The 54520-nt window shown below is 70.8% G+C and carries 59 protein-coding genes and 2 tRNA genes (1 of these 61 cut by a window edge); 32 read left to right on the top strand and 29 right to left on the bottom strand.

Annotation, left to right across the window (positions count from 1 at the left end; genetic code table 11):
• Positions 1 to 137 precede the first annotated feature (137 nt).
• A complete protein-coding gene (locus AB0I72_RS02180; protein ID WP_358561822.1) occupies positions 138 to 1373 on the top strand; it encodes a phospholipase D-like domain-containing protein in 1236 nt (411 codons plus the stop codon).
• 12 nt (positions 1374 to 1385) lie between these two features.
• Here AB0I72_RS02180 and AB0I72_RS02175 read toward each other — a convergent pair whose 3' ends face one another.
• From AB0I72_RS02175 to AB0I72_RS02165, 3 genes are all read right to left on the bottom strand, one after another.
• Positions 1386 to 1583: a calcium-binding protein gene (locus AB0I72_RS02175; RefSeq protein WP_358561819.1), complete on the bottom strand. Its 198-nt coding sequence runs from the start codon at positions 1581 to 1583 to the stop codon at positions 1386 to 1388.
• Between the two features lie 274 nt (positions 1584 to 1857).
• Positions 1858 to 2043 (bottom strand): DUF397 domain-containing protein, encoded by a 186-nt coding sequence (locus AB0I72_RS02170; RefSeq protein ID WP_358561816.1) that lies wholly within the window; start codon positions 2041 to 2043, stop codon positions 1858 to 1860.
• Positions 2044 to 2054: 11 nt separating this feature from the next.
• Positions 2055 to 2906, bottom strand: coding sequence for a helix-turn-helix transcriptional regulator (locus tag AB0I72_RS02165; RefSeq protein WP_358561813.1), 852 nt, complete (start codon positions 2904 to 2906; stop codon positions 2055 to 2057).
• Positions 2907 to 3152: 246 nt separating this feature from the next.
• Here AB0I72_RS02165 and AB0I72_RS02160 point away from each other — a divergent pair, with 246 nt between their 5' ends.
• The 5 genes from AB0I72_RS02160 (at position 3153) to AB0I72_RS02140 (ending at position 5386) form a co-directional block, all read left to right on the top strand.
• Positions 3153 to 3341, top strand: coding sequence for a hypothetical protein (locus tag AB0I72_RS02160; RefSeq protein ID WP_358561810.1), 189 nt, complete (start codon positions 3153 to 3155; stop codon positions 3339 to 3341).
• Positions 3338 to 3595, top strand: coding sequence for a hypothetical protein (locus AB0I72_RS02155; RefSeq protein WP_358561807.1), 258 nt, complete (start codon positions 3338 to 3340; stop codon positions 3593 to 3595). Before AB0I72_RS02160 ends, AB0I72_RS02155 begins: the two co-directional genes overlap by 4 nt.
• Before the next feature lie 4 nt (positions 3596 to 3599).
• Positions 3600 to 3845 carry a hypothetical protein gene (locus AB0I72_RS02150; protein WP_358561804.1) on the top strand — a complete coding sequence of 82 codons (246 nt, stop codon included), beginning with the start codon at positions 3600 to 3602 and terminating at the stop codon, positions 3843 to 3845.
• 207 nt (positions 3846 to 4052) lie between these two features.
• Entirely contained in the window at positions 4053 to 4235 is a 183-nt protein-coding gene (locus AB0I72_RS02145) for a hypothetical protein (RefSeq protein WP_358561801.1), read from the top strand.
• Entirely contained in the window at positions 4235 to 5386 is a 1152-nt protein-coding gene (locus tag AB0I72_RS02140) for an rRNA adenine N-6-methyltransferase family protein (protein WP_358561799.1), read from the top strand. The genes AB0I72_RS02145 and AB0I72_RS02140 overlap by 1 nt, the downstream gene beginning before the upstream one ends.
• A 170-nt stretch (positions 5387 to 5556) precedes the next feature.
• Here the strand turns inward: AB0I72_RS02140 and AB0I72_RS02135 are convergent.
• A tRNA-Arg gene (locus AB0I72_RS02135) sits at positions 5557 to 5632 on the bottom strand.
• Positions 5633 to 6053: 421 nt separating this feature from the next.
• Between AB0I72_RS02135 and AB0I72_RS02130 the strand changes: the two genes are divergently transcribed.
• On the top strand, positions 6054 to 7175 hold the full coding sequence (locus AB0I72_RS02130; protein ID WP_358561796.1) for a D-alanyl-D-alanine carboxypeptidase family protein: 1122 nt from the start codon (positions 6054 to 6056) through the stop codon (positions 7173 to 7175).
• A gap of 57 nt (positions 7176 to 7232) precedes the next feature.
• Here the strand turns inward: AB0I72_RS02130 and AB0I72_RS02125 are convergent, their stop codons facing one another.
• The 4 genes from AB0I72_RS02125 to AB0I72_RS02110 form a co-directional block, all read right to left on the bottom strand.
• Entirely contained in the window at positions 7233 to 7637 is a 405-nt protein-coding gene (locus tag AB0I72_RS02125) for an MscL family protein (RefSeq protein WP_358561793.1), read from the bottom strand.
• 98 nt (positions 7638 to 7735) lie between these two features.
• Positions 7736 to 8389: a Flp pilus assembly protein CpaB gene (locus AB0I72_RS02120; protein ID WP_358561790.1), complete on the bottom strand. Its 654-nt coding sequence runs from the start codon at positions 8387 to 8389 to the stop codon at positions 7736 to 7738.
• Positions 8390 to 8508: 119 nt separating this feature from the next.
• Positions 8509 to 8862 carry an FmdB family zinc ribbon protein gene (locus AB0I72_RS02115; protein ID WP_358561787.1) on the bottom strand — a complete coding sequence of 118 codons (354 nt, stop codon included), beginning with the start codon at positions 8860 to 8862 and terminating at the stop codon, positions 8509 to 8511.
• 173 nt (positions 8863 to 9035) lie between these two features.
• Entirely contained in the window at positions 9036 to 9692 is a 657-nt protein-coding gene (locus AB0I72_RS02110; RefSeq protein WP_358561784.1) for a 5-formyltetrahydrofolate cyclo-ligase, read from the bottom strand.
• Positions 9693 to 9857: 165 nt separating this feature from the next.
• On the opposite strand from AB0I72_RS02110, the gene galU reads away from it, so the two are divergent.
• The 7 genes from galU to AB0I72_RS02075 all read left to right on the top strand — a co-directional run bounded on the left by galU (position 9858) and on the right by AB0I72_RS02075 (position 15467).
• The gene (gene galU, locus AB0I72_RS02105; protein ID WP_358561781.1) at positions 9858 to 10799 is read left to right on the top strand and encodes a UTP--glucose-1-phosphate uridylyltransferase GalU; all 942 of its coding nucleotides are present in this window, start codon (positions 9858 to 9860) and stop codon (positions 10797 to 10799) included.
• 94 nt (positions 10800 to 10893) lie between these two features.
• Positions 10894 to 12123, top strand: a complete 1230-nt coding sequence (glp, locus tag AB0I72_RS02100; protein ID WP_358561778.1) for a gephyrin-like molybdotransferase Glp — start codon at positions 10894 to 10896, stop codon at positions 12121 to 12123.
• A gap of 127 nt (positions 12124 to 12250) precedes the next feature.
• On the top strand, positions 12251 to 12760 hold the full coding sequence (moaC, locus tag AB0I72_RS02095) for a cyclic pyranopterin monophosphate synthase MoaC (RefSeq protein ID WP_358561775.1): 510 nt from the start codon (positions 12251 to 12253) through the stop codon (positions 12758 to 12760).
• The gene (locus AB0I72_RS02090; protein WP_358561772.1) at positions 12753 to 13271 is read left to right on the top strand and encodes a MogA/MoaB family molybdenum cofactor biosynthesis protein; all 519 of its coding nucleotides are present in this window, start codon (positions 12753 to 12755) and stop codon (positions 13269 to 13271) included. The genes moaC and AB0I72_RS02090 overlap by 8 nt, the downstream gene beginning before the upstream one ends.
• 247 nt (positions 13272 to 13518) lie before the next feature.
• On the top strand, positions 13519 to 14238 hold the full coding sequence (locus tag AB0I72_RS02085; protein ID WP_358561769.1) for a GNAT family protein: 720 nt from the start codon (positions 13519 to 13521) through the stop codon (positions 14236 to 14238).
• 394 nt (positions 14239 to 14632) lie between these two features.
• Complete coding sequence (locus AB0I72_RS02080; protein ID WP_358561766.1) at positions 14633 to 15325, top strand: hypothetical protein; 693 nt, start codon at positions 14633 to 14635, stop codon at positions 15323 to 15325.
• A 68-nt stretch (positions 15326 to 15393) separates the two neighbouring features.
• A tRNA-Ala gene (locus AB0I72_RS02075) sits at positions 15394 to 15467 on the top strand.
• An 82-nt stretch (positions 15468 to 15549) separates the two neighbouring features.
• Here the strand turns inward: AB0I72_RS02075 and AB0I72_RS02070 are convergent.
• From AB0I72_RS02070 to AB0I72_RS02045, 6 genes are all read right to left on the bottom strand, one after another.
• Positions 15550 to 16830 carry a site-specific integrase gene (locus AB0I72_RS02070; protein ID WP_358561764.1) on the bottom strand — a complete coding sequence of 427 codons (1281 nt, stop codon included), beginning with the start codon at positions 16828 to 16830 and terminating at the stop codon, positions 15550 to 15552.
• Positions 16830 to 17033 (bottom strand): hypothetical protein, encoded by a 204-nt coding sequence (locus AB0I72_RS02065; protein WP_358561762.1) that lies wholly within the window; start codon positions 17031 to 17033, stop codon positions 16830 to 16832. The genes AB0I72_RS02070 and AB0I72_RS02065 overlap by 1 nt, the downstream gene beginning before the upstream one ends.
• Before the next feature lie 82 nt (positions 17034 to 17115).
• Positions 17116 to 18540 carry a DUF3631 domain-containing protein gene (locus AB0I72_RS02060; RefSeq protein ID WP_358561759.1) on the bottom strand — a complete coding sequence of 475 codons (1425 nt, stop codon included), beginning with the start codon at positions 18538 to 18540 and terminating at the stop codon, positions 17116 to 17118.
• Positions 18540 to 19100, bottom strand: a complete 561-nt coding sequence (locus AB0I72_RS02055; protein WP_358561756.1) for a hypothetical protein — start codon at positions 19098 to 19100, stop codon at positions 18540 to 18542. Before AB0I72_RS02055 ends, AB0I72_RS02060 begins: the two co-directional genes overlap by 1 nt.
• 256 nt (positions 19101 to 19356) lie before the next feature.
• Entirely contained in the window at positions 19357 to 19944 is a 588-nt protein-coding gene (locus AB0I72_RS02050; RefSeq protein WP_358561753.1) for an NUDIX domain-containing protein, read from the bottom strand.
• Positions 19945 to 20042: 98 nt separating this feature from the next.
• A complete protein-coding gene (locus AB0I72_RS02045; RefSeq protein ID WP_358561751.1) occupies positions 20043 to 20720 on the bottom strand; it encodes a hypothetical protein in 678 nt (225 codons plus the stop codon).
• A 150-nt stretch (positions 20721 to 20870) separates the two neighbouring features.
• Here AB0I72_RS02045 and AB0I72_RS02040 point away from each other — a divergent pair, with 150 nt between their 5' ends.
• The 4 genes from AB0I72_RS02040 to AB0I72_RS02025 all read left to right on the top strand — a co-directional run bounded on the left by AB0I72_RS02040 (position 20871) and on the right by AB0I72_RS02025 (position 26491).
• Positions 20871 to 21194, top strand: a complete 324-nt coding sequence (locus AB0I72_RS02040; protein WP_358561748.1) for an antibiotic biosynthesis monooxygenase — start codon at positions 20871 to 20873, stop codon at positions 21192 to 21194.
• Positions 21184 to 22404: a helix-turn-helix domain-containing protein gene (locus AB0I72_RS02035; RefSeq protein WP_358561745.1), complete on the top strand. Its 1221-nt coding sequence runs from the start codon at positions 21184 to 21186 to the stop codon at positions 22402 to 22404. The genes AB0I72_RS02040 and AB0I72_RS02035 overlap by 11 nt, the downstream gene beginning before the upstream one ends.
• Positions 22405 to 24381: 1977 nt before the next feature.
• Positions 24382 to 24975, top strand: coding sequence for a TetR/AcrR family transcriptional regulator (locus tag AB0I72_RS02030; RefSeq protein ID WP_358561742.1), 594 nt, complete (start codon positions 24382 to 24384; stop codon positions 24973 to 24975).
• 919 nt (positions 24976 to 25894) lie between these two features.
• Positions 25895 to 26491, top strand: a complete 597-nt coding sequence (locus tag AB0I72_RS02025) for a hypothetical protein (protein WP_358561739.1) — start codon at positions 25895 to 25897, stop codon at positions 26489 to 26491.
• A gap of 2 nt (positions 26492 to 26493) precedes the next feature.
• Here the strand turns inward: AB0I72_RS02025 and AB0I72_RS02020 are convergent, their stop codons facing one another.
• From AB0I72_RS02020 to AB0I72_RS02010, 3 genes are all read right to left on the bottom strand, one after another.
• Entirely contained in the window at positions 26494 to 26805 is a 312-nt protein-coding gene (locus AB0I72_RS02020; protein ID WP_358561736.1) for a sec-independent translocase, read from the bottom strand.
• A gap of 155 nt (positions 26806 to 26960) precedes the next feature.
• Positions 26961 to 27164, bottom strand: a complete 204-nt coding sequence (locus AB0I72_RS02015) for a cold-shock protein (RefSeq protein WP_358561733.1) — start codon at positions 27162 to 27164, stop codon at positions 26961 to 26963.
• Between the two features lie 472 nt (positions 27165 to 27636).
• Positions 27637 to 29274, bottom strand: coding sequence for a phospholipid carrier-dependent glycosyltransferase (locus AB0I72_RS02010; RefSeq protein ID WP_358561730.1), 1638 nt, complete (start codon positions 29272 to 29274; stop codon positions 27637 to 27639).
• Between the two features lie 102 nt (positions 29275 to 29376).
• On the opposite strand from AB0I72_RS02010, the gene rsmI reads away from it, so the two are divergent.
• Both rsmI and AB0I72_RS02000 read left to right on the top strand, forming a co-directional pair.
• Positions 29377 to 30261 carry a 16S rRNA (cytidine(1402)-2'-O)-methyltransferase gene (gene rsmI, locus AB0I72_RS02005; protein WP_358561727.1) on the top strand — a complete coding sequence of 295 codons (885 nt, stop codon included), beginning with the start codon at positions 29377 to 29379 and terminating at the stop codon, positions 30259 to 30261.
• Positions 30254 to 30916 (top strand): AIM24 family protein, encoded by a 663-nt coding sequence (locus AB0I72_RS02000; protein ID WP_358561723.1) that lies wholly within the window; start codon positions 30254 to 30256, stop codon positions 30914 to 30916. The genes rsmI and AB0I72_RS02000 overlap by 8 nt, the downstream gene beginning before the upstream one ends.
• Positions 30917 to 31028: 112 nt before the next feature.
• On the opposite strand, the gene secD is transcribed toward AB0I72_RS02000, so the two are convergent.
• Positions 31029 to 33674: a protein translocase subunit SecD gene (gene secD, locus AB0I72_RS01995; RefSeq protein ID WP_358561720.1), complete on the bottom strand. Its 2646-nt coding sequence runs from the start codon at positions 33672 to 33674 to the stop codon at positions 31029 to 31031.
• A gap of 75 nt (positions 33675 to 33749) precedes the next feature.
• On the bottom strand, positions 33750 to 34241 hold the full coding sequence (locus tag AB0I72_RS01990) for a hypothetical protein (protein WP_358561717.1): 492 nt from the start codon (positions 34239 to 34241) through the stop codon (positions 33750 to 33752).
• Positions 34242 to 34538: 297 nt separating this feature from the next.
• Here AB0I72_RS01990 and metG point away from each other — a divergent pair, with 297 nt between their 5' ends.
• Positions 34539 to 36359, top strand: coding sequence for a methionine--tRNA ligase (gene metG / locus AB0I72_RS01985; protein ID WP_358561714.1), 1821 nt, complete (start codon positions 34539 to 34541; stop codon positions 36357 to 36359).
• Entirely contained in the window at positions 36352 to 37275 is a 924-nt protein-coding gene (locus AB0I72_RS01980; protein WP_358561711.1) for a TatD family hydrolase, read from the top strand. Before metG ends, AB0I72_RS01980 begins: the two co-directional genes overlap by 8 nt.
• Positions 37276 to 37378: 103 nt before the next feature.
• On the opposite strand, the gene rsgA is transcribed toward AB0I72_RS01980, so the two are convergent.
• From rsgA to AB0I72_RS01965, 3 genes are all read right to left on the bottom strand, one after another.
• Complete coding sequence (gene rsgA / locus AB0I72_RS01975; RefSeq protein WP_358561708.1) at positions 37379 to 38494, bottom strand: ribosome small subunit-dependent GTPase A; 1116 nt, start codon at positions 38492 to 38494, stop codon at positions 37379 to 37381.
• Positions 38495 to 38787: 293 nt separating this feature from the next.
• The gene (locus AB0I72_RS01970) at positions 38788 to 40212 is read right to left on the bottom strand and encodes a sugar porter family MFS transporter (RefSeq protein ID WP_358561705.1); all 1425 of its coding nucleotides are present in this window, start codon (positions 40210 to 40212) and stop codon (positions 38788 to 38790) included.
• A 333-nt stretch (positions 40213 to 40545) separates the two neighbouring features.
• Positions 40546 to 41187, bottom strand: coding sequence for a TetR/AcrR family transcriptional regulator (locus AB0I72_RS01965; protein ID WP_358561702.1), 642 nt, complete (start codon positions 41185 to 41187; stop codon positions 40546 to 40548).
• A 243-nt stretch (positions 41188 to 41430) separates the two neighbouring features.
• On the opposite strand from AB0I72_RS01965, the gene AB0I72_RS01960 reads away from it, so the two are divergent.
• Positions 41431 to 42135 carry a carbonic anhydrase gene (locus AB0I72_RS01960; RefSeq protein WP_358561699.1) on the top strand — a complete coding sequence of 235 codons (705 nt, stop codon included), beginning with the start codon at positions 41431 to 41433 and terminating at the stop codon, positions 42133 to 42135.
• 139 nt (positions 42136 to 42274) lie between these two features.
• A complete protein-coding gene (locus AB0I72_RS01955; RefSeq protein WP_358561697.1) occupies positions 42275 to 42520 on the top strand; it encodes a hypothetical protein in 246 nt (81 codons plus the stop codon).
• Between the two features lie 16 nt (positions 42521 to 42536).
• Here the strand turns inward: AB0I72_RS01955 and AB0I72_RS01950 are convergent, their stop codons facing one another.
• The 3 genes from AB0I72_RS01950 to AB0I72_RS01940 form a co-directional block, all read right to left on the bottom strand.
• Positions 42537 to 43349: a sporulation protein gene (locus AB0I72_RS01950; RefSeq protein WP_358561694.1), complete on the bottom strand. Its 813-nt coding sequence runs from the start codon at positions 43347 to 43349 to the stop codon at positions 42537 to 42539.
• Positions 43350 to 43509: 160 nt separating this feature from the next.
• Positions 43510 to 43995: a MarR family transcriptional regulator gene (locus AB0I72_RS01945; RefSeq protein WP_358561691.1), complete on the bottom strand. Its 486-nt coding sequence runs from the start codon at positions 43993 to 43995 to the stop codon at positions 43510 to 43512.
• Between the two features lie 159 nt (positions 43996 to 44154).
• Positions 44155 to 45084, bottom strand: a complete 930-nt coding sequence (locus AB0I72_RS01940; protein WP_358561688.1) for a LysR family transcriptional regulator — start codon at positions 45082 to 45084, stop codon at positions 44155 to 44157.
• 114 nt (positions 45085 to 45198) lie between these two features.
• Between AB0I72_RS01940 and AB0I72_RS01935 the strand changes: the two genes are divergently transcribed.
• Positions 45199 to 45726: a DapH/DapD/GlmU-related protein gene (locus tag AB0I72_RS01935; protein WP_358562797.1), complete on the top strand. Its 528-nt coding sequence runs from the start codon at positions 45199 to 45201 to the stop codon at positions 45724 to 45726.
• A gap of 176 nt (positions 45727 to 45902) precedes the next feature.
• On the opposite strand, the gene AB0I72_RS01930 is transcribed toward AB0I72_RS01935, so the two are convergent.
• Positions 45903 to 46427 (bottom strand): DUF6069 family protein, encoded by a 525-nt coding sequence (locus AB0I72_RS01930; RefSeq protein WP_358561685.1) that lies wholly within the window; start codon positions 46425 to 46427, stop codon positions 45903 to 45905.
• A 90-nt stretch (positions 46428 to 46517) separates the two neighbouring features.
• Here AB0I72_RS01930 and alr point away from each other — a divergent pair, with 90 nt between their 5' ends.
• The 6 genes from alr to AB0I72_RS01900 all read left to right on the top strand — a co-directional run bounded on the left by alr (position 46518) and on the right by AB0I72_RS01900 (position 52199).
• The gene (gene alr / locus AB0I72_RS01925) at positions 46518 to 47645 is read left to right on the top strand and encodes an alanine racemase (RefSeq protein WP_358561682.1); all 1128 of its coding nucleotides are present in this window, start codon (positions 46518 to 46520) and stop codon (positions 47643 to 47645) included.
• Positions 47646 to 47774: 129 nt separating this feature from the next.
• Positions 47775 to 48287, top strand: coding sequence for a tRNA (adenosine(37)-N6)-threonylcarbamoyltransferase complex ATPase subunit type 1 TsaE (gene tsaE / locus AB0I72_RS01920; protein WP_358561680.1), 513 nt, complete (start codon positions 47775 to 47777; stop codon positions 48285 to 48287).
• A 12-nt stretch (positions 48288 to 48299) separates the two neighbouring features.
• Positions 48300 to 48977: a tRNA (adenosine(37)-N6)-threonylcarbamoyltransferase complex dimerization subunit type 1 TsaB gene (tsaB, locus tag AB0I72_RS01915; RefSeq protein ID WP_358561677.1), complete on the top strand. Its 678-nt coding sequence runs from the start codon at positions 48300 to 48302 to the stop codon at positions 48975 to 48977.
• Between the two features lie 20 nt (positions 48978 to 48997).
• Entirely contained in the window at positions 48998 to 49450 is a 453-nt protein-coding gene (rimI, locus tag AB0I72_RS01910; protein WP_358562795.1) for a ribosomal protein S18-alanine N-acetyltransferase, read from the top strand.
• The gene (gene tsaD / locus AB0I72_RS01905; RefSeq protein WP_358561674.1) at positions 49447 to 50481 is read left to right on the top strand and encodes a tRNA (adenosine(37)-N6)-threonylcarbamoyltransferase complex transferase subunit TsaD; all 1035 of its coding nucleotides are present in this window, start codon (positions 49447 to 49449) and stop codon (positions 50479 to 50481) included. Before rimI ends, tsaD begins: the two co-directional genes overlap by 4 nt.
• A 695-nt stretch (positions 50482 to 51176) precedes the next feature.
• A complete protein-coding gene (locus AB0I72_RS01900; protein ID WP_358561671.1) occupies positions 51177 to 52199 on the top strand; it encodes a hypothetical protein in 1023 nt (340 codons plus the stop codon).
• Positions 52200 to 52440: 241 nt separating this feature from the next.
• Here the strand turns inward: AB0I72_RS01900 and AB0I72_RS01895 are convergent, their stop codons facing one another.
• A complete protein-coding gene (locus AB0I72_RS01895; protein ID WP_358561668.1) occupies positions 52441 to 52623 on the bottom strand; it encodes a DUF397 domain-containing protein in 183 nt (60 codons plus the stop codon).
• Positions 52616 to 53425, bottom strand: a complete 810-nt coding sequence (locus AB0I72_RS01890) for a helix-turn-helix transcriptional regulator (RefSeq protein WP_358561665.1) — start codon at positions 53423 to 53425, stop codon at positions 52616 to 52618. Before AB0I72_RS01890 ends, AB0I72_RS01895 begins: the two co-directional genes overlap by 8 nt.
• A gap of 188 nt (positions 53426 to 53613) precedes the next feature.
• On the opposite strand from AB0I72_RS01890, the gene AB0I72_RS01885 reads away from it, so the two are divergent.
• Complete coding sequence (locus AB0I72_RS01885) at positions 53614 to 54168, top strand: ATP-binding protein (RefSeq protein ID WP_358561662.1); 555 nt, start codon at positions 53614 to 53616, stop codon at positions 54166 to 54168.
• A gap of 38 nt (positions 54169 to 54206) precedes the next feature.
• On the opposite strand, the gene AB0I72_RS01880 is transcribed toward AB0I72_RS01885, so the two are convergent.
• Positions 54207 to 54520: the 3' portion of a hypothetical protein gene (locus AB0I72_RS01880; RefSeq protein WP_358561659.1), read on the bottom strand. 253 nt of this gene lie beyond the right edge of the window; 314 of the gene's 567 nt are visible here — the last part of the coding sequence; the start codon falls outside the window, past its right edge; it ends in the stop codon at positions 54207 to 54209.

Genomic DNA, 54520 nt, shown 5'->3' with positions numbered 1-54520 from the left:
GGGCCGGAGTGCGAACCGTCGTGACGTGCGCGGGATACGGTTGACGTCCACCTCGTGCAGGAGACGGTCAGGCCGAGGAGGCCGAGCCCGGTGCCGACCGGGCCCGGTTCGGCGCGTGATCCGTTCTGGAGGCGACAGTGCGACGCTCGACCCTCGTGTCCGCGGCCAAGTGGGGGCTCGCGGGGCTTCTGGCGACCCAGGCGGCGGTGGCCGCGACGATCATCGGGGTCGACCAGTGGCGCAGGCGGGTACGCCCGCACCGGGCGCGCTTCCCGCGGACCGCGCCCGTGGAGCTGCCGCTCGGGGACACCTCGGCCACGGTCTACACCTACGGCGAGGACGTCTACGAGGACATGCTCGCCGCCATCCGCGGGGCACGGCGGCGGGTGCTGTTCGAGTCGTTCATCTTCAAGGACGACCGGACGGGCCGGGAGTTCAAGCGCGCCCTGATCGAGGCCGCCGACCGGGGCGTCGAGGTGTTCGTCATCTACGACGGGTTCGCCAACCTCGTCGTGCCGCGCTCCTTCTTCGACTTCCCGCCGGGCGTGCGCGTGCTGCGCTACCCGGCGTTCCGCCCCGGCGTCCTGCTGCTCAACGTGCGCAAGTCCGGCCGCGACCACCGCAAGATCCTCACGGTGGACGGGGAGATCGGCTTCGTCGGCGGGTACAACGTGGGCTCGCTGTACGCGACGGAGTGGCGGGACACGCACCTGCGGGTGTCCGGACCGGCGACGTGGGAGCTGGAGAACGCCTTCGTCGACTTCTGGAACATGAACCGGGGCGAGCGCCACCCGAGGCTGGACCACATCGGCGACACCGGATGGGACGCGCGGCTGAGGGTGCACCGGAACGTGCCCGAGCAGCTCATCTACCCGATCCGGGCGATGCTCCTGGAGGCGATCGACCGGTCCAAGGACCGGGTGCTGTTCACCCAGGCCTACTTCATCCCCGACCGGGAGCTCCTGCGGGCCCTGGTGGACGCGGCGGCGCGCGGCGTGGACGTCAACGTGCTCGTCCCGGAGGCCTCCAACCACGTGATGGCGGACTGGATGGCCAGGGGGCAGTACACGGCGCTGCTCCGCGGCGGGGTGCGGCTGTGGCTCTACCAGGGCGCCATGGTGCACGCCAAGACGGCGACCGTGGACGGCAGGTGGAGCACGATCGGCACGGCCAACGTGGACCGCCTGAGCCTGACCGGGAACTACGAGATCAACGTCGAGATCTTCGACGAGGGCGTGGCCAAGCACCTGGAGGAGGTCTTCGCCAACGACCTCACCAACGCGCGCGAGCTGACGATGGAGGAGTGGCGGTGCCGCCCGTTCGCCGCCAAGTTCGGGGAACTGATCCTGGCTCCGTGGCGGCCCTTCCTCTGAGCCCGGCGGGCGTCAGGCGGTCGGCCGGGAGGCGATGGGGCGGGGCAGACGGAAGGGGTCGCGTTCGGCCCGGCGGGGGCGGGGGCCGCCCCAGTGCTGTGGGCCGGGGTGCGGGTCGCGGTGCAGGACGGAGGCGATCGCGGACTCCGAGCCGCCGCGCTGGTGGGTCCTGGGCCGTCCGTCGTCGTGCGACTGGTCCGCGTTCGGCATGGTGGGTGTGGCCCCCGGGAGGTTCGTCGGCCGGTCGGCGGACCGGCGTGGTGGTCGTTCCTGGGGCCATGATCGGACAGGAGTCACGTCGTGTCATGGCGACACGGTGGGGCCGGTGAAGATCGGTGCGCGTCGACCGCGCGGCGCTGCCCGAAGGTCGACGAGGTCTGGTCCGCCCGTCCCTCGGACGTTAGACTCGGCGGTGGGATTGCATCAGGTAATGCAACGACGAGGCCCCCGGCGGCGCTGGGGGCCTCAGTCGTGTCGAGGGTGGCTACGCGGACCGGAGTCCGCCCAGGAGCGCGACCCACTCGGCAGCGGGCACCTCCAGGTGTCCCAGCTCCCGGTGCCGGGTGTCGCGCACAGCCGCGCCGCCAGGAAAGTCAGCGACCTCGACGCAGTTCTCTGTGCGTCCTTGCGAGTAAGACGACTTGCGGAAGGTCAGGTCGTGGGATTGCATGAGTGCCTTCTCTAACTGGGATTGATCAGGGCCTCCAGGGCCGCCCGGGAGTCCTCGATGGACAGCGCCGAAGCCTGCACGTGTCGGTACACCGTTTCGGCGTGAGTGATTTCGACGGGGTCCTCGTAGAACAACTGGGCCATGATGTCTTCTCGGTATACCACCGGCGGGTCATCCTGGAAGTCCAAGATTGAGAAGGATCCTGTCGTGGCTGCGTGCAGGCCTGCGGAGTCGGGCAGCACCTGCACGCGCAGGTCCCGGCGCTGGACGTCGATCAGGTACCGGACCTGTTCTTCGCGGACGTCCGCGGGGATCTTTCTCAGAGCGGCCTCGTCGATGATCGCCCACACCTGTGGGCCGGTCGCTCCGGGGGTGATGATCTGCTTCCGGGCCATGCGGGCCTCGACGTACCGCTCGACTTCGGATTCATCGGTGACACCGTGGCTACGGGTGATCGCCCGCGCGTACCCCTCGGTCTGGAGTAGGCCTGGGATCACCAGTGCCTCATAGGTGCGGATGGACGCGGCTTCCAGCTCCAGGCCGACGTAGGCCCCCTGGCCGAGCACGTCAGAGTATCCCACCCACCATCCCGACTGTCGGGCCTGCTTGGTGAGCGTGATGTAGGCCTGACGCTCCTCGGGGTCGGTCACCTCGTAGATGTCGAGCAGCGCCTCCACGTCCGCGACGGCGGGACGGACCCATTCGTTGTTCTCGATCCGAGTGAGCTTGCCGCGCGACCACTTGCCCTTGCCTCGCTGCTTGGCCTCGGTTGTCACGTAGGAAGACGTATACCCCTTCCCCTCGCGCAGCTCCCGAAGCCGTCGCGACAGGCGCCGCCGACGCAGGGTCGGGCTCTTGGCCATGTGTGTCTCGCTCCTCGCGCTCGATCGCTGGCGTAGCGATCCTATGCCGCGTTCGCGTTGATCAGACATTTGGTACACCGCCCATAGAGATCCGGGCGTACCACCCGGTGGTGTCTCTCACCAAGATAGATTCTCGCACCGAATATCAACATGGGCATTGAGAAATTGCTTGCGATGCGTCACCATGGGGCTACCTGATCAGTCCCGCCGGACCTCCCATCCGGCATCCGACAGGAGGTGTGCGCCATGCCGCTCTACCTGCGAAGCAACGAACACCAGCGCGGACGCCCCCGTCGCGCCGCCCGTCCCCGGGCCTACGTCTGGTCCCCCGTCCGGGCCGCTCGTGTCCGCTTCTACGTCGCCCACCCGGCCGGTGACCTCGCGCCGCTCGCCCTGGCCGTGCGCGGCCTGCTCACCCTGCGAGGTGCCGCATGATCGACACCCGCACCGGCGACCTCCTCGCCGCCATTCGCGACGCGCTCACCCTCCCGGACGCCACGACCGATGTCGGCCGTGCTTGCCGGGAGAACCTGGAGCGCACCCGCGCCGCCGCCGTTCGCCAGGCCGCCGACTACGCCGTCAGCACCGGCGACCTGCCCGGAGCCGTCGACCTGATCGACGCCGCGATCGCGGCCTCGCCGGTCACCCACCCGACCGCCGTGCCGCCAGTGCCTCGCCAGGGGTGGTGACCCGATGAAGCGCCGTACCGTGTGCGACCTCCACGAACTCGCCGACCTGCCCGCCCTCAAGGCGTGGGCGGCCGAGCGCGGAGCGGACGTCCACTGCCTGGGCCCCGACCTGGAATGCCACGCCGTCTACGCCGCGATCCTCGGCCCCGTGATCCGCGTGGCCCGGACCGCCCACCCGGACCCGCACCTGCACACGCTCGTGTGGAAGTCCCCGCTGGAGCACCTGCCCGACACCGCCTCGGCGTTCTGAGCCGGTGCGGCCCCTGCCCCCGGCTGGGGCCGCACCTCCCCCCAAGGAGGAGCGGTGGACGGAGCCACCCGGTGCACCGGCACCGCCAGCGGACAACACGACTACATCCCAGACCCGCCCACCCGGCACGACCGCATCCGGACAGCCAGGTGTCGCCACTGCGGCGACGTCTTGACCGTCACCCGATAACCCACGAAGGAGCAGTACATGACAGCGACACTCGCCCCCGACCCCGTGTCCCGCCCGAGCACGCCGACCGCCGCACAGGACTGCGGCATGTGCAACGGGCAGGGAGGCAGCTGGGTGACCAACGACGGCGGGAACCCCGGCAAGATCTTCCGCGAGTGGGTCCCGTGCGTCGGATGCAAGGGAACGGGAAAGGTCGGCTGATGGGAAAGAGCATCGGCATGGACTACGCCCCTCTCGCCGCCGCCCTGGCCGGACGCCTCCGCGACCGCGGCACCCCCGAGCACATCGCGACGCTGTTCGCCCGGGTGCCCCGGCACCGGTTCCTGCCCGACGTGGTGTGGACCGAGGACCGCGCCCGCATCGACCGGACCGAGGACCCGCGGACCTGGCTGCGCACCGCCTACACCGACCAGGCCCTGACCACGCAACGCGACGACGGCCGCGACGGCGGGATGGGTCTGCCCACCTCCTCGTCGTCGGCCCCCAGCGTCATGGCGCGCATGCTCACCGCCGCACGGATCGAGCCGGACCAGCGGGTGCTGGAGATCGGCACCGGGACCGGGTTCAACGCCGCCCTGCTGTCGGAGCTGCTGGGTGCGCGGAACGTGGCCACGGTCGAGATCGACGAGACGCTCGCCGAGACCGCCCGCACGTCGCTGTACGCCGCCGGATACACCCCGGACGTCATCGTCGGCGACGGGGAACGAGTGGAGGCGAATGCCCCGGCGTATCACCGGATCATCGCCACGTGCACCGTCGCACGAGTGCCGTGGTCGTGGCTGGACCAGGTGCGCGGTCGGGGCCGGATCGTCACCCCCTGGTCACCGTCACCGGGAGCTCCGGGCGGTGTGCTCGCCCAGCTCGACACCCACGGCAGAGGTCTCGCCGAGGGCCGGTTCGAGGGGTCGCTGGCGTTCATGTGGGCGCGCGGTCAGCGTCGGACGGGACAACGCGCGCCCGATGCGCACGCGGGCCCCGACCACGTCGAGACCGTCGATGGCGACCCGCGCACGGACTTCCTCGACGGTGAACGGGCCCTGATCCTGTCGCTGCTCGTGCCGGGCTGGTTCCACGGCATGCGCGTGGAGCCGGGTGCCCAGGAGCCGCACGTGTGGGCGGCGTCCGCCCGGTGCTCCTCGTGGGCACGGTGGCACTCGGACGGCCGCGTCGAGCAGGCGGGGGCGCGCAGGCTCGCGGACGAGTTCGCGGCGGGCATGTCGTGGTGGGGCGCACGCGGTGGTCCGGGCGTCGATCGGTTCGGGTTGACCGTCGATCGGGAGAACGCGCGCCAGACCGTGTGGCTCGACGATCCCCAGCACGCCCTGTGGTCCACGCACCGGCAGATCACCTAGGATCCCCGCGTGCCCGTTTCGGGAGATGGCGGGCGCGCGGGATCTACGAGGAGGGGTTCCGCGCTACCGGATGAGCCCTGGAGACACGGAGAGCGCCATAGATTGCAATTAGGACTGCAACTAAGGCGCTCCCGCCGATGGTGACCCCGAGGCGTTGCCCCAGGTCACGCTGGCGGCCCCAGCAGGATTCGAACCTGCGACACCCGCTTTAGGAGAGCGGTGCTCTATCCCCTGAGCTATGGAGCCATGGGTGCGGTGGGGAGGTATCGGTTCCCTCGCCGCTGGGCCAAGCCTAACCCAGGATGGGAGTGCGTGGGGTGTCGGTCGGCCTTCTGGCGGCCTGACTCGGGGACTCTGGACGCTGGGCGCAGTACGCTGCTCTACGATTGGTTGTCCTGGTGGCGGTGTGATGTTGTTCACGCTGTCTGTCGCGATCTGACCGCGTATGCCCCTCTTCCGTCGTGACGGGGGTGGCGGGATGTCGCCACACGCCGCGATGACCAGGGATGACGCCGAACGTTGGAGCGGGTGGCCAGGGGGGACCGGGGAAACCGGTCCGGACGGCCGCGGCCCGGCCGTTCGGCCTCGTGTGTCCGCATGTGGACATGTAGTACGTTGCGATGCGGCCACGTTAGGTGTTCGACGACATGCAGGCGGAGGATCATTCGTGCCGTTCACTGCTGATTCGGCGCGGCGGGGGTTCCGCGTACCGGAGAACGGGGGACCGGCCGCCCTCGCGGAGTCCCTCCGTGGTCGGCGCCACGCGCTCCTGAGGACGCTGACGCTGGCGGTGGCCTCGGCGGTCCTGACCGTGTCCGGAGCCGTCGGCGCGATCGCCCCGGCGTCCGCGCAGGAAAACGACCTGGCGCAGCTGCGAGAGCAGAACGAGGCGGCGACGGAGGCCCTGGAGGCGGCCACCGACGAGTACGTCGAACGCCAGGAGGCGGTGGAGGACGCCCAGGGGGAACTGGTCGACGTCCTCCACGAGCTGCAGCAGACCGAGGTCGAGCTCCGGCAGATGCGCGAACCGCTCGCGCAGCTGGCCAGCACGCTCTACCAGCAGCCCGGCGGAGGCATCCTCGCGATGCTCGCCACGGGTTCGCTGGAGGAGGACCTCCAGACGCAGTCCTACGCGGCCAAGATCGCCGAGGACAACCAGGCGCTCATCCAGGACGCGACCGACCTGCGCGAGGAGCAGGTCCAGCTGGCCAGCCAGGCGCAGGAGTTGCAGACCACCACGCAGCTGGAGCAGGTGGAGCTCGCCGCCGAGGTCGACGAGCTGCGGGAGCAGGCCGAGGAGAGCACCAACCAGCTCATGGAGGAGCTGGAGCGCCTGGGCCTGGATCCCGGTACGTACATGAACCAGGCCGAGTGCGACCCGAGTCGCGCGTCGGACGCCGACGGCTACCCCAACGGGCAGCTGCCGCAGTCCGCCCTGTGCGCGCTCTACGACGACAAGTTCCTGCGCGCCGACGCCGCCGCCGACTTCTTCGAGCTCAACATGCGGTACGTGGAGGAGTACGGCGAGAACATGTGTCTCACCAGCGCCTACCGCGACCTGCCGAACCAGTACCGCGTGTACCGCGAGGTGCCGCCGGGCTTCGCCGCCGTGCCGGGAACCAGTAACCACGGTCTGGGGCAGGCCCTCGACCTCGGCTGCGGCATCCAGAACTACCGATCCGAACGCTGGAACTGGATGGACGCCAACGGACCCGACTTCGGTTGGGTGCATCCCGCGTGGGCCAAGTCGAGCCCCTTCGAGCCCTGGCACTGGGAGTACACCCGCTGACCGCCCGCCGCCGCCCACCGGCCGGGCGGCGGCGCACGGCCGCCCCCAGGGGCGGGGTCAGACCGTCTCCGGGGTGAGCTCGCTGGTGCACTGGCCGCAGCGGCTGGCCTTCTTGGGGACGTCGGTGAGGCAGCGGGGGCACGCCCGGGTGGTGGCCTCCTCGGCCTTGTCGAACCTCTCCAGGAGCTTGCCGACCGGCATGACCACGAAGAAGTACAGGATCGCGGCCGTGATCAGGAACGAGATCAGCGCGTCCACGAACGCGCCGTACATGAACCGGCTGCCGTTGATCTCGAAGTAGAGCTCGTTGAAGGTGGGGATCCCGCCGAAGATTCCGATCAGCGGGGTGATGAACCCTTCGGTGAACGCGGTGACGAGGTTGGCGAAGACCGCGCCGATCACGACCGCGACCGCCAGCTGCACCAGGTTCCCCTGAAGCAGGAACTTCTTGAAGCCGTCCATGGAACTGCCCTACGTAACTCGTGCCGACAAGTGCTCGTGCCTCCAGGCGGGATGCCTGATGTGGCGCTGGGCCAGCATTCACCACGACTGGTGGCCGGTCAACCGCGAATGGTGACGGACAGTCGCGAGGCGACCGCGTGCCCGGCCAGGGCCCTGGCCTCGGCGGGGGTCGCGGCGATGAGCAGCAGCGCTCCGCCCTCCCCGCCCCGGACGTCCCCGTCCGGCACGGCGAGGACCGGCCGGTCGGTGGCCACCTCCTCCGCCGGTCTGGCACGGGGACGGTGGGGGTCGCCGGGGCCGGTGGCGGCCAGCACGTCCACACGGCTGCCGGGGGACAGCAGGTCCACCGACCCGGGGTCGGCCACGCGGACCGGGGCCGCGACCAGGTCGGGGCCGTAGGCGCGGGCGGGCGGATCGGACAGGCGGGCGTCGGTGATCACCTCGCCGCGGCGGACGGGCGCGTTGAGCAGGGCTCCGTCCCATCCGGTCCCGGGGGCGAGGGCCCCGATCGGGACGGCGTGGTCGGGCAGGTCGCGGCGGACCAGGTCCCGCCCGGTCAGGGGACGCGCGGGGTCGAGGTCGTGGGCGGCGACGAGCACCGCCGTGGTGGCGTCCGGAGGGGGACGCACGAGGAGGGTCGCGGTCAGCAGCGCGACGGCGGTGAGCAGGGCGGCGAGGACGCGCCGGCGCCGGTCGACCAGTCGGGTGAGCGCGTGGCGGTGCCGGTGGGGGCGGGAGGGGGTGGTGGCCATGTCACCACGCTAGGCGGCGGAAGGGCGCCGTGGCGGTTGTCCACAGGGTGGATTCGCGCCGGAGTGGACGGTGCGCCGCCGGAGGTCGGCGGCGCTCGGCCGTCAACGGCCGCGGCGGATCAGCTGGCCGCGGCGGTGGTGGTGGAACCGCTGCTCGCCGTGCTCTTGGCGGGGGAGCTGGACGAGCCGGAGTCGGCGGAGGTGCTCTTCGCGGAGTCGGAGGACGAGGAGTCGCCCGACCCGCCGCTCTTGCCCTCGGCGGAGTTGGAGCCGGTCAGCGCGGAGCTGTTGGAGGACGTGCCGCTGTCGGTGCGGTAGAAGCCCGAACCCTTGAACACGATGCCCACGGCGGAGTAGACCTTGCGCAGACGTCCCTCGCACTCGGGGCACACGGTCAGGGAGTCGTCGCTGAAGCTCTGCACGACCTCCATCTGGGCGCCGCACTCGGTGCACGCGTACTGGTACGTAGGCACTGTTCGTGTCCTCCTATAACTGGCACTCTCGCCCGTTGACTGCTAAATAGTAATCGCTCGCCGACCTGGGCCGCGACAGCGCCTCGGGCCGAACACACGCGTCGGGGAGGACCGGAGCGGGACGTCGGCGCCGTCGGGCGCGACCGCCAGCGACAACGCTTCGGCGGGGTCGGTTAATCCCGTTCGGTCCGGTTCGCCCGTCCCCCGGGAGCGGGCCAGACCGCGGCGTCGGGGTCGAACACCCGCAGGCCTCCGCCGGGCGTGACCACGGCGTCCACCGGCCGGTCGTGCGGCTCGCTCGGCACCGACGCCACGAACTCCTCGTCGTGCACCACCGCGATCGACGGCGTGTGCGGTCCCTTGTGCGCGAGCGCCCGGTCGTAGCACCCCGCGCCGCGCCCCAGGCGCATCCCCTCGCGGTCCACCGCCAGCGCGGGGCAGATCACCGCGTCCGCCCTGGCCAGCGCGGAGATCCCGTACCGGTGGCCGGTGGGCTCGACCAGCCCGCGCCCGGCGGGGGCCAGGCTCTCGGGGCCGTCGAAGGCCGCCCAGTCCAGGTCGCCGCCGGGCAGGAAGACCGGCAGCAGCACGTACGCGCCCCGCTTCCACAACGCCGTCACGAGTTTGCGGGTGTCGGGCTCACCGCCGACGGAGTAGTAGCAGGCGACGGTCCCGCCCATGGCCAGCCACGGCAGGTCCATGAGGGTGTCGCGGACCGCCGAACCCACGCGGTCGCGCTCGTCCGTCGCCCGCTCGCGGCGCGCCGCCAGGATCCGCCGCCGCAGCGCCCGCTTGTCCGACCGGTCCGTCGATCCACCCTCACCGTCCATGGCCCCAGTCTGGCACCGCCCGGCCACCGGGGCGCGGCGCGGTACCACCCACGATGAACACCGGATGGCGGTTTCGCGTCATTGGTCCGAAAGCGTCGGGACTTCTCGCACCCGCCTCGGGTGTGGAGGCCACGGGTGACCTGCGGACTGTCCTAGAGTGCCGACATGAGCGCCGACACCGACCAGACGCGGACCCGATCCACCTCCACCTCCGTCACGAAGGCGGTCGTGCCCGCGGCGGGCCTGGGCACCCGGTTCCTGCCCGCGACCAAGGCCACCCCCAAGGAGATGCTGCCGATCGTGGACAAGCCCGCGATCCAGTACGTCCTGGAGGAGGCGGTGGCCGCTGAGCTCCGCGACGTCCTGATGATCACCGGTCGCAGCAAGCGCTCGATCGAGGACCACTTCGACCGCGCCTACGAGCTGGAGGAGGCGCTGGCCGCCAAGGGCGACCAGGAACGCCTCCGGTCGGTGCGCGAGTCCAGTGACCTGGCGCAGGTGCACTACGTCCGCCAGGGCGAGCCGCGCGGGCTGGGCCACGCCGTGCTGTGCGCGGAGGCGCACGTGGGCGACAACCCGTTCGCCGTGCTGCTCGGCGACGACCTGATCGACAACTCCGGCCTGCTCAGCCGCATGATCGAGGTGCGCGAACGCCACGGCGGCAGTGTGGTCGCGCTCATGGAGGTCGAGCCCGAGCAGGTCTCCCTCTACGGCTGCGCGGGCATCGAGCCCACCGACGAGGAGGACGTCGTCACCGTCACCGACCTCGTCGAGAAGCCCGCCGCGGACCAGGCGCCGAGCCGTTGGGCGATCATCGGCCGCTACGTCTGCGACCCGGCGGTCTTCCCCGTCCTGCACGAGACCCCGCCCGGGCGCGGCGGCGAGATCCAGCTGACCGACGCCCTGCGCGAGCTCGCCCGCCGCAAACCCGAGGACGGCGGCACGGTGCGCGGCGTGCTGTTCCGGGGCCGCCGCTACGACACCGGCAACAAGGCCGACTACATCCGCACGGTGGTCGACTTCGCCTGCCGCCGCCCCGACCTGGCCGCCGAGCTGCTGCCCTGGCTGCGCGAGTTCGTCGACCGCCACGAGGGCGGCACGGCCTGAGCGGAACCCGGCGCCATCCTGGTGACAATGGGACATGGGTTCCCCTCCGGTACGGCTGGGGCGCCCACGTGGACCACGAGCCGGAAGGACCCCCGTGAAGACCGTCGAACAGCACGTCAGCGACGTCCTCGGACTGATCGCGCCACCCGAACCGACCGAGCTCGACCTGCTCCAGGCGCACGGGACCGTGCTGGCCGAGGCCGTCGCCTCGCCGGTGTCGCTGCCGGGGTTCGACAACTCGTCGATGGACGGGTACGCCGTGCACGCCGCCGACCTGTCCGCCGCCACCGCCGACGAGCCGGTCACCCTGCCGGTCATCGCCGACATCGCCGCCGGTGACGGCTCCCCGGTCGCGGTTCCCCCGGGCATGTGCGCCCGCATCATGACCGGCGCGCCCATGCCCACCGGGGCGGACGCGGTCGTGCCGGTCGAGTGGACCGACGGCGGGACGACCACCGCGCGCTTCGACCGCCCGGTCAAGGGAGGCAACGCCGTCCGTCGCGCCGGCGACGACGTCCGCGCGGGCGCCGAGGTGCTGCGCCCGGGCGTCCGCGTCGGCGCGGGAGAGATGGGCGTCCTGGCGTCGGTCGGCCGCCGCTCCGTCTCCGTCTTCCCCCGACCGCGGGTCGTGGTGCTGTCCACCGGGGAGGAGTTGGTCGAGCCCGGCCGCCCGCTGGGCCCCGGCCAGATCTGGGAGTCGAACAGCTTCATGCTCGCGGCCGCCGCCCGCGACGCCGGATGCGAGGTGCACCGGCACGGGTTCGTCGGCGACGACGCGGCGACCGTGCTCGACACCCTGGAGGGCCTGCTGACGCGCGCCGACCTCCTCATCACCAGCGGCGGTGTGAGCATGGGCGCCCACGACGTCGTCAAGGAGGTGCTCACCCAGCAGGGCACGGTCGAGTTCACGCAGGTCGCGATGCAGCCGGGCAAGCCCCAGGGGTTCGGGACGGTCGGCCCGGACAGGACGCCGATCCTCACCCTGCCGGGCAACCCGGTGAGCGCGTTCGTCTCCTTCCAGGTCTTCGTCCAGCCCGTCCTGCGCAAGCTGCGCGGCCTGGACCCGAGACCGCTCCCCACCACGCGCGCGACCCTGACCTCCCCGGTGACCTCGCCGCCCGGGCGCCGCTCCTTCCTGCGCGGGGTCCTCACCGAGTCCGCGCACGGCCCGGACGCGCGCCCGACGGTGGCGCCCGCCGTCCGGCAGGGATCCCACCAGCTGTCGGCGCTGGCGGACGCGGACGCGCTCGTGGTGGTCCCCGAGGACGTGACCGAGCTGCGCGCCGGTGCGGTCGTGGAGGTCGTGCGCCTGCCCGAGGGGTGAGCCGCCGCGCGGCCGCGTGCCCCGGGCCCGGGGGGTTGTGCCGTACGGTCGTGGTGGACACGCCCCCGCGTGCCCCCGCGGCCTGGCCAGGGCCGTGCTCGACCTTCGAGTGCTGACGAGGCGACCGATGAGCAACACCCCACGGACGGAGCGGGCCGAGCACCCCTCCGGTTTCACCCACCTGGACGAGTCCGGAGCGGCGCGGATGGTCGACGTCTCCGCGAAGGACGTGAGCGCGCGCACCGCCACCGCGACCGGTCGCGTCCTGCTCACCCCGGAGACCGTCGCCGCGCTGCGCGGGGGCGGGGTGCCCAAGGGCGACGCGCTGGCGGTCGCCCGCATCGCCGGGATCCAGGGGGCCAAGCGCACGCCCGACCTCGTCCCGCTGTGCCACCCCATCGCCGTGCACGGTGTCGACGTCGACCTGGCCGTCGTCGACGACGGCGTGGACATCACCGCCACGGTGCGCACGGCCGATCGCACGGGCGTCGAGATGGAGGCGCTGACCTGCGTCATGACCGCCGCGCTCGGACTGGTCGACATGGTCAAGGCGCTCGACCCCGAGGCCGAGGTGACGCGGGTGCGCGTCGAGGAGAAGACCGGCGGCAAGAAGGGGCACTGGAGGCGCGGTGAGTGAGCGCCCGGGCGCGGGCCCCAGCGTCGTGGTCGTCACGGCCTCCAACCGGGCGGCGGCCGGGGTGTACCCCGACCGGTCGGGACCGGTGATCGCGGAACGGCTGCGCGCCCTGGGGTGCGCGGTCGTCGGTCCTTGGGTGGTTCCGGACGGCCTGCCCGTGGCGGAGGCCCTCGACCGCGCGCTGGACATGCGGGCGGGCGCCGTGCTCACGACCGGCGGCACCGGGCTCACGCCGCAGGACCTGACCCCCGAGGTGACCCGCCCGCTGCTGTCCTTCGAGATCCCCGGGATCGCCGAGGCGCTGCGCGCCGAGGGCCGGGCGAAGGGCGTGCCCACGGCGATCCTGTCGCGCGGACTGGCGGGGGTGGCCGAACGGGAGGGCCACCGCATGCTCGTGGTCAACCTGCCCGGATCCAGGGGCGGGGTGAAGGACGGCATGGACGTGCTGGAACCGGTACTGCTGCACGCGTTGGACCAGTTGTGTGGCGGTGATCACGCACGCCCCGAATGAGACGGAAGAATGACCGGAATCACATCACGGGCATTCCGTCCATGGAGAATTCCTTGACCTGTCACCGGTTTTCGGTGCGTGGCAATCGGGGTTAGGTGGAAACCGGAACTCGGCTCGTGCGAGTGACGCCCGCCACGTGACACCCCCGGAGTGGAATACTGGGGGCGTCGTCGGTGGTGGGCGCACCGCACGCCCCGGAGGGGTCGTGTCCGTGGTCGGTGATGCCGAGAGGCTCGGAGGGACGGTCGTGTATCGCAGACAAGGGTGGCCCGTCACCCTGCAGGACGGGCCGATCGCGCTCCGACCGCTGCGGCTCAGAGACGCCCCGGCGCTGCGGGACACGCGTTCGCGCAACGCCGAGTGGCTGCGCCCCTGGGAGCCGACCTACCCCGAGATGCCGCTGCGCACGAGCGGACTGACCCCCTACGTCTCGATGCTCCAGGCCATCCGCCGCGAGGCCCGCCAGGGGCTGTCGATGCCCTGGGCGATCACCTGGGGCGGAGAGTTCGTCGGACAGCTGACCATCGGCGCGATCGTCTGGGGTTCGGCCAGGTCAGCGCAGGTGGGGTACTGGATCGACAGTGCCCACGCGGGACGCGGGATCACCCCCACGGCGGTCGCGCTCGCGGTCGACCACTCCTTCTTCGGCGTCGGGCTGCACCGGATCGAGGCCAACATCAGGCCGGAGAACAGGGCCAGCAGGCGCGTGGTCGCCAAACTCGGCTTCCGCGACGAGGGCGTGCGACGGCGCCAGCTGCACATCGACGGCGCCTGGCGCGACCACATCTGCTACGCGATCACGGCCGAGGAGGTGCCCCACGGTCTGCTGCGCCGCTGGCGTGACCGCGCGCCGTCCGGACCGTTCCCCGAGTCCGGTTCCGACCCTGGTTCCGCTTTGGGGCCGGAAGACCCGAACGGAAGCGGGAATCCACGCGATCCGGCGAGTCCGCACCCGGGACCCAACTGATCGCGGCAGCGGCACGGGAGCCTTCGGAGCCAAACCCCTCTTTACTCAGACCATGTCATTACTTTGCGTCGATTTTGAACTCCGCTCCGCAATCAGCCGCTGACCTGCACTTCCTTGTCCGAGAGCAAGCCGACCGAAACTGAAGGTCCACAATCTTGCGACACTCCGGTCAGAATGTGGCGCATTTATGGACACGGGGTCGTACCGTGCGGAACGTAGACGCATTGACGATGCGGCCAACGCGAGGATTTGGCTCACGGGATTCGTCCCCGGTACGGCCGGGGACGGGGACGGGCCCCGGCCGGGGGACGTCCGGGGAACCGGGGGCGCCACGCGGAGCGGTGTCGACGAGGTGTCGAACAACGTTCAGTGGCCGTCATCGTGAGGAGGGGTGATGAGCAGCTCTCCTCTGTACCTGGCCATCGTGGTGGTCTGGCTCATCGTCCTCGTGCCGATGCTGTTGCGCAAGGACTCAGTGGACACCGTCCACGAGGACCAGCGTCGGGGGGACGAGTGGGAGCCGGAGGAGGCCGAGGAGGGTGAGGAGCCCGACGACGCCGCGGGGGCGGCCCCGGAGGAGGGTGAGGACCCGGACGCCGAGGAGACCCAGGTGCTCCGGCGGCCCGCGTTCGGCCCCGCCGGGCCCGCCGGTCACGGCGAGGGCGCCGGGGCGACGATCCCGGGGGCGCGTCCGTCAGCCCCCGCGGGGCGGCATCGCAGGGCCGGTGAGTCGCGGGCGCGGGTCATCGCCCGTCGGCGGCGCCGCACCACGGGGCTGGCGCTGGTGAACGCGGCCACGATCGTGGCGGTCGCGCTCGACCTCGGCCCGTGGTGGGTCATGACCCCGCCGATCCTCCTGCTGTCCGGGCACCTGGTCCTGCTCAGGGAGGCCGCCAAGGCCGACGCCGAGCGCCTGGAGGCCCAGCTCAGGGCGCGCCGCCGCGCGGTGGTCCGGGCGCGTCGTGCGGCCGAGGAGGAGGAGCGCCGCGAGGCGGAGCGGGAGGCGCAGGTGATCGCCCTCCGCGAGCGCCGCAACCAGGTGTACGACCAGTACGCGGACGCCCGGCTCCGGGCGGCCGGGGACTGATCCGGATCGGGGTGGTCCGGTCGTGTTCGGACCACCTCGGAAACCCTGCTAGTCTTTATCTCGTCTTCGGGGCTATGGCGCAGTCCGGTAGCGCACCTCGTTCGCATCGAGGGGGTCTGGGGTTCAAATCCCCATAGCTCCACCGCAGATCAAAGGCCCTGCTTCCCAGCGGAAGCAGGGCCTTTTTCGTGCCGTACAGCAGCGAAATACAGCAACGGGGTCGGTCAGTCCTCCCCGGTGATCAACCCTCCGAGTCGCTTCAGCGCCTCGCGGCTCTCCTTGCTCGGCACCTCCGCGTAGACGTTCATCGTCATGCTGATCTGGCTGTGCCGGAGCACCTGCATGGCCACCCTGGGATGGACGTCCAAGGCCACCAGGAGCGACGCACAGGTCTTCCGGGTGGTGTGCACCTTGATCCGCCGGACTCCAGCCTTACGGCACCGAGCGTGGAAGCTCCGGTTGAAGTTCCGCGGTTCGATCGGGCGCCCGGTGGCCGTGGTCAGTACGAGGCCGGAATCCTCCCACTCCGTCGCGTCGGCCTGGAGCTTGTCCCGCTGCTGGAGGGCCAGCGCCATGGCGGTCGCGACGATCCCCGGAAGCGGGATCGGCTTCTCGGAGGACTCCGTCTTGACCTCCCGAACGAGGAGCTTCCCGCCCACGCGCTGAACCTGTCGTTCCACCATCAGCTCGACGTCGTGGTTGGCGAAGCACTCGGGACAGAACGCCGTGCCGTGGTCGGCGCACGACCGCTCCCAGCCGTCCCAGCGAACCGCGTCGCCAGCGACCCCCAGCGCCTCACCGCGTCGGAACCCCAGCACGAGCACCAAGACGTAGGCGAGATACATGGGGTCATCGTCGCGCCGCGCCGATTCCAGGAACTGGCGGGCGTCCTCGACGCTCCACGGCATCTCCTTACGCCGCCGGATCTTGGGCACCTGGACCAGCTCGGCCGCGTTGCGCGAGATCAGTTCCTCCCGGATGGCGCTGTTGAGGCCGTTCCTCAGGGTGTTCCTGGCGTCGTTGGCGGTGCGCTCGGAGACGGCCTCCTTGCAGCACCTCCCGACCGCACAACACCGGCGCTTCTCCAGAGCGCGGGCGGCGTCCTTGCCCTGAGCGCAGCACTGGCACTCCTTCACCAGCTTGTTCAGCCAGGTCTGAACGTCGCGCACCGTGAGCTTGTCCAGGCGCTTCTTCCCGAGCTTCGGCGAGATGTAGAGCCGGACGAACATCTCGTAGTTGGTGTACGTGGCCGGGGCCTTGTGAGGCTCGATGACCTCCTTGAGCCAGTACGCCAGGTACTCAGAGAGCTTCGGTACCTTCGTGGCCACCGGACCCTTCTTGGCCTCCGTGTGCAGCTTGATCCACTTCTCGTGGACCTCCTCACGGGTCTTGCCGTAGGCCCACTTGCGGCGGTCCTCCCCGGCCGGGGTCGTCACCCACACGTAGGCGGCGTACCCGTTCTTGTAGGGGAAGATCGACCCCTCCTTGTTAGCGCGCTTCCCCATCAGGCAGCGTCCTCCGCTTCGTGCTTGAGCAGTTCGACGTAGGCGTCGATGGCGTCGACGGTCACCCGCCGGTTCTTACCGGTGCCGACCGTGTCGAGGCGGCCGTCACGGATCTCGGCGAAGAGCCGGGTGCGCCCCATCGACAGGATGTGAGCGGTCTCAGCCAGGGTGAACAGTCGCTTCGGCAGTTCGTGAACGGTCATGATGGAAGTGCTCCTTTCTGGGAGTGCGGTCCCGGGTTTTGCTGGCAGGCGGCCCCGGGGCCGCTTCTTCTCGGGTGGGGGATCAACTCGCGTCGCGCATGCGAGCAGCACACGCGGCGCACATCTCGGGGTGGGCGGTGCTCTCGGACCTGTGGAAGGCCTGTCCGCAGGTCCAGCACGCCCCGAACTCCACGGCTCCCGTGGCGGCTCCCGGGAGATGCGCTACATCCGCTACGTCCGCTACACCGCTGGTCACAGCCGCATCCGGCGTAGCGGACGCGTAGCGCGTAGCGGACGAAGGCGCTACGTCCACCCCCGGCTGCCCTCCATGGCTAGCCATGGGTGGGGTGTGAGGCGGCAGGTACCGTGACCAGGCGTCGGTCAGGTCGGCGGAGTGGTAGCCCTTGGGCACCCGCCCGTCGACGGTGCGGACGTTGCGCGCCTTGATCGGCTCTCCGTCAGCGGTGGTGTAGTCCTTCAGCAGCCGGGACAGTCGCCGCGCGTCCAGGCCCTTGCCACCGAGCTCGGCCCACGGGGCGTCCTCGATCGCGTACAGGCACTCCAGCAGGGTGACGGTCGGGAGCTTGTCCACGCCCTGGCGGCCGAAGACGGTGCGCAGATCGGCCAGGAGCCGCACCCCCAACGACACCTTGGTGGGGTCGGTGGCGACCTTGACCAGTTCCACGCACGCCGCCCGTGCCTTGTCCGGCCAGGGTCCGCCAGCGGCGTCGGCCACCATGAGTAGGGGTTCCCACACGTCCGCGGGCCGGTCGGTGACTCCTTCGGGCATGGTCGGGAACGTCTGGCGCACCCCGTCGATGACCGACTCCGCCCAGGAGGCGAGTTGGTCACGTAGGGCGTGGCCTTGGGGTTCGTTGAGCCGCGCCCGGTAGGGCTCGACCTTCTCGTGCGGGGCGCGCCGTCGCATGCGCACGATGACCGAGCGGGTCAGCACGGTGTCGGGGAGTTCGCCCAGGCCGCCCAGACCGACGGCGGCGTAGGAGGGGAACGCGACCACGGTTTGGGAGGCTCCGTCCCCGACGCACCGGTAGGAGACGCCGGAACGGCGGTGTCCGGCGTTGATCAGCCCGCGTAGTTCCTCGTTGTCCTTGGCCTTGGGACCGAAGACGGTGTCGATCTCGTCGAAGAGCACCGTGGGTGGACGGTCGGGGTCGCCGATGGCGCGGAACAGGGCGGCCGGGGTGGCGTTGACCGCCAGCATCGGGTTGGGCACCAGGGTTTCCAGGATCTCCAACGCGCGGGTCTTGCCGGATCCGGGTTCGGGTGAGAGGAACGCCAGGCGGGGTGTGGAGTCGAAGGCGTCCATCAGGTGGGTGTGGGCGGCCCACAACGCGGTCGCGGTCGCGGCCGCGGGTTGGGGGAAGGCCACGAACCGGCACACGAACGCCTCCACCTCATCGAGGAGGGCCGCGCCCTGGCCGAGAGCGTCCATGCCGGTGTCCCACCCCTCGGTGTCGGTGTTGGTCGCGGTGTTGGTGGTGGGCATCAGGCGGCCTCCCAACCCCGGCCACGGCCCCGGCCGTGCTTGTGCTCGCCGTCGCCTCGATGGTGGGGGTGTTCGCCCTGGTCGCGGCCAATTCCGCCAATTCCGCCACCCCTGGCGGCATCGGCGTCGCCAGGACGGTCAGGGGAAGGGTGTTCTCCCTGGCTGGAGCCAATTCCGCCACCCTGGCGGACGGGGCCGCCACCCCTGGCGGCGTCCTGGTCGTCGTCGGCTTGGTCGACGTCGTCCTGGTGGTGGTTGTCGAGGGCGTGGGACCAGTCCCAGCACACGGGGCCGTGGAGGTGTTCGGTGTCGCCGGGGGCTGTGCCGTGGCGCGCGCCCTGGACGCGGTCGCGGGCGGCCAGGACGTCGTTGCCCCACGCCCAGGACTCAGCGGCCAGGACGACGGAGGCGATCTTGGCGGGGTGGGACTCGGGCAGGGCGCACCAGGCGGCGGACCCGTAGGCGGGTGGGGGGTTGGCGGGGGTGTTGCCCCGGCGGATGAGACGGCGGGCCCACTCGCGGCGGTAGGAGCGGACGTGGTGGTGGTCGGAAGCGGTCATGGTGAACGGGTTCCTTCCTCGAACGGGTGACGCGGGTGCGGGTGCGGGTGGGGTGCCTCCCCCTGCCTCCCCTGTTGACCTGCGGGTGCCTCCCCTGCCTCCCCTACGCGGGAGCGGGGGTGCCTCCCCCTCTGATCTGGGGGTGCCACGGGTGCCACACCCCGCAGGTGCCGGGGGTGCCGGGTGCCGGGGTGGGCACCTGGGGGTGGGCACCCTGGGCACCACCAGGTCAGGACGGGTGCCCAGGGGTGCCCGGTCAGCGGGGCGGCGGGACGGTGGGCAACCCGAGGTCGTGGGGCCGGTACACGCGCATGTGGGTGCCGAACGGGGCCAGGGCGTCGACCAACCGTTGCGCCAACGGGAGCCGTCCGGTGCCGAAGGCGTCGCGGTCGTCGGCCTCCAGCAACTCCAGCGCCTCGACGTAGGGCACCCACACGGCCCCGTGGCGCGGGTGCTGGTCGGTGGTCGGGGCGGCCACCCAGGTCAGGTTCAGCCCCGCTGGGTGCGGGCTCCGGTAGGCGCCGGTGATCCGGTCGGGGTCCGTCCCGACCCGGGCGCGTTCACGCACGCAGCGCACGGCCGCGGATCGGATGTGCTCGCCCTGGTCCACGGGGCCGGTCGGCAGTGTCCACTCCGGCCCCTGGTCGGGGTCGCGGACCAACAGGACGAAGTCGTCGGCGTCGAGTACGACGGTGGTGACGGACACCTGGTGGCGGGGGCAGGAGAACACCTGCGCCTGCGAGGTTCCCGGGGCCACCGCGGCCGCCTGGTCCCCGGACAGGGGCCGGTGTACGGGGAGCGGGGACAGGACCGGTGCGGTTCCCGTCGAAGTGGTGTGGGGCATGATGGAAGTCCTCCCGTTCGGAGTCTGCTTCGGATCGGTTGAGGGGCCCCGGCGCGGCAGTGGATCTTGGCGGAGAAGGTGCCGCGTCGGGGGCGGATTCACTCCAGCGTCAGCCCCGTGTCGGGGCGGTGGGTGAGAGCGCGGCCGAACCAGGTGGCCAGCAGCCCCGCCTCGTGGGCGCGCATCGTGTAGACGATTGCCCGGGTGCGCAGGTGGTCGGGGTCGGACTTCTTAGCGGGGTGGAGCCCCTCCAGCTGGTCGTGGACGGGGATGAAGGCGTCCCGCAACGGCACCCACACGTCCACCAGGTCCACGGACTGGGGCGCGTGCCATGCCTGGGACTCGGCGGCGTTGATACGGCGCTTGCCGCCGAACCGCTTGGCGAACGCCCGGCCCTGCCGGGTGCGCCACCCCCCGGTCAGGTTGAGGGACCGGCACACCTCGCCGTCGTGCCACAGGGCGAGTTCGCCGCCGGCGCGCTTGACGCCCTGGGCGACCCAGGCGTTGATCACGCGCACCCCGGCCGGGTCCAGACGCGGCGGGATGACCTCACCGCCGGGGCGGGTGGGGAAGACCGGCGGGAGCAGCTTGCCCAGGGCGGCCTGGCGGTCGGCGTCGGACTGCGGCATGTCCGACAGGGCCAGGGCTAGGGCCTGCTGGGTCGGGCACAGCTTGGCCACCCACGCGTTCGGGTCTTGGTCGTGGTGGCGGGGCGCGGGAACCGTGGCCGGAGTGGAGGGGGCGGAGGGGGCGGGGCGGTCAGCGAGCAGGGGCATGTCAGCGTCTCCCAGCATTCGTATGCGTTCGCATCCGGTGGACACGACGAAGGTAACCCGCAGAGATTCTGCGAGTCAACATGAAACGCAGATTTTCTGCGACCAGTAGAATCTGACGAGTACCCGCAAGTCACTCACAAGGAGAACTCGATGCCCCTCACGTTTGGGCTGGTCGTTCGCTTCGCGCTCAAGGAAGACGCCGGGCAGGCGTTCGACCAGCTTGTCGAAGACACCGTGGCCAAGATCAGGGAGAACGAGGCCGGAACGCTCGTGTACACCTGTCACACCGTTGAGGGGCAGCCTGCTCAGCGGGTCTTTTACGAGCTGTACCGAGACGAGAAGGCGTTCGCTGAACACGAGCGGCAGCCGCACGTTCGTGCGTTCCTGGCTGAGCGTGAGAAGTACGTGGAGAGCTTCGAGGTTGACCGACTGCGGTTGACCACGGGAAAGGGGCACCATCTCGATGGACAGTGACCGAAAGCTCATGGGCAGCCGCGTCGCCTCGCTTCGCAAGGAGCGCGGCATGTCCCAGAAGGAGCTTGCCGCTGAACTGGGGCGCTCCGAGTCCTGGGTGTCCCAGGTTGAGCGGGGCGTGCTTCCCGTAGACCGCCTGTCGATGCTCCAGGCCCTGGCCGACGCCTTGCGGGTGTCCATTCAGGACATTCGGGGAGTCGAGGAGGGCACCCCACAGGGGCAGGAACCCGAGGAGTACCAGAACGACCTTGAAGGCGTGCGGCTTGTCATCACAGGTCATCCAGCTCTCACGGCCGTGTTCGGCACTCAGCAGCTAGACAAGCCGGTCGAGCTGTCGGATCTCCGTGAGCGTGTCGACAAGGCTTGGAAGCTGGTGCACGCGGCGTCCTATGGAGAACTCAGCGAAGAGCTGTCGGCGTTGATCCCGGCCCTGGAAGGCCACGTTCGCCGATCCAGCGTCGAACCCGAGGCGTACGGGCTGCTCGCGCGTGCCTACCAGGCCGCTGCCTCGACCCTGGCTCGTCAAGATGAGCATGACGCGGCTTGGGTCGCCGCGGATCGTGCCATGCAGGCCGCAGAGCGCGCTGGGCTCCCTCTGGAAGTGGTAGCTGGTGTCTTTCGACTCGCGCACACCTTCCTTCGGATCGGGCGCCTGGACCAGGCCGAGCACGCGGCCGAGGGCGCAGTCGATGCGCTCAGAACCCAGTGGGAGGCGGGAACGCTGCCGGTGGAAGGGAAGTCGCTGTTCGGAGCTCTTTGCCTCGTGTGTGCCGTCATCAGCGCGAGGGAAGGCGACCGAGCGGGAACCCACAGGTGGATCGACCGCGCCCGGGAGATCGCGGAGGAGATCGGCGAGGACCGGAACGACTTCGGCACGGAGTTCGGCCCGACAAACGTCGGCGTTCACGCGGTCAGCACGTCCGTCGACCTGGGCGACGCCGGAATGGCGCTCGACTTGGCTACGGGCGTGGATACGTCGGGGCTCTCCCCAGAGAGGCAAAGCCGGTTCCTGCTTGACCAGGCACGGGCATACACGCAGCGACGCCAGGTCGGTGAGGCGGTCAAAGCGCTTCTCAACGGGGAGAAGCTCGCTCCAGAGCAGGTACGAACGCATCCGCTCGCACGGCAGACAATTCGCGACCTCATCCAGCTGAGCCGAACGCCGTCAGCTGATCTGGTCGCCCTGGCCGAGAGGGCGGCGGTCGCGTAGCCAGCGCACCACAGGGCGGGGGCTCTCTTCGGAGGGTGCCCCGCCCTTCGTTGTGTGGCGGACCTGTCCGCTACGCGCTACGCGTCTGCTACGCCGGACGCGGCTGTGACCAGCGGTGTAGCGGACGTAGCGGATGTAGCGCATCTCCCGGGAGCCGACACGGCGACAGTCGAGGGCGAACATCGCTCGCGGCTCCGTCGCAGCGACCGACACCCCCTCACGCCCGGAACCAGCGACCACGAACAGTGACGAATTTCCACTCCGTCCACTCCGTCCACTGGAAATCTGAGACACCCCCTGTCACACGTTGACCTGCGATTACGTCAGGTGGACTTCCCATCGTCCAGTGGACGGATCCGGGGTGGACAAGAGGACATTGGGACCATCCCCGCTGTTCAGATGGGTGGACGATGGTGGACGTTCGGGGTGGACATTCGTCCACTCCGTCCACCCACGGTGGACATCGGTAGACATCACACTCCGTGGTTGACGGTGGGGTCGGTCCGGCCGCACCCAGCACCAGGTGACGCTGAGCGGCCACCTCGCCCCGCAACTCCAGACGCACCCGGGGGGTGCAGCACGGCGGTCGCGCCCCACCCCGGTCTGGGACGTGCCCGTGCGCCTGGTCCCCGTCGTCGCGACCCTGGCGACGCGGCCGACGCCACGACCTCCAGCCGCATGACCACCACCAGCAGGACGCCACAGGATGCCACACACGGTGACACGGACACCGTCTAGCGAGTGCGTCTTGTGCCCGAGGCCGAAGACGCGGCCCTAGACGCCCTGGACCCCCTCGTCCAGCAGAGGATAGACGGTTCCCAGACGCTCTAGACGCCCGTTTCGGCGCTCGCACCCGCCATCGGTGTCGTGGCCGGTGGCAGGCGTAGACGACCGTAGACGCCGAGAGGTAGACACCCCCAGCGTCTAGTAACCGAAAGTCACCCCCCGGTGTGGACACAGCCCTCCGCTCGCAGCGGGCACGGGCTCTCCGAGGGGGTGGGCTGCCCGACAACGGCGTCCAGGGCCAGACGACGAACGGGCCCCACGGGTCCGGGCGAACGAGCGGGCGAATCCGCGGAGTGGCTACCGGCAGCCCAACCGGGTGGGACACCTCCCCGGCCCTGGGGACACCCCGCTCCTGGGGGGGTGTTCGGGCCCTTTGTGCGCCGTGTGGTGTCGGGGTGTCCCACCCTGGGACGCGCAGGTCAGCGGGTGTCCCAGCGGCTGGGACGCTCCTGGGACGGTGCTGGGACGTCCCAGGGGTGGGACACCTGCGCGTCCCGGGGTGGGACGCCGTCATGGTTGCCCTGACGGCCCGTGCGGTTGAGGTGACCCGACACCCGTTCTGCCCCCCTGGCTAGCCAATGGGGCACCCGAGAATCCGGCTTCATCAGATGGCCGCAGACGGGCGAACACGACCCTTCGAGGGTGGATCCATCGTGGCCGGAATCGGCTGTTCAGAGGCGTTCTGAGCGCTCTGCTGTACAGCACGGAAGTACAGCAGCCGAGACGCACGGGTGCGAACGCATGCGAACTGATTCGGATCTTTGGCCGCTGGTCAGACGGAGGAAAGCGAAGACACGTTCGTGCGGTCAGTGCTTCGCATCGAGGGGGTCTGGGGTTCAAATCCCCATAGCTCCACCGCAGACACAAGGCCCGCGTGGTCGGTTGCTCCGCAACCTTCGGCGCGGGCCTTCGTCTTTTGGGGAACGCCTCCCGTTCCCGGTCGACGCGATGACCCCGTCCCAGGGCTGGGGCGGGGCCACGCGCGTGCTCGGGTCCAGGATGTCATTCCCTGTGACGGGCGGTCTCCGGACCGGAGCCCCGAGTGTCACCGGCGAAGTGGCTATCCCCTGTGGCGGGGCGGCCGGGCACGGTTCCAGACTAACGCCGAACGCCCGGAACGCCCCGGGGACGAGTGGGTGCGGCCATATCGCAATCTTCACGCCAGAAACTTTCCACTGTATAGTTCGGCCTATGGCAGACCGCTACCACCACGGAAACCTGCGCGCCGCCGTCCTGCGGCGGGCCGCGGAGGTCATCGAGAGCGAGGGGCCCTACTCCTTCAGTCTGCGATCCCTCGCGGCCGACCTCGGCGTCAGCCACACGGCGCCCCGGCACCACTTCGGCTCGCGGGAGGGCGTGCTCAACGCCATCGCCGTGGAGGGGTTCCAGGGGCTCGCCGAACGCCTGCGCGCCACCCGTGCGGCGGGCGGCGACTTCCTGGAGACGGGGGTGGAGTACGTGCGCTTCGCCGTCGAGCACCCCGCGCACTTCCAGGTGATGTTCGCGCCCACGCTGCTCGACGTGGGGGAGCCGGAGCTGGCCGCGGCCCGGCGTGCGGCGTTCGCCGAGCTCACGACCGGTGCGGACACCGTCGCCCCGGACGGGGGGGACAAGCCCGCCGCCGTGGTCGCCGGCTGGTCGATCGTGCACGGCATCGCGACGCTCGCCCTGACGGGCAACCTCGACTCCTCCGGGGTGCGGGCCCTGTTCGGTGACGCCGACCTGCTCGACATCGCGCGCCGCAGCGCGGGCCTGCTCTTTCGCCACCGTCCCTCGGAGGAGTAGCCGGGTACGGCCGCCGGCCCACGGCGGCGGGGAAAGCGCCGCCTCGGCAGGGGGACCTTCCGCCCCAGGCGGGCTCGACGGCGGTGTCGGGTGAACCGACCCGGCGCTACCCAGGTCATGTCGCCAGAAAACAGGTCCAAGAGCTCTGTCGCACGATCGCCGCGCGGCACCATCGTGGTGTTCCGGACCGGGAATGCCGGGCGGAATATGCGATTTGTGCTCGTCCGAAACGCGGGCCCACGGCGGTCTCCGTGGGTTCCCGACGGAACCCGACACCGACGGCGGTCGTGACGGAACGTGATTCCGGGGGCTGCCGTGGCGGAAGTGGGCGCACGGATCGGGGAGGTCGCGGGGGCGTTCCCGGATCGCTGTCGGACGCGCCGCCGCAGGTGCCCGCCCCACCCTTCCCGGGAATCGCGGACGGAGCTGGAGAATCCGTTTGCCGGAGAACTTCTCCAGCTCTCGGCCCGCTCGTTTCAACTTTAATGAATCGAGGCCTTGTCTTGGCTGGTCAATGGTGATCCGGTGTCTCTCTGTTCACAATGGAAACTGCTCTGAGCTGCGAAGACACGGAGAGTATCGACCATTTCTCCACAGGCGCCGCAACCTTTGGTGGTCTCTCCTCCATGGGAATGCCAATGAACCTCCACGGGACTTGTGCGGGCTCGGTTTGATACGCCATCTTGGTCGGTGGGATGGGCTGGAGGCCACAGGAAAGGTAGTAGCCATGACCACGCATGCGCGGACCTCTCACAACAGTGGGTGGAGCTGGCAGTAACCAGCCCGGTGCGCGGGTTCCTCGGAACCCCGGTGGAGGGGCCCCGACGCGGTCCCTCCACCGCCGGAGGCGGGGATCCGGGCGCGTGCGGAGTCGGCGTGGCGGCTTTGGCCCCGGGTGCCACCGGGTAGGGAAGTGGCGATGACCCCGGCCCCGGGCGGGGCCGGACCGAGCCGACGCCGAAGGGCCGCGATCCCCGTGTCCGACTCCTCGCACCACAGTGGCGGCTACCAGTATCCGGAGGATCCCGAACCCGCCGGAGGGTACGAGCCGCCGGCCCCGGAACCCCCCGACCCGCCCCGCACCACGGTGGAACCCCTGGAGGAGGTCGAGGAGGCCGCCGAGAGCCCGATCGCGGCCGAGCGCTTCCGCCGCACCTCCCCGGCCAGGCGCATGATGATCCCCGCCCGACGGAGCGGCGGGCACTGGCGGCTGCTGTCCGGGACGGTCGGGTACGTCATGGTGGTCGGCGGGATGGCCGACTACGTCGATCCGCAGACGCGCGCGCTGGGGCACCTGGCCTTCTGGGCGCTCATCGCGCTGGCCATGTTCGTGAGCGTCGGCCGCGAACGCCGCCACGGCTGGGATCCCGCGCCGCGCTGGCCCTGGTTGGCCGGGGCGCTGGGCGGGGCGGTCGCCGTCGAGGTCCTGGTCCTGGCGGTCGGTTCGCCCGCCATCATCGTCGGGTCACTGGTCGTGCTGGGATTGGCCCTGTTCGTCCTGATGCTGGTCGGCTGACCTCAGGTGGCCTCGTCGTCGAAGGGCGGGCGCTTGCCGTTGAGCCGGGCCGCGGGCCTGCGCTCGGGCTCGTCGTCGTCCTCCCAGAAGTGCTTCTGCACGAAGCGCTTCGGGTTGAGGTCCTGGACGTCGAAGTCCTTGAACTCCGGCCCGAGCCCGTCCTTGATGTCGGCCGTGGCGGAGTTGGCCATGGTCCGGAGCTGGCGGAGCAGGCGACCCAGCTGCTGGGCCATCTTGGGCAGTTGGTCAGGACCGAAGATCAGCACCGCGAGCAGGAGGAGGACGATGAACTCTCCTCCGCTGATGTTGAACATGCGCGATCCTCGCCCTTCGTGATCCGACCGGCTTCAAGCAGGTTAACCGGTATCCATGCCCATGGGTAACCGTGCCCGGATGACGTCGAGGTGTCCGAAGACCGACCGGCCCCCCGCTCACGGGGGAGCGGGGGGCCGGTGAAGACGGTTGGCGGTCAGACCGCGCGAACGTCAGACGCCTGCGGGCCCTTGGGGCCCTGGATGATGTCGAACTCGACCTTCTGGTCCTCTTCCAGGTTCCGGAAGCCGCTGCCCGCGATCGCCGAGTAGTGGACGAACACGTCGGGCTCGCCGTTGCCCACGGCGATGAACCCGAAACCCTTCTCAGAGTTGAACCACTTCACGGTGCCCTGAGCCATGTGCTCTCCCTTGGGGACTACTTCGGGGCCGCACCCTGCTGGCCCCGGGTCGCCGGGCGCCGCACCGACGAGTCCTCCCCGACGAGCGCCCACGTGCAGTTCCGCGAGGCGCCTCGGGCATCCATGGAAACAACAACAGCAACCAGTTGCTGACAGTACCAGGACGAGTGCTCGCTGCCGAGAGTTTTCCGGAAGGAATCCACGGTTTCGCGCTGTCCTCTTTCGGCTACTCCAAACTATTGATTTCCACCGCCGCTGGTACTAGGGCGTGCATGGCGGACACTTGCCCTGCTACACGTCGCCCCAGCACAACTCTCGCTGCGTTCTCATCAGTCGACAGCCAACCCGGGCTGACTCCTTCTTCGGCCTTGCGATAGCCGCACTGGATGCGCCGCTCGCGACGGGCAGCATCCACCACACACGCCCTAATGGACACGAACTCCGTCCGTGGGCAAACGCCTCCCGAACCTGGTCAGGAGCCCCCGTTGCCGTAGATCCACACGTCGAACCACAGCCGTTCCCGCCAGCTCGCCTCGTCGAACGGGTAGGCCGACAGCACCGGGTACAGATACGCGAAGTGCGCGATGATCAGCAGCAACACCACGCCGAAGACGATTCCGCCCAGCGCCCGGCCGTAGGGGGCGAATCGCGGACTGTCCTCACCGGCCCCCATGACCAGGCCCAGCATCAGCACGATGCCCAGGACCAGGAACGGCAGGATCGGCAGCGCGTAGAACAGGAACATCGGCCGGTCCGGGTAGGCGAACCACGGCAGCCAGCCCGCCGCGACCGCCAGCAGCACCGCACCGGCCCGCCAGTCGCGGAAGGTCACCCACCACCCGATCATCACCACGAGCGCGATGATGCTGATCCACCAGATCACCGGCGTGCCGATGGACACGATCGAGGTCACGCAGTCACCGGTGCCGCAGCCGACCGCCTCGCCGTTGTAGTGGAACATCACCGGCGTGCGCATGACGAGCCACTCCCACGGCGCCGAGATGTAGGAGTGGTCGCTGGTGAGGTTGCTGTGGAAGTTCATCATGCGGACGTGGTAGTCCCACAGACTCCACAGCGCCTCCACGGGCGCGCTCAGCGGCGCGGGCACCCACTCGGGCAGCACCCCGACGACGCGGTCGCGGTTGTAGCCGCCGCTGGTGAACAGCCACCCGGACCACGAGACGAGGTACACCACCGCGGCCACGACGACCGTCTGGACGAACGCCGGGACGGCGTCGATCCCCAACCAACGCCAGAACGGCCGCTGCTGACCCACACCGCGCCGGGCCCCGTAGTCCCAGGCGACGGTGAGGAGTCCGAACGCCGCCACGAAGAACAGGGCCGACCACTTCGTGCCGATCGCGAGACCGAAGCACAGACCGGCCGCCAGCCGCCACCAGCGGGCGCCCAGCCATCCCACCCGGGCCAGGTCCGCACCGGACTCCGCCAGGCGGGCCAGCCGCTCCCGGGTGACGTCGCGGTCGATCACCAGACACGCGAAGCCCGCCAGCAGCCAGAGCGTGAGGAAGATGTCCACCATGGCGATGCGGCTCAGCGTGAAGTGCAGCCCGTCCAGGGCCAGAATGAGGCCCGCCGTGCAGCCCAGCAGCACCGACCGGGTCATCCGCGTCGCCACGCGCACCAGGATGAGGACGGAGAGCACACCGGCCACCGCGGAGGCCACCCGCCAGCCCTCCGGCGTCATCGACGCCCCGAACGGCAGGAGCGACCACAACCAGTCGCCGAGCGCGATCATCCACTTGCCGACCGGCGGGTGCACGATGAAGTCGCCGGCGCCGGTGAAGATGTCCCGCTGCCCCTGGGCCAACAGGTCGTCGGCGCGCTCGACGGTCTCGTGCTCGTAGCCGAAGTTCCAGAGCCCGTAGGCGTCCTTGGCGTAGTAGGTCTCGTCGAAGTAGATCCGCGCGGGCTCACCGAGGTTGAAGAACCTCAGGGCTCCGGCGAACAGCGCGACGAGGACGGCGCCCGCCCAGCCCAGCCACCGGGGTTCCGGGCGGGCGGTCGAGGGGCGGTTCAGGTCGAGGCGCTGGTGGGGAGGGTGCGGCGACGTGGGAGGCGGTGCCTCGGAGGAAGGTGCGGTGGTGGTCATCTCGGCTCGTAGGTTGGGGTTCGGAGATGGGTCCGTGCGGACCGCGAAACCTATTCGGTCGGCGTGACAGGCCAACCGTAGCGTGACAGGACGGGGATCACAGTGGTTGAGGGTGTGGCTGGTACACGGCGCGTCGGGACGCTGACGCTCGCCGGGTTGCCCATCGGGAACCTGGAGGACGCGCCTCCCCGGCTCATCCGCGCGCTGGAGGGAGCGCGCGTGATCGCGGCCGAGGACACGCGCAGACTGCGTCAGTTCGCCGCGCGCGCGGGCGTGCGGCTGGGCGGCGCCGAGGGCGCCAGGGTCGTGTCCTACTACGACGCCAACGAGAGCCGCAGGACCGACGAGCTGCTCGGCGACCTGAGGTCCGGCACCGACGTGCTCGTGGTCACCGACGCGGGGATGCCCGGTGTGTCGGACCCGGGCTACCGCCTGACCGCGGCCTGCGCGGAGGAGGACATTCCGGTCACCTCCATCCCTGGTCCCTCAGCCGTCACGACCGCGCTCGTGGTCTCCGGACTGCCCACCGACCGATTCTGCTTCGAGGGATTTCCGCCGCGCAAGGGGTTGACGGGGTATCTCGCCGACCTCGCGGACGAACGGCGCACGATGGTCTTCTTCGAGAGCCCGCACCGGATCGCCGCGACGCTGGAGGCGATGGCCGGGGCCTTCGGCGCCGACCGCCGCGCCGCCGTGTGCCGCGAGCTGACCAAGACCTACGAGGAGGTGCGCCGCGGCGGGCTCGGGGAGCTGGCCGCCTGGGCCGCCGAGGGCGTGCGCGGGGAGATCTCCGTGGTCGTCGAGGGCGCGCGACCGGGCGGCGGTTCGACGGACCCGGGCGACCTGGTCGCCGCGGTCGCGGCCCTGGAGGAGGAGGGCGTGCGCCGCAAGGAGGCGATCGCCCGGGTGGCGAAGGAGGCCGGGGTGCCCAAGCGCGAGGTGTACGACCTGGTGCACGGCGTGGGGCAGGATCAGGGACATGCGTAGCGAACTCTTCCAACGTGTCCAGGAGAACAACATTCCGGGCATGTCCCTGCAGAACCACAAGATGCTGCGGATCGGCCTCAACGGCGAGGTGTTCGCCCGGCAGGGCTCGATGGTGGCCTACCAGGGCAACGTCGACTTCTCCTACCAGGGCGCCGGCAGCGTGGGCAGGTTCTTCAAGAAGGCCCTCACCGGCGAGGGCATGCCCCTGATGCGGATCACCGGCCAGGGGGACGTCTTCCTGGCCCGCGACGCCTGGGACGTGCACCTCATCGACCTGGAGGGCGATGCGCTCACCGTCAGCGGCGACAACGTCCTCGCCTTCGACCCCACCCTGAGCTGGGACATCCGCCGCGTCGAGGGCGCCGGGATCATGACCGGCGGCCTGTTCAACACGGTGTTCCAGGGGCACGGCCGCATCGCCATCGCCTGCCACGGCATGCCGGTCCTGCTCAACGTCGACCAGCCGACCTTCGTCGACACCGACGCGGTGGTCGCCTGGTCCAGCTCCCTGCGGACCGGGGTGCGCAAGACGGTGAAGGCGGGCGCGCTGATCGGCCGGGGCAGCGGCGAGGCCGTCCAGCTGGCCTTCGAGGGCCAGGGCTTCGTGCTCGTCCAGGCGTCGGAGGGCGCTCCGGCGCCCGCCGCCACGGGGTGACGGAACCCCCACCCCCCGCCTTCCGCCCCCGACACACGGGAAGGGCCCCGGGAACCGTGCCGCGGCACGGTTCCCGGGGCCCTCGCGTTCGGGACGGACCCGTCGGCGTGGCCTACACGACCGCGCCGTCGTCCATCTCGCGGGCGGCCTTGGCGGCGGTGCGCTGCTTGGCCTTGCGCTCCTTGAGCACGTGCGGGGCGGGCGTGTTGTCCCACTTCTGGAAGAAGACGGCCAGCGGGACCGCCACGAACACCGTGGAGAACACGCCGGTGGTCAGACCGACCAGCATCGCGATCGAGAAGTCCTGGAGCGAGGACCCACCGAAGAAGGTGAGGAAGCCCAGGATGATGAGCGCCCCGACGGAGGTGTTGACCGTACGCGGCACCGTGTTGAGCACTGCGCGGTTGGCGATCTCCGGGAACGGCGACTTCTCGTCCCGCGCCCACTCGTCGCGGACACGGTCGAACACCACGACCGTGTCGTTGACGGTGAAGCCGATGACGCTCAGGATCGCGGCGAGGAAGACGCCGTCGATCGGTTTGCCCAGCCAGATGAACAGGCCGATCACCAGCGTGATGTTGAACGCCAGCGACAGCATCGTCGACAGGCCGAAGGACCAGCGGAACCGCCAGGCGAGGTAGATCAGCTGGAGGGCGAGCGCCGCGCCCAGGGCGATGAGCGCCCGGTTGCGCAGCTCGTCGCCCATGCTCGGGCCGATCAGCTCGTCACTGAGCAGTTCCACCCCGCCGGTGGCCTCGTCCAGCGCGTCCTGGACGGAGGCCGCGTCGGAGTCGGAGATCTCGCCGGTGCGCACGGACAGGTCGCCGTCACCGGACTCCTGCACGACCGCGGTGTCCGAGCCGGGGAAGTCGAGTCCGGCGACGACCTCGCGGGCCTCGTCCACGCTCAGGTCCTGGTCACCGGTGATCTCGTACTCCAGGACCCGGCCACCGGTGAACTCCACGCCCAGGTTGGTCTCCCGCACGAACGGCGCGGCGACGGACGTCGCGACGATGAGCCCGGCCACGATCAGCGCGATCCGGCGGTACTTCATCACGTCGGGGTTCTTGGTGGTCAGCCAGGTGCGCACCGAGCCGATCCGATTGAGACCGGAGACCGCCGGGTGCTTGCGGACGACCGCGCGGCGGACCGCCCACTCGACGAGCACGCGCGCGATGACCAGGGCGGAGACCATCGAGGCGATGGTGCCGATGCTCAGGGTCACACCGAAGCCCTGGACGGTGCCGGAGGCGAAGAAGAACAGCAGCGCCGCGGCGATGAGCGTGGTGATGTTGGTGTCGAGCACCGCGCTCCACGCCTTGCGTCCGCCCTCGACGAAGGCCTTCTCCAGGCTCGGCGGGATGGCCCGGCGGCGACGGCGGCGGGCCGCGGCGCCCTTGACGTCCTCGTCGTCGCCCTCCCGCATGCCGGAGGCCCGGTTGGCGTCGTAGACCTGCTGCTGGCGCTGGAACTCCTCGCGCGCGCGCTCGAAGATGAGCACGTTGGCGTCGATGGCCATACCGATCGCCAGGACGAAGCCGGCCAGACCGGGCAGGGTGAGCGTCGCCCCGATCGCGACCAGGGCTCCGTAGGCGATGAGCGTGTAGAACGCCAGGGCCACGGAGGCCAGCAGACCGACGAGTCGGTAGACCAGCGTGATGTACAGCGCGGTGAACGCGATGCCGAGGAGGGCGGCGATCGCGCTCGCCTCGATGGCCGCGGCGCCGAGGGTCGGGCCGACCGTCTGGCGCTGGACCTCGGTGACGGGCAGCGGCAGCGAACCGCCCTCGATCAGGACCGCCAGCTCGCCCGCGCTCTCGCTGGTGAACTCGGGGTTGGTGATGGTGGTGACGCCCTCGCGGCTGCCCGCGTCGCAGATGTAGCTGTTGTTGAGCTCCGGGGCGGAGATGATCTCGTTGTCGAGGACGATCGCGACGCGGCGGCGCGGGTCGCCGACGCTGTTGCAGGCGGCCTCGGCGGTGAGCTGCTCCCACTCGTCGCGGCCCTCGCCGCGGAAGTTGACGTCCACGACCCAGGAGGCGCCGGTGGCGCTGTCGAGCCGGGCGGTGGCGCCGGCGATGTGGTCGCCCTGGATGGCGGCCTCGCCGAGCTGGAGGTAGGTGCCGGTGGAGTCCGGGAGCGTCATGACGACGTCGTCGGGGTTCTCCGCGGGCTGCCCCTGACCGGCGGTGGGGTCGCCGCCCATGCCGCCGAGGAGCTCCTCCAGGTCCTCCTGGGTCATCTCGGACTCGCCCCCGGTGGACTCGTCGCCGGACGACTCCTCGCCCTCGCCGTCCTCGGCGTCGGCGGGGGCACGGGCCTCGTCGGCGGTGTCCTGCGGGGCGTTGGCGAAGTCGCCCTGGGGCTGGACGCCCTGCCCGCCCTGGCCGGTGCCGAGGACGGGGTGGATGGTCAGCTGCGCGGTCTGGCCGATGATCTGGGCGGCCTCGGCCGGGTCCTGGACGCCGGGCAGCTCGACGATGATCCGGTTCTCACCGGAACGCGACATGTTCGCCTCGGCCACGCCGAGGCTGTCGATGCGCTGGCGCAGCACCTCGATGACCATGTCGGTGTTCTCGGAGTTGGCGGGGGTGCCGTCCGGGCCGTCCTGGGTCTCCAGGACGATCTGCGTGCCGCCGCTGAGGTCGAGACCCAGACGGGGCGGGATGAACCACGCCGCGCCGAACGCGACGAGGACGACGAGGAGGGAGATGAGCGCGCGAATCCAGCGCCCTCCGGCTCCCGTTTGACTGGACAAGGGGTGGGACCTCTCACTGCGGATGGGTGGATCGCCGGGCGCGACCGGTGTGCCCCGGGCGCGGTCCGACGGGGGTCAGACGGTGGTGGGCGCGGTGAGAGGAGGCGCCCGCGTGGGCGGCAGCTCCCCGAGGGTGACCTGCTCGGGCAGGGGATCGGGGTGCGGACGGGGCAGCGGCCACCACGGCTGTTCCCACGCCGCCAGCCGGAGCGCGCAGCTGGGCACCGCGTCGGTCAGGTCGCGCGGCGTGGCGCGCTGCTCGCAGGTGACCGGGGCGGCCGCGGCGGTGAACACCGGGTGCTCGCGGGGTCTGGCGCGTTCCTTGGGACCCTCGTCGGTCGGCGCGTCGGTCCGTTCGGCGTCGGCCGCGCGGTGCGCGCCGACGTCCTCGCCGGGGCCGAGCGCCGGTCCGGCGCCGGCCAGGCCGCGCGGCGCGAGCTCGGGCCCGCCGGGCACGACGGCGCCGGAGGCCAGGGGGAGCGACAGCACCACCATCAGCACCATGCCGGTGATCAGGGCGGTGGTGCGGGCAGGGCGGGGCCGTGCACGGACAACCGTGGTGACCACCGTGACCACCGCCTCGAACGAGAAGGACCGGGTTTCCTGTGCGGCCGCCGGGCGCCCCGGTCGCGATCGGCGGCGTTCTGCAGAGCATACGGGCACGTTCGCACCGGGGGGAATCGTCCCACGGGGACCTGTGGACGACCACATCCGGCCTCGGGCGAGGGGGCGGCTCCGGTCACCGCCGTCAGGGGGCGGCTCCGGTCGCGTGGAGGGGCCGAGTCCGGACGCCTCGGCCACGCGCGTCGGCCGGACCCTGTGCCGGAGGGCGCGGTCGTGCCCCGACGGCTTTAGTCTTGAGGCATGTCGTCGAATCGTCACATCCTGACCGCGGTCGCCTGGCCCTACGCCAACGGACCGCGCCACATCGGTCACGTGTCCGGCTTCGGAGTCCCCTCCGACGTCTTCTCCCGCTTCCAGCGAATGTCGGGCAACCACGTGCTGATGGTCAGCGGCACCGACGAACACGGCACCCCGATCCAGGTGCTGGCCGACCAGGAGGGCGTGAGCGCCCGGGAGCTGGCCGACCGCTACAACCGGATCATCGCCGAGGACCTGGTCGCCCTCGGCCTGTCCTACGACCTGTTCACGCGTACCTCCACCGGCAACCACTACTCCGTCGCCCAGCAGCTGTTCACCACGCTGTACGAGAACGGCTACGTCTTCACGCACACCACCAAGGGCGCGATCTCGCCGTCCACGGGCCGCACGCTGCCCGACCGCTACATCGAGGGCACCTGCCCGATCTGCGGCTACGACGGCGCGCGCGGCGACCAGTGCGACAACTGCGGCAACCAGCTCGACCCGGTGGACCTCATCGGTCCGCGCTCGCGGATCAACGGCGAGTCCCCCGAGTTCGTGGACACCGAGCACTTCATGCTCGACCTGCCCGCCTTCGCCGACATCCTCACCACGTGGCTCAAGGGCAAGGAGGGCGACTGGCGTCCCAACGTCCTCAAGTTCTCCCTGAACCTCGTCGAGGACCTCCAGCCGCGCGCGGTCACCCGCGACCTCAACTGGGGTGTGCCCATCCCGCTGGAGGGCTGGTCCGACAACGCCAACAAGCGCCTGTACGTGTGGTTCGACGCGGTCATCGGCTACCTGTCCGCGTCCATCGAGTGGGCCCGCCGGATCGGTGAGCCGGACGCCTGGCGCCGCTGGTGGCAGAGCGACGACGCCCGGTCCTACTACTTCATGGGCAAGGACAACATCGTCTTCCACTCGGTGATCTGGCCCGCGATCCTGCTCGGCGCCAGCGGCGAGGGCGACCGCGGCGGCGACACGGGCGAGCTGGGCGGGTTCAACCTGCCCACCGAGGTCGTCTCCAGCGAGTTCCTCACCATGGAGGGGCGCAAGTTCTCCTCCTCGCGCCGCGTGGTGATCTACGTGCGCGACTTCCTGGAGCGCTACTCCGCCGACGCCCTGCGGTACTACATCATGGCGGCCGGTCCCGAGACCCAGGACACCGACTTCACCTGGGCCGAGTTCGTGCGCCGCAACAACGACGAGCTGGTCGCGGCCTGGGGCAACCTGGTCAACCGGTCGATCTCCATGGCGGCCAAGAACATCGGCCGCATCCCCGAGGCGGGCGAGCTCACCGACGAGGACCAGCGCGTGCTGGCCGACTCGCGGGCGGCGTTCGCGGCGGTCGGGGCCAGGCTGGAGCGGTCCCAGTTCAAGGCGGCGCTCCAGGAGGCGATGCGCACCGTCGCCGAGGCGAACAAGTACATCTCCGACCAGGCCCCGTGGGCGCTGAAGAAGACCGACCCGGAGCGGATGGCCACCGTCCTGCACGTGGCGCTCCAGCTGGTCCACGACGCGAACACGCTGCTCACGCCGTTCCTGCCCGAGTCCGCCAACAAGGTGTACGCGATGCTCGGCGGCACCGGCACCTGGTCGGGCATGCCGCGCCTGGAGACCGGCCACGACACCATCGGCGGCTCCGAGGAGTCCGTGGACTACCCGGTCATCACCGGGGACTACGCCGACGACGAGGCGCGCTGGGAGTCCCGGCCGATCGTTCCGGGCACCCCGCTCAGCCGCCCCCAGCCGCTGTTCGCCAAGCTCGACCCGTCCGTGGTGGACGAGGAACTCGCCCGCCTGGAGGGCGAGGCCGATGGCTAGGCGCAGCGGGAAGGCGGTCCGGGAGCGCAACAGCCAGACGCCGCCGCCCGTGCCCGAGCCCCTGCGCGTCCCCGTGGCCGACAGCCACACCCACATGGACATGCAGACGCCCGGGGTCGAGGAGATCATCGCGACGGCCGCGAGCGTCGGCGTCACCCCGCTGATCCAGGTGGGCGTGGACCTGCCGTCCTCGCGCTGGGCCGCCGAGACCGCCGCGGCGCACCCGGGCCGGGTGTGGGCGGCCGTGGCACTGCACCCCAACGAGGCGCCGCGCGTCGTGCACGGCGACGGGGCCGAGGGCGTGGAGGTCGACGACACCGACTGGGCGGGCAAGACCCGGCCGGGAGGCGGCTACGAGGGCCTGGCGGAGCAGCTGGCCGGGATCGACGAGCTGGCCGCCCTGCCCCACGTGGTGGCGGTCGGCGAGACGGGCATGGACACCTTCCGCACCGGCCCGGAGGGGGCGCGTGCGCAGGAGGAGTCCTTCCGCCGCCACATCGACATCGCCAAGCGGCACGGCAAGGCGGTGATGATCCACGACCGCGAGGCGCACGACGACGTCCTGCGGATCCTGGCGGAGGAGGGCGCGCCCGAGCGGGTGGTCTTCCACTGCTTCTCCGGCGACGCCGACATGGCGAAGGTCTGCGCCGAGCAGGGCTACTACATGAGCTTCGCGGGCAACGTGACCTTCGCCAGCGCCGAGCCGCTGCGCGAGGCGGCCCGCGTGGCCCCGCCGGAGCTGGTGCTCGTGGAGACCGACGCGCCGTTCCTCACGCCCAAGCCCTACCGGGGGCGGCCCAACGCCCCCTACCTGATCCCGCACACGCTGCGGTCGCTGGCCGAGACCAAGGGCATGGACGAGGACGAACTCGCCGCCGCCGTCGCGGACAACGCGCGGCGCGCCTTCGGCTTCTGAGCCCCGAGCCCACGTGACGCCCGGCCTCCCGATCGGGAGGCCGGGCGTCCGTCACGCGGGTCCGGCGAGTGCCCGCCGGGGACTCGACCCCGGACCCCGACCCTCAGAACGCGTGGCCGCGCTTGCGCCGCCGGGCGTCCCTGGCCACCTTGTCGTTGGCCTTCCAGCGCCGCTTCTCCTCCTCGCGCAGGCGGCGGTCGGCCCTGGACCGGTTCCGCTCGGCCTCGCGTCGGAGCCGGTTCCACCGATCCAGCCGCCGGGCGTCCAGCTCGCCCTCGTCGACGGCGGCGACGACCGCGCAGCCCGGCTCGGGGCCGTGCGAGCAGTCCGCGAACCGGCACCGCTCGGCGAACTCCCGGATGTCGTCGAAGGTCTGGTCGACACCGTCCGTGTCGCCCGGGACGTCGATCCGGCGGACGCCGGGGATGTCCAGGACCATCGCGCCGCCGGGCAGCGTGAGGAGCTGGCGTCGGGTGGTCGTGTGGCGTCCGCGCTTGTCGTTCCGGATCTCGCCGGTGTCCATCAGCGTGCGTCCGGCGATCGCGTTGACCAGGCTGGACTTCCCGGCGCCGGACGTGCCGAGGAGGACCCACGTGCTGCCGGGCAGCAGCAGACGGGCCAGGTCGTCCAGGCCGTCCCCGGTGCGGGCGCTGACGGTGTGCACGTCCGCGCCGCCGGCGACCGACTCGACCAGCTCGACCACCTCGGCGAGTCGGTCACCGGCGAGGTCGGCCTTGGTGACGGCGACGACGGGGGTCGCCCCGCTGGCCCAGGCCAGGGTCAGGAAGCGTTCCAGGCGGCCCACGTTGGGCCCCTGGTCGGCCGCCTCGCAGATGAGGACGGCGTCGACGTTGGCGGCCAGGACCTGGTCGTGGGAGTCGGTGGCCACGCCCTGGCGGACGAGGGCCGAGGAGCGCTCCAGGACGGCCTCGATCAGCCAGGCGTCGCCGGAACGGCGGACGGCCACCCAGTCGCCGCTGGTCGGGGCGCTCGCGGGGTCGGTGCGGGCGGCCCGGCGTACGGCGGGGGCGTGCTCGGCGGTCTCGGGCTTGGGCAGCAGCACCTCGGCGCCGCCCCGGCGCGCCGCGGACACGCGGGCGGGCAGGAGTACGTGTTCGCTGGTCAGGGCGACGGCGTCGAAGGCCGCCTCGACCTGGGAGGACCAGCCGTAGGGGGTGAGGGGGTGCGACGCGCGGGCGTCGGAGTCGTGAGTGCTCACGTCGGGCTCTCTGTGATGGCGAGCCCCGGGAGGAGTCGGTGTCCTCAGGGCTCGCGGACGATCGGGGAGGTGGGCTGGGGGGTGAACGTGAACTCAGCCATGGTGTGGTCCTCTCCGTCGTCGGACGGCCCGTCGCGCCGTGCGCGGGTCCCGCGATTCTAGGCGGGGCGGGTCCGCGGGCGCCAGCGGTTTTCCGACGCGCCCGGTTCCCCGGTGGGCTCCGCTCCTCGGCGCCCACGCGCGCGGGGGCCGACCGGTGCGGTCGACCCCCGTGGACGCGTGGCTCCGCCGCCTCAGCCCATGTCCTCCAGCGACCGGCCCTTGGTCTCCGGCACGAAGCGGACGATGAACGGGATGGAGAGCAGGGCGAAGGCCGCGTAGATCACGTAGGACCCGGACAAGTTCCAGTCCGACAGGGACGGGAAGCTGACGGTGATGAGCCAGTTGGCGATCCACTGCGCGGAGGCGGCGACGCCCAGCGCGGCGGCGCGGATGCGGTTCGGGAAGACCTCGCCGAGCATCACCCACACGACCACGCCCCAGGACAGGGCGAAGAAGAGCACGAAGGCGTGCGCCGCGACCAGGGCGACGGCGCCCTGGGTGTCGGGGAGGGCGACGGCGCCGTCGATCTCGGTCCTGAACGAGAACGCCCAGGCGGCCAGGGCGAGCGAGACGGCCATACCGGCGGAGCCGATCAGGGCCAGCGGCTTGCGGCCGATCCGGTCGACGAAGAGCATCGCGATCACGGTGCCGAGGACGTTGATGATCGAGGTGGTGAACGAGTAGAGGAACGAGCTGCCCGGGTCGACGCCGACCGACTGCCAGAGCGAGGAGCTGTAGTAGAAGATCACGTTGATGCCGACGAGCTGCTGGAAGACCGACAACCCGATGCCGACCCAGACGATGGGCAGCAGACCGCCCCGGCCGCCCACGAGGTCGCGGAGCCTGGGCTTGTGCTCGCCGCGCACGCGGGCGTCGATCCGGGCGACCACGGCGTCCACGTCGGTGCCGTCGGCCTCGACCGCGGCGAGCACCCTCGCGGCCTCCTCGGTCCGCCCCTGGGCGACGAGGTGGCGCGGGGACTCGGGGATGCGCAGCGCCAGCAGGCCGTAGAGGGCGGCGGGCAGCACCTCGACGCCCAGCATGACCTGCCAGGCCTCCAGACCGAACAGGGCGCCGCGCTGGTCGCCGTCGGCCAGCGACAGCAGGCCCCAGTTGACGAGCTGGGAGACGGCGATGCCGAGCACGATCGCGGCCTGCTGGAAGGAGGCGAGCCGTCCGCGCTGGGCGGCGGGGGCCACCTCGGCGATGTAGGCGGGGGCGATCACCGAGGCCATGCCGATGGCGACGCCGCCCAGGGCGCGCCAGAAGGCCAGGTCCCAGGCGGTGAAGGGGAGCATGGAGCCGAGGGCGCTCACGGCGAAGAGGACCGCGGCGACCCGCATCACCCGGGGACGGCCGACGCGGTCGGCGAGGCGACCGGCGACCATGGCGCCCAGCGCGGCGCCGAGCAGGGGGATCGCGATGACCGCGCCGAGGGCCGCGGAGCCGACACCGAACCGGCCCCGGATGCCCTCGACGGCTCCGTTGATGACCGCGCTGTCGTAGCCGAAGAGGAAGCCGCCCATCGCGGCGGACGCGGCGATGAAGATGACGTAGCGCAGGTGGTGCGGCCTGGCCGTCGACGGCCGTGGCCGGGTGGGTGAGGTGGTGCTCACGGGGTCTCCTGGGGTGCGCGGCGGCGATACCGGGCGTGGCGCGGACGCACGTCCGGGGGATGTGTGCCCGCCTTGGCATCGTCATGTGTAGGCAAACGCGGATCCGCTGCCTTCATGTCTTCAAGAACCTTAAACAAAATAGTGATGTACGACGCAACCCAGGCGTAACGATCGTCTTTGCTTTCATGACTTGAAGACAAGGATGCACGGTCGGGTGTCCGCTGCCACCGGGGGTTCTGGGCACGCCAACGGATCCCGAGCAGATGGTGTGACGTGTGCCACGTGTTGGCCGGGGTTTTGCCTGACGGTGTCGGGGGTGGGCCGAGCGGGGTGTTACCGGTTCTCGGTCCGCATCCCCTGGAAGGCGATGCGGCACAGGGAGTCCGCCAGCTCGTCGGCGTCCAGGCCGCGGTGGGGCTTGTACCACTCGACGATCGAGTTCACCATGCCGAACAGCAGGCGGGAGGCGACCGCGGGATCGACGTCGTCGCGGATCTCCCCGGCGGCGATGCCCTCGCGCACGAGGTCGGCGACCAGGTGGTCGAACTCGCGGCGCCGGGCCAGCGCGTGCTTCTCCACCTCGGTGTTGCCCCGGACCCGCAGCAGCAGGGTGACGTGCGGCAGTTGCTCCACCAGGACGCGGACGCTGCCGTGGAGGACGTTCTCCAGGCGGCCGATCGCCGGGCCGGTGGTCGACGCCTCCTCGCGCGTGACCGCGAAGAGCGCGTCCAGGGCCAGGTCCAGGGACCGGCGCAGCAGCTCGGTCTTGCCGCTGACGTGGTGGTAGATGGCCGACTTGGTCACGCCGAGCGCGCGGGCCAGGTCCTCCATGCTCGTGCCGTCGTATCCGCGCTCGTTGAACACGCGGGCGGCGACGCGCAGGACGGAGTCGGCGTCGTGGCCGGGGCGGCCGGAGCGGCGTCGGGCGGCCTCACCGCGCGCGGGAGCTGGTTCGACTGGGGAAGTTCGGGACACGTCTGTCGAATCTACCTCCTGCCGGGCCCCGCGTGCGGGGGCGGCGTCCGCCCGAGGCCCCGTGTCGCCGGGTGCGTTCGGGGCCGCGAACTGAACGAACGGTCGGTTGGTCATCCAGCCTAGACGACCGCCGTTAGGGACTCGTCAAGGTCGGTAGTGTCCGGATAGTCGCGAAGAGTAGGTTCTGTGGCGTCCGTGAAACCCACGGTGTTTTGAATACATACGTGAGGATTTGCACCCCCTATGTCCCTCTCACGCCGAGGTGCCCTGCGCGCCTCCCTCCTCGGCGGCGCCGGCGTCGCCGCCGCGACCGCACTTCCGGCCTCCGCCTTCGCCGAGCCCGTCCCCACCGCCGAACCGGGCTCCGTCGACGCCGACACCGCGATGCGCCTGCTCCGGCGGGGCAACCGGCGCTGGCGTGCCTTCCGCTCCCGTCACCCGCACGAGGGCAGAGCCCGCCGAGCCGAGCTGACCGCCGGTCAGTCCCCCTTCGCCACGGTCCTGGGCTGCGCGGACTCGCGCGTCCCGCCGGAGTTGGTCTTCGACCAGGGCCTCGGCGACCTGTTCACCATCCGGTCCGCCGGAGAGGTGCTCGACGAGTCCGTCCTCGGCAGCGTCAGCTACGCGGCCGAGCACCTGGAGGTGCCGCTCATCGTGGTCCTGGGGCACTCCTCCTGCGGCGCCGTCACGGCGGCGGTCGAGGCGCACCGGACCGGCGAGATCCCGCACGGCCACATCGGCTACCTGGTCGAGGAGATTCTCCCCGTCGTCGAGTCGACGCCCGACGACGGCGAGGACTTCGTCGACGACTGCATCCGGGCCAACGCCCGGCACGTCGCCGAGACGCTGCGGCAGGACGCCGACCTGCGCGACCGGGTCGAGTCCGGGCGGCTGGAGATCGTCGCCGCGCGCTACGACCTGGAGGACTCCCGGGTCACCTGGCTCTGACGCACGGGGTGCCCGGGAACGCGGCGGGCGCGGGCGCGGGCCGCCCGATCGCGCGCCGTCCGTTTCCGGGCACTTCACAGCGTCGGACGGGATGGGGGAGAATGCGGTCAGAGCCCCCCGAGACCGCAGGGAGACCGGTATGTTCCGGATCGCCATCAGCCGCCTCGCCGACGACGGGTGGCGCATCGTCCCGGAGCGGCGGGAGACCGCCATGACCGTCGACGAGGCGCTGCGCGCGGTGGAGAAGTACCTGCCCACCGTCGATACGAGCGAGATCGACGGTGACGTGGTGCAGCGGTCGGTGAACCGGGTCAACGACTTCCGCCGCGACGTGTCCACCGCCGACGGCGACCGCTACCGCGTGGTCATCGCCCCCATGATGTGAGCCCGTCGGGGTCTGCTCAGAACAGGCCGCGCTCACCGGCGATCGCGTGGATCCACCCGTGGAGCGTTCCGGCGATCTCCTCGGGGTCGGTGGCGTCGTGGTCGACGTTCAGGCGCAGGAGGGTGTCGCCGCCCTCCCCGAACAGGATGCCGGGCTTCTTGTCCAGCTCCAGCACCACGTCCACGCCCTCCTCGTCGGTGAGGAAGGTCAGCTCCAGAGACTCCAGGCCCTCGTACTGCCCGGCTCCGGTGTACTCGAACTCCTGGTAGAAGGGCAGCTTCTGGCGGGATCCGGCGATCTCGCCCTTCTCCAGGTCGACGCCCTTCAGCTCGAAGCCCAGCGCGTGCAGCGCCTGGAGGACCGCGGCCTGGGCGGGAAGGGGCTCGATGAGCAGCGGGTCCACGTCCGTGCGGTCCAGGGCGTTGTCCACGTGCAGTCGGGTGTTGACGCCCACGCCCTCCAGGATGTGCTCGCCCCCCAGCGCGGTGACGGGCGCCTCCATGGGGATGGGCAACTCGAAGGAGAACTCGATCTCCTGCTCCGGCTCCAGCTCGAACACCGCGTCGCTGACGACGTGCTCGGCGACGACCTGGTCGATGGTGTACTCGCCCGAGTGCACCTCGCCCTCGGAGTCCTCGTACTCGTACTCCTTCTCGACGGTGGCGCGCAGACCGACGCTGATGCCCTCGACGGTCTGGGCGACGCCGCCGCCGGTGACCTTGAGGGTGCCGGTGACGGTGCCGCCCGGAGTCACGGACTCGGTGTCGAGGGTGGTCTCGACGGTGGCACCGCCGATGCCGACACTGGCGAGCATGCGCTTGAAGATCACGGCCGTCTCTTTCCTGGGGCCCGCTGCCCGGGGCGCCGGGATGGGGGCAGGGGCCGATCCACGGGTGGATGGGGGTTCCGGCGCTGTCGGTTCTAGGACGCGGCGGCGCCGGTGGGGGTTTCCATCGGGGCCGCGTGGGTTCGGCTCGGGGGCGCGGTGGTCAGGCGCGGTCCGGCGCGTCGGAGAGGTGGGCGTTGATCCGGCCGAGCAGGGCGAACAGGTGCGCGCGCTCGTCGCGGCTGAGCGGGGCCATGACGTGCTCGTTCACGTCGTCGAGGATGCGGTCGAGCTCGGCGAGGCGGCGCTCGCCGTCGTCGGTGATGGTGATGACGTTGCGGCGCCTGTCGTCCGGGTCGGGGGCGCGGCGGACCCACCCGCCGTTCGCGAGGTCGTTGAGGACCGCGACGAGGTCGCTCTTGTAGACGCGGGTGCGGCCGGACAGGGTCGCCTGGCTGGCGGGACCGAACTCGGCGAGGGCGGCGAGCACCACGAAGTGGTCCTTGTGGGCGCCCACCGCGCGGAGCGCTTCGCCCGCGACGCGACGCGTCTGGGCGGCGGTCATCCCGGCGAGGCGCGAGAGCTGGCGCCTGAGCCGCTCGGGGGTCTCCTCGCCGTGGTCGAATCGCAGTTCGTCGCTGGTCTCCATGCGGACAGCCTATCCCTCTTGTGTTAGTTGAACTAACGATATAGGTTCGTTGGCGAATCAAACGTTAGTGAATCTAACTATTTGTGGGAGGCCGTCATGACCAGCGCCGAAGCCCTCGACCGGGCCCTCTAGGACATGTCCGTCACATCAGTCGTCCGCTCAGCGGTCCACCCAGTCCGGGGTCCACACGTCATCCGGGGTTCGCGGCCCTGAGGTGCGCAGATGTTCGCGTAGCGCGGTCAGCACAGGGTGCTGGTCTCCGCTGCGGGACAGCAGCACGTGCGGGTAGACCGGGGTCGGATCATGCAACGGGATGCGCCGCAGGTCGTGGGTCTGGGGCCACAGGTACCGGTCCCCGCTGCCGACGAGGGTGGCCAGAGCGGCCGAGTCGGCCAGCGCGTCCATCAGGGCCTCGTCGCCGAAGTGGGGGCCGAGCGCGTCGATGCTCAGACCGAAGGCCTCGGACAGCGCACGGTAGAACGCCGCCCACTCCGTACCGGGCCTGATCCCGGGGATCCAGACGCGGTGGCCGGCCAGGTCCGCGGGCCTGGCCCGGGGTGCGTCCGCCAACGGGTGGGCGGGCCCGACCAGGAGCTCCAGGGGTACGTCCAGGAGTCGTTCGGCGCTGATCCCGGCCGGGACCCGTTCCGCCGACAGGGCGCGGAAGGACGCGTCGACGGTCCCTTCGAGCACCGCCCGGGCGGCCTGAGCGGCGTTCTCGTTGCTCAGCGTGACCGCGTCCAGGTGCATCTCGGGGTGGGAGCGGTAGAACCGGTAGACGGCCTGGGCCGGAGCGATGCGCCGGTTGAGGACGTCGACGCGCAAGGGCCGGCTGCCGGGGCGCACGGCCTGCTCGGCCTGTTCGAGGGCGGTGAGGACCTTCTTGGCGTGCGGCAGGAACACCTGCCCGTCCAGGCTCAGCCCGGAGCCTCGGGTGGTCCGCACCAGGAGCGTGACCTCGAGGTGTCTCTCCAGGGCCGCGATCCGTTTGGAGACCGCCTGCTGGCTGATCCCGAGCTCGTCCGCCGCGGCCTGGAACTGGCCGGTCTCGGCGACGGCCACGAACGTCCGCAGCGCTTCACCATTCACGATCTCAGCCTACTTCCACAACGATTGGTTGTGTCTGGTGGGGCGCACGGTTGTTTGACCGCGCGTTCTGCGGGGTGGTGGGATCAGTGCATGTCCCCACGCACAGAGCAGGTCATGTATGTCCAGACGCCCGAGTTCGCGCGCCATGCGGAGCGCATCGTGGAGGTGACCGACACGACGTCTCGGCTGAACGTGCTGCCGTTCAGCGACAGCGAAGGTCGTGCTGAACTACTTTCTGTTGTGTTCGGTGGCCCGCTCCCGGAGTCGGTGACGATCTACCCGCCGTTCTTCACCGAGTACGGGCTGAACACGACGTTCGGGGAGAACGTCTTCGTCAACCAGGGATGCACGTTCATGGACAGGGGCGGGATCCGCATCGGCGACGGTGCCATGATCGCGCCGAGGGTCAGCCTCATCACCGGGGGGCACCCGCTGCCCCTCGCCGAGCGCCGCGAGTACCTCTCCTTCGCCCCGATCGTTGTCGAAGACGACGTCTGGATCGGAGCGGCTGCCGTGATCACGCAGGGAGTGACCATCGGCGCCGGCGCCGTGGTCGCCGCGGGCGCGGTGGTCACTCGTGACGTTCCCGCCCGCACCCTGGTCGGGGGAGTTCCCGCCCGGGTGATCCGGACGATCGACTGAGCCCGGCCGGGCCACCGGCCCTGGGTGAGCAACACCTGCGGTCCGATCCCGATGCCTCGTCACGCCCGGCTGACCGACCAGCAGCGGGACCGCGTCGACCCCCGCACGACGAAGGGGCGGGACCCTCGGTCCCGCCCCTCATGGCTGGTCTTCGGTTCGCCGGTGCCGCCTGCCGGTCATGGCCTCCGCCGGTCCCGGCGGTAGTCGGACCCGTCCACGTCCGGGAGGATCCCCTCCTGCCGTAGCACCGGGGGCGGCCTGTTCCTCGACCTGGCGGCGGCCGTCCCCGCGACGCCGCCCAGCAGCGTCGCGATCGCCACCCCGGCGACGAGGTTGACGACCGCCGTGGCGATCTGACTGGCCAGTTCGGCTCCCTGGGTGAACGGCGTGACCGCGGCGACCGCCGTCATCAGTCCCATCATCCACCCGAAGAACGCGCGCGGTCGTGGCGCGGTCAGCAGCAGCACGTGCAGCAGGCCCGTGGCCAGCAGCGCCGCCGCGGCCGCCACCGACGCGTAGGCCACGATCCCCGTGCCACCCAGGTATCCGGCCTCCTCCGGGGCGAGCACGGGAATCCCCAGAACCCCCCGGATGATCAGAGTGCCGACCAGGACGACCAGTGTCGCGACCACGGCGGTGGCCAGTCCCCCGGACCACAGCCGTACCGCGTCGACCGGACGCTCACTTCCGAACTCGCTCACGCCGATCCCCCCAGAAACGGCCCCGAACTCGGTCGAAACCCACATACCCGCAGCTCCCGAGCGGTAACCCACACGTGGAAGACTGGGAACATGGCTCACTTCGCGCACGCCCGCGTCGACCTGGACGCGATCGCCGACAACGTCCGGCTCCTCCGCGAGCACGCGGGCGGCACGCCCCTCATGGGGGTCGTGAAGGCCGACGGCTACGGCCACGGCATGCTTCCGGCGGCCCGCGCCGTCCTCGCGGGCGGCGCCACGTGGCTCGGCACGGCCTTCATCCACGAGGCCCTCGCCCTGCGCGCGGCCGGGATCACCGTGCCCGTGCTCGCCTGGATCATCCCCCCGGGCGAACCCGTCGGCGAGGCCGTCGCGGCCGGGATCGACCTCGGCGTCAGCGACCGCGCGGTCCTCGACACCGTGATCGCGACCGCGCGCGAACTCGGCAGCCCCGCCCGCGTCCAGTTGAAGATCGACACCGGGCTCAACCGCGGCGGCGTCGGCGCCGCCGAGTGGCCCTCCCTCGTGGAGGCCGCGGCCCGCGCCGAGGACGCCGGTCACCTGCGGGTCAGCGGCGTGTGGTCGCACTTCGCCTGCGCGGACGAGCCCGGCCACCCGTCCATCCCGCTCCAGCTCTCGAACTTCCACGAGGCACTGGAGGTGGCCGACAAGATCGGCCTCACCCCCGAGGTGCGCCACATCGCCAACTCGGCGGCCCTGCTCACCCTCCCCGAGGCTCGCTTCGACCTCGTGCGCGGCGGCATCGCCACTTACGGCCTGGTCCCCATCCCCGATTACGACGTGCCCGGATTGCGCCCCGCGATGACCCTCCGGTCGCGCGTCGCCCTCACCAAGCGCGTCGGCCCCGGCAACGGCGTCTCCTACGGCCACCGCTACGTCACCGATCGCGACACCACCTTGGCACTGGTGCCCCTCGGGTATGCGGACGGTGTCCCGCGTCACGCCACCAACAAGGGCCCCGTGCTGCTCGGAGGACGTACCCACGTCATCTCGGGAACAGTCTGCATGGACCAGTTCGTTGTGGATGTAGGCGATGAGCCGGTGGACGCGGGGGAGTACGCGGTACTGTTCGGCGATCCGACCGAACACCCCGCGACCCCGACCGCCGGGGACTGGGCCGAGGTCCTGGACACCATCCCGTACGAGATCGTCACGCGGGTGGGCGCGCGGGTGCCTCGTGAGTACGTCGGCGGCGCCTGAGCCGGACGCCGACGCGTACCAGCCGCCTTCTCCGTCCGTCTAGCCTGGGCGGGGAGGTCACCTCCGGCGCGCCAGGAGCCGTGTGCCCGGTCGCCACCCGACCCACTACCGACACAAGCTGCGAGTCAGATGACAGACGTAACAGCCACCGCCACCGGCGCGTCCACCGTCCACGCGGTCACCGCCGCCACCGACGGAGCCATGCGTGCCCTGGGGCGTGACGTGGCCGCCCTCACCCGCCCCGGCGACCTCCTCATCCTGTCCGGTCCCCTCGGCGCGGGCAAGACCACGTTCACCCAGGGCCTGGGCGAGGGCCTGCGCGTGCGCGGGTCGGTCACGTCGCCGACCTTCATCATCTCCCGGATCCACCCGTCCCTCGTGGGCGGTCCCGCCCTCGTGCACGTGGACGCCTACCGTCTCGGCGGGCCGGACGAGATCGACGACATCGACCTCGACATGACCCTGCCCGAGTCCGTCACCGTCGTCGAGTGGGGTGAGGGCGTCGCCGAGGGCCTGAGCGACGACCGGATGGAGATCCGGTTCGAACGCCACCCCGACGACTCCCGGACCGTCCACCTGCGCCCCGTCGGGGACCGGTGGGCCGACGTCGATCTGCCCGGCATCGCCGCCGGGCGCGGATGAGGACGGTCGCCCGTGCTGCTCCTGGCCTTCGACACCGCCACCCCGGCGGTCACCGCCGCCATCGGTGAGACCTCCGCCGACGGCGCCTTCACGCTGCGCGCGAGCGCGTCCTCCGTGGACGCGCGCCGCCACGGCGAACTGCTCAGCCCGACCGTCCGCCGCCTCACGGAGGAGGCGGGCGTCGCGCTCGGCGACCTCGACGGCGTCGCCGTCGGCATCGGCCCCGGTCCCTACACCGGTCTGCGCGTCGGTCTGGCGACCGGCCACGCCCTGGCCGACGCCCTGGACGTCCCCTGCCACGGCGTCACCACGCTGGACGCGCTCGCGTTCGCCACCCGGCGCACGGAGCCCTTCGTCGCGATGACGGACGCCCGCCGCAAGGAGGTGTTCTGGGCCCGCTACGACGACCGCCTCACGCGCGTGGGCGAGGTCCGCGTCGACCGCCCCGCCGAGATCGACACCGAGGGCCTGCCGCTGGTCGGGCACGGCGCCCACATGTACGCCGAGGTGTTCGGCGGCACCGCCGCCGCCCCGGACCCGCTGTACCCGGACGCCGCCGCCATGGTCGAGCTGGCGCTGCTCCGCCTCCACCGGGGCGAGGAGCTGCCCGAACCCAACCCGCTCTACCTGCGCCGCCCCGACGCCGTGGTGCCCAGCGCACCGAAGAAGGTCCGGCAGTGGGTGAAGTGACCGAGGCGCGCCTGCGTCCCATGTCCGCGGACGACCTGTCCGCGGTCATGGACCTGGAGCGCGCGCTGTTCCCCGAGGACGCGTGGACCGAGGGGATGTTCCGCGACGAACTGTCCCAGCCGACGCGGTACTACGTCGTCGCCGAGTCCGACGACCGGGTCGTCGGCTACGCGGGCCTGCGCTCCGTCCCGCCGGAGGGCGACGTCCAGACCATGGCCGTGGCCCGACCGGCCTGGGGACGCGGGATCGGCCGGGCCCTGCTCACCGAGCTGCTCGACCGGGCCGAGCGCGAGGGCGTCGTCCACGTCTTCCTGGAGGTGCGCGACGACAACCCGCGCGCCCAGAAGCTGTACACCGACTTCGGCTTCACACAGATCGGTGTGCGGCGCGGCTACTACAACGGGGCCGACGCGATCGTCATGCGGCGTACGGCCCAGCCCGGACAGGGGTCCGGCGGGGAGGGGAACCCATGAGCGACCATCCGTTGATCCTGGGGATCGAGACGTCGTGCGACGAGACCGGCGTCGGTCTCGTGCGCGGCTGCGAACTGCTGGGCGACGAGGTGGCCTCCAGCGTCGACCAGCACGCGCGCTTCGGCGGCGTCGTGCCCGAGGTGGCCAGCCGCGCGCACCTGGAGGCCATGACCCCGACCGTCCAGCGGGCCCTGGACTCCGCGGGCGTGAAGCTGTCGGACGTGGACGCGATCGCGGTCACCGCCGGTCCCGGTCTGGCGGGCGCCCTGCTCGTGGGCGTCTCCGCCGCCAAGGCCTACGCGATGGCGCTGGACAAGCCGCTGTACGGCGTCAACCACCTGGTCGGGCACGTGGCGGTCGACCAGCTGGAGCACGGCCCGCTGCCCAAGCCCGCCGTCGCGCTGCTGGTGTCGGGCGGCCACACGTCGCTGCTGCTCGTCAACGACCTCGCCACCGACGTGGTCTCGCTCGGTGACACCGTGGACGACGCCGCCGGTGAGGCCTACGACAAGGTCGCGCGACTGCTGGACCTGCCCTACCCGGGCGGGCCGCCGATCGACAGGGCCGCCCGGACCGGCAACCCGCGGGGCATCCGCTTCCCGCGCGGCAAGTGGGGCGACGGCACCTACGACTTCTCGTTCTCCGGGCTGAAGACCGCCGTGGCGCGGCACGTGGAGGACGCCGAGCGGGCCGGCCAGCCGCTGGTCGTCGCCGACATCGCCGCCGCCTTCCAGGAGGCGGTGGTGGACGTGCTGACCCGCAAGGCCGTGGACGCGTGCGTGGAGCACGGTGTGAGCACCCTCGTCATCAGTGGAGGCGTGGCGGCCAACTCGGCGCTGCGCGCCCTGGCGGAGGAGCGCTGCCGGGAGGCCGGGATCGAGTTGCGTGTCCCGCGCCCGCGTCTGTGCACCGACAACGGCGCGATGATCGCCGCTCTCGGCGCCGAGGTGGTCGCCGCCGGGCTGCCCCCGTCCACACTGGAGCTGGGCACGGACACCTCCCTGCCGGTGGGGTCCCCGCTGGCCGTGTGAGCGGATGCCGGGAGGCCCTCGCCGACGCCCCGACGATACGTGACGCGTCCCGCCGACGCCCCCACCGGACGACCGTTCCGGTGGGGGCGTCGGCGCGTGGTGGCCGTGCGGGCTCGTTCCCCTGACACGAAGAGGTCGAGCGCCAGACCCTTCGACCCCGAGACGCGGTCGTCGAGGACGAGGTGGCGCCGGTTCTGGCGGACCACCCGCAGGTGCGGCTGCGCTGGATCGACGTCGAGTCGTTCACCGCCGACGCCTCGGACCTGGTCATCGCCGAGTTCGGCGACCCGCGCGTCCTCGTGACGGGCGGAACGAGCGGATACGGACGCGCGCGAACGGTTCGGCGGCCCGGTGTCCAGGCCGCCGTCCGCGCGCCAAGGTCCGTACGCACATGTGCGTCGTGCCGTCCGTATGTTGTACGCCTGATATGTGGCTATAAGTATTTATAGTGGTGAAATGTGGTTTTGCTGAGTTGACCTTGGTCCCTAAGCCTGCACTTCGGAAGAACGCGACCCTTCGGCTCGGTGGGCGCGTCGCGGGCGCTTCCGGAAAGTAAGGAGTTAATCTGCCGTTGACCGCCTCGAAGGCCCCAGGAGTCCGCGCGTGTGTGCTTTTCGGAGGATCGATTTCCATTGTTTTCCGGACATGGCGCCCTGTGGGGTGGAGGCGTTATCGGGTCGATGATGCGGAGGGACATGAGACGGGAACAACGGAGACGCGGGGCGTTCGCCACGAGAGCGGCGGCGCTCACCTTGTCCGCGGTCGTGGCCCTGGGCGGCCAGGTGTTCATGGGCCCGGCGGCGTACGCGCAGGACCCCGAGTGGACCCCCGGGTCCGGGGGAGGGCCGCCGAGGCCGGTGAGCCCCGCGACACCGCAGCACCCCGCCCACCAGACCAACATGCCGCCGCTCGCGGGGATGCCCGACCACCCGGCGATGGTGGATGTCGGGGATGCCCCGCCGAAGCAGGAGGGCGCCCCGTTTCCGGGGGCGATCGACTTCGGGGCACAGGAGCCGTTCGACTCCGCCGGTCTGATGGGCGACCTCTGCCGGAAGGGGCCCGGCAAGCCGGTCCAGGGGGCGTTCAACAACCAGACCGGGGATTTCCTGCCCAGGCACGCGTTCGTGCGCGAACACGGGAACTTCGCTCCGCGCGGGCCCTGGGAGACCCTCCGGGGACAGTGCCACTTCCCCGTGCTCGGCGCGTGGGACCACCCCGGGGTGACGCGTCGCATCACCGCCGTGCACCAGAATCTGGGCACGGGCGACGACTACTACGAGCTGACCATCACCTGGGCGACGGCGTTCGACTCGTCCACCAGCACGGGGTTCAGCTTCTCCAAGACGGTGACCGACGAACTCTTCAGCACCACGAAGAGCAAGAGCCGGGACCACTCGTGGGCCTGGGGCGTCGCCCGTGAGATCAACCGGCTCCGGGCCATGCTCATCGAGCCCTGCACCGAGGTGTGGCTGGACGCGACCCCCATCCGGCGGACCTTCCGCGTCCAACCGGTGTTCGAGGTCTTCGACCACCGGTTCGAGCGGAACGAGGAGCGGATGAGCGAGGACAACTGGCGGGTGGCGGGGCCGGGGCACCCCTTCATCTTCTCGCCCGGGTTCCACGTCGACGGCACGGCCGACCGCCTGCTGTTCGACAGCACGCCGGACCTGATCATCTCCAAGCGGCAGAGGAACCTCAACAGCAAGCTGTGCGCGTAGCGCGCGGCGCGACACGGGCCGCCCCGTCCCCTGCGGGGGCGCGGGCGGCCTCGTCATCTCCGTCAGCCCGTGGCGTCAGCCGGTGGTGAGGACGAAGAAGGCGGAGCGAGGCGCGGTGCCGGGCGGGTGGTGCGGGGGATGATCCGTGCCTTGATCGCACAGGGGTTGAAGGGGACTTCGGGCACGGAAAGACCCCCGTTCCCACGCCTCAGCGCGGACCGGGGGTCGTCGGGGTTTCGCGTTAGCGGTCGTCCTTGACCGACGAGAGGAAGCCGGTCCAGGCGCGGTTGGCGAAGGTGAGGTGGCCGAGCTCGCGGTTCTGGGTGTCGCGAACGAGGGTTTCGGCTGTGCCTTCCGCGACCTCCACGCAGTTCTGGTGCGAGCCCCCGCTGTAGGTGCTCTTGTGCCACTGGGCGTCACTCATGACGGAGTCCCTCAATCGTCTTCTCGATCAGCCGCAGCGACTGGCTCGGTGGCAGCGCTGCCGCTTGCAGCCGGTGGAACCGTATCTTGAACTCTCCCACGGCGGAGGGGTCGTCGATGAACTGGCCCTTGTAGGCCGACTCCACGTAGACGATCTCCCTCTCCGGCGGGGGATCGAGCACCGAGAAGGGTCCCACGAGCCCCGGGTTCAGGGCCTCGTCGGTGATCTGCAAGGTTATCCGCTCCCGCGACGCGAGAGCGTGGATGTGGCCCAGCTGCTCGCGCATGATCGGCCCGTCGTCGATCGGATCCAGCAGGACCGCGCGGCCGATCACCACCATCATCACCGGTGTCTCCGCCGCCTGGAAACGCTCGCCACGATCCATGCGGTCGCGCACGCGGGATTCGGTCGTGCTGGGCGGCTCCCAGGGAGTGACCGCCCGCATGACCGCGGTCGCGTAGTCGGCGGTCTGCAACAGGGAGGGCACCAGGAAGGGATGGCAGTCGAGGATGGAGGCGGCCTTCGCCTCCAGCTCCGCCATCTGACCCAGCCAGGGGATCTTGCCCTCCTTGACCAGGTCGTCCCACAGCCGCGCCAGCTCGTCGCCGGTCCCGAGCACGTCGTCGAGTGTGGCGAGGACGTCCGCCGTGGGCGAGGTCCGGCCGCGTTCGAGATTGGACACGGCGGTGCCCTTGACCCCCAGCGTCCTGCCGAGCTTCTCCTGAGTCATGCCACGGGCCTCGCGCCGCTGCTGGAGGACGCCGCCCCACCGTTCCCGGATGTCCGTGCTCACCTTCGCCATGGTTGATATTCGCATATCGGAATTGGACAAATAGGTCCTACCATGCTCTTTCCTCACGCGGTGGAGTTTTGCAAAAACTCCATTGCCCCGGGTGGACTTTTGCGAAAACTCCATGGAAGGAGGCCAAGCGCGCGGCCCGTTGGGAGCCTGTTCCCCGACGGCGAAGTCCGGGGCGAGGGGAGTAGGCGATGGGGGAATCGAGGGAGGCGCTGCCGAGGCGGATCCCGTCCGTGGTTCCGGGCGTGCGGATGGCGAGTTTCGGTTCGCTGCCGGGACAGGTGGCGACCGCGCGGCAGTGGTGCTGGCACGGCTCGGGGCTGAGCTTCGACCGGGCGTACCCGCTGCTCACGGTGGTGTCGGAGCTGCACACGAACGCTTTGACGCACACGGCGTCGGGACGGCCGTTCGGTCGGGTGCGGTTGCGGATGGAGCGGCACGGGGGCCTGTTCCAGATCGCGGTGACCGACGACGGGGCGGTGGGTGGTCGGGAGCCGACGGTGCCGGTGGTGGGCGGGGGATACGGGCTGCGCCTGGTGGAGGAGCTGTCGCGGGCCTGGGGATGGTTCGGGCGGCCGGGGGAGCCGCTCACGGTGTGGGCGGTGGTGGACCCGCGCGCGGAGGAGACGCGGGGGTCAGGGACCGCACCCCAGGCCCGCCGTCTGACCAGGCCGGGAGGGGCGGGCCTGAGAGAGCGGAACCGGGGCGCTGGAGGGGCGCCCCGGCCCAACGTCTTGTGGTTGTGATTCACCGACCGCCTTCGAAGTGCCATCCCTTAGGAGCGCTACTCGGATTTGCAGTTCACATATTCTTCAATGCTGGATTCATACTCCTCGCGAGTATCATATTGCCCTTCGTTTGCATCCAAATAGTTCTCGGAAAATTCATATCCGCTCATTTCTTCTCCGCACCAATCAACTTGATTTGCGATCACCGAATCCCGGACTGCCTGGCGCACCTGGCTGTCTGTGATGCTGGAGTGTTCACCGGTGCCCCATCTACTGGAATCGGTTTCGACCTCGTATTCACCTCCCTCTTCTGAAATCACACCGGAATCTAGAAGGATTTGATATCCATCAAATTGCCCTTCTCGGGTCT

This window comes from Nocardiopsis sp. NPDC049922, from assembly GCF_040660275.1.
GTDB lineage: Bacteria > Actinomycetota > Actinomycetes > Streptosporangiales > Streptosporangiaceae > Nocardiopsis.
The sequence above is the reverse complement of the archived record's forward strand: the minus strand, read 5'-3'. Positions and strand labels throughout refer to the sequence as shown.

Coding starts and splice junctions, on each gene's coding strand:
- AB0I72_RS02175 (WP_358561819.1), bottom strand. CDS start 1,583: ATGCCGAACGCGGACCAGTCGCACGACGACGGACGGCCCAGGACCCAC.
- AB0I72_RS02170 (WP_358561816.1), bottom strand. CDS start 2,043: ATGCAATCCCACGACCTGACCTTCCGCAAGTCGTCTTACTCGCAAGGA.
- AB0I72_RS02165 (WP_358561813.1), bottom strand. CDS start 2,906: ATGGCCAAGAGCCCGACCCTGCGTCGGCGGCGCCTGTCGCGACGGCTT.
- AB0I72_RS02160 (WP_358561810.1), top strand. CDS start 3,153: ATGCCGCTCTACCTGCGAAGCAACGAACACCAGCGCGGACGCCCCCGT.
- AB0I72_RS02155 (WP_358561807.1), top strand. CDS start 3,338: ATGATCGACACCCGCACCGGCGACCTCCTCGCCGCCATTCGCGACGCG.
- AB0I72_RS02150 (WP_358561804.1), top strand. CDS start 3,600: ATGAAGCGCCGTACCGTGTGCGACCTCCACGAACTCGCCGACCTGCCC.
- AB0I72_RS02145 (WP_358561801.1), top strand. CDS start 4,053: ATGACAGCGACACTCGCCCCCGACCCCGTGTCCCGCCCGAGCACGCCG.
- AB0I72_RS02140 (WP_358561799.1), top strand. CDS start 4,235: ATGGGAAAGAGCATCGGCATGGACTACGCCCCTCTCGCCGCCGCCCTG.
- AB0I72_RS02125 (WP_358561793.1), bottom strand. CDS start 7,637: ATGGACGGCTTCAAGAAGTTCCTGCTTCAGGGGAACCTGGTGCAGCTG.
- AB0I72_RS02120 (WP_358561790.1), bottom strand. CDS start 8,389: ATGGCCACCACCCCCTCCCGCCCCCACCGGCACCGCCACGCGCTCACC.
- AB0I72_RS02110 (WP_358561784.1), bottom strand. CDS start 9,692: ATGGACGGTGAGGGTGGATCGACGGACCGGTCGGACAAGCGGGCGCTG.
- galU (WP_358561781.1), top strand. CDS start 9,858: ATGAGCGCCGACACCGACCAGACGCGGACCCGATCCACCTCCACCTCC.
- moaC (WP_358561775.1), top strand. CDS start 12,251: ATGAGCAACACCCCACGGACGGAGCGGGCCGAGCACCCCTCCGGTTTC.
- AB0I72_RS02080 (WP_358561766.1), top strand. CDS start 14,633: ATGAGCAGCTCTCCTCTGTACCTGGCCATCGTGGTGGTCTGGCTCATC.
- AB0I72_RS02070 (WP_358561764.1), bottom strand. CDS start 16,830: ATGGGGAAGCGCGCTAACAAGGAGGGGTCGATCTTCCCCTACAAGAAC.
- AB0I72_RS02065 (WP_358561762.1), bottom strand. CDS start 17,033: ATGACCGTTCACGAACTGCCGAAGCGACTGTTCACCCTGGCTGAGACC.
- AB0I72_RS02060 (WP_358561759.1), bottom strand. CDS start 18,540: ATGCCCACCACCAACACCGCGACCAACACCGACACCGAGGGGTGGGAC.
- AB0I72_RS02055 (WP_358561756.1), bottom strand. CDS start 19,100: ATGACCGCTTCCGACCACCACCACGTCCGCTCCTACCGCCGCGAGTGG.
- AB0I72_RS02050 (WP_358561753.1), bottom strand. CDS start 19,944: ATGCCCCACACCACTTCGACGGGAACCGCACCGGTCCTGTCCCCGCTC.
- AB0I72_RS02045 (WP_358561751.1), bottom strand. CDS start 20,720: ATGCCCCTGCTCGCTGACCGCCCCGCCCCCTCCGCCCCCTCCACTCCG.
- AB0I72_RS02040 (WP_358561748.1), top strand. CDS start 20,871: ATGCCCCTCACGTTTGGGCTGGTCGTTCGCTTCGCGCTCAAGGAAGAC.
- AB0I72_RS02035 (WP_358561745.1), top strand. CDS start 21,184: ATGGACAGTGACCGAAAGCTCATGGGCAGCCGCGTCGCCTCGCTTCGC.
- AB0I72_RS02030 (WP_358561742.1), top strand. CDS start 24,382: ATGGCAGACCGCTACCACCACGGAAACCTGCGCGCCGCCGTCCTGCGG.
- AB0I72_RS02025 (WP_358561739.1), top strand. CDS start 25,895: ATGACCCCGGCCCCGGGCGGGGCCGGACCGAGCCGACGCCGAAGGGCC.
- AB0I72_RS02020 (WP_358561736.1), bottom strand. CDS start 26,805: ATGTTCAACATCAGCGGAGGAGAGTTCATCGTCCTCCTCCTGCTCGCG.
- AB0I72_RS02015 (WP_358561733.1), bottom strand. CDS start 27,164: ATGGCTCAGGGCACCGTGAAGTGGTTCAACTCTGAGAAGGGTTTCGGG.
- AB0I72_RS02010 (WP_358561730.1), bottom strand. CDS start 29,274: ATGACCACCACCGCACCTTCCTCCGAGGCACCGCCTCCCACGTCGCCG.
- AB0I72_RS02000 (WP_358561723.1), top strand. CDS start 30,254: ATGCGTAGCGAACTCTTCCAACGTGTCCAGGAGAACAACATTCCGGGC.
- metG (WP_358561714.1), top strand. CDS start 34,539: ATGTCGTCGAATCGTCACATCCTGACCGCGGTCGCCTGGCCCTACGCC.
- AB0I72_RS01980 (WP_358561711.1), top strand. CDS start 36,352: ATGGCTAGGCGCAGCGGGAAGGCGGTCCGGGAGCGCAACAGCCAGACG.
- AB0I72_RS01960 (WP_358561699.1), top strand. CDS start 41,431: ATGTCCCTCTCACGCCGAGGTGCCCTGCGCGCCTCCCTCCTCGGCGGC.
- AB0I72_RS01955 (WP_358561697.1), top strand. CDS start 42,275: ATGTTCCGGATCGCCATCAGCCGCCTCGCCGACGACGGGTGGCGCATC.
- AB0I72_RS01945 (WP_358561691.1), bottom strand. CDS start 43,995: ATGGAGACCAGCGACGAACTGCGATTCGACCACGGCGAGGAGACCCCC.
- AB0I72_RS01935 (WP_358562797.1), top strand. CDS start 45,199: ATGTATGTCCAGACGCCCGAGTTCGCGCGCCATGCGGAGCGCATCGTG.
- alr (WP_358561682.1), top strand. CDS start 46,518: ATGGCTCACTTCGCGCACGCCCGCGTCGACCTGGACGCGATCGCCGAC.
- tsaE (WP_358561680.1), top strand. CDS start 47,775: ATGACAGACGTAACAGCCACCGCCACCGGCGCGTCCACCGTCCACGCG.
- rimI (WP_358562795.1), top strand. CDS start 48,998: ATGTCCGCGGACGACCTGTCCGCGGTCATGGACCTGGAGCGCGCGCTG.
- tsaD (WP_358561674.1), top strand. CDS start 49,447: ATGAGCGACCATCCGTTGATCCTGGGGATCGAGACGTCGTGCGACGAG.
- AB0I72_RS01900 (WP_358561671.1), top strand. CDS start 51,177: ATGAGACGGGAACAACGGAGACGCGGGGCGTTCGCCACGAGAGCGGCG.
- AB0I72_RS01895 (WP_358561668.1), bottom strand. CDS start 52,623: ATGAGTGACGCCCAGTGGCACAAGAGCACCTACAGCGGGGGCTCGCAC.
- AB0I72_RS01890 (WP_358561665.1), bottom strand. CDS start 53,425: ATGGCGAAGGTGAGCACGGACATCCGGGAACGGTGGGGCGGCGTCCTC.
- AB0I72_RS01885 (WP_358561662.1), top strand. CDS start 53,614: ATGGGGGAATCGAGGGAGGCGCTGCCGAGGCGGATCCCGTCCGTGGTT.